Genomic DNA, 57,671 nt, shown 5'->3' with positions numbered 1-57,671 from the left:
TGGCCACCCGGGCCAGCGTCCAGCGCTGGTCCTCCGTCCAGCCGTGCGCAGCCGGACCCTTGTCGAGCTCCGCTGCCAGCCAGGCCCGCCACTCGGGCTTCATCCGTGACGGACGCCCGGACGGCCCCTTGGACCGCAGTGCCTCAATGCCGCCGTCCCGCCAGCGGGCATGCCAGGCGTAGGCGGACTTGCGTGAGACCCGTAACCGCCGTGCGACCTGCGGCGGTTTCACCCCTTGCGCGAATAACTCGGCAGCCTCGAACCGCACTTGCTCCCGCCGGGCCCGCTGCTTCGCGGTCAGGCCACCCCCATCGGGATACCGCATCCTCCACGAATACACCCATCCGCGAGATCACCGTCACCCTAGGCCGAAAACCTCAGTAGTCGTGCGGATGGCAGGCCCTTCGACCACTCGAAGGGCCTGCCATCGTCCAATAATCTGTCAATTTATCGGAATTGGGAGGTTGTAATCCTTGCATCCCTCGTCAACGTGTGAGCCACCCCAGGCAGAGGTCCATGAAGCGTGACCACGAAGCCTCCGAGTTGACGTCAGCTCTCCGGGACGCCGGTTGTGGACCATTCGTCGGCGAAGTGCTCCATCTGCTTCAGGACCAGCTCGACAGCCGCCGCGCGCCTGTCCGGCGGGTAGCCGTGGCGGGCCAGCAGGCGCTTGATGGCGCTGCGGAGACCGGCGCGGACCGGTTCACGGGCGATCCAGTCGGGCTTGAGCTTCTTCTGGACCTCCGTGACGAGATCGCGGGCGATGCCCGCCAGGACTTCATCGCCCATGAGTTCCTGAGCCGTGTCATGCTCGGCCACGGCGTCGTAGAAGGCGAGCTCGCGCCAGTTCAGTGGCGGATCGAACTTCTCGCCGCGCCGGGCGTCCTCGACCACCTCCTTGGCCATCTCGACCAGCTTGGCGATGAGTTCGGCACTCGTGTACTGCTGCCGCGTGTACCGGATCATCAGGTCCTGCAGACGGTCGGAGAAGGCCGTGCGGCGGACGATGTTGTGACGCGTGACCTCGCGCATCTTCTGCTCGATGAGCCGACGCAGCGCTTCCGCCGCGAGGTGGGGGGTGTCGCCGCCCTGGAGCTTGGCGACAAGCGCGTCATTGAGATGCGTCAGGTCGGCCATCTCCAGGCCGGCCTCGGCGAACAGGTCCGATATCCCGCCGGTCTCGACCACGGACGAGGTCAGCTGGGCGAGGTACAGCTCGACATCGCGGGCGACTGGCAGGCCGCGCGCCTCGCGCTCCGCCGCGTCGAGCTTGGCCATGTAGGCGCGGACCTCGACGAAGAACTGGATGTCCCGGCGCCAGGCCGGGTGGTCCGGGAAACGCTCGCCGATGTTCGTGGCGCTGGCGGTCAGCGCGTAGAAGCGCTCCAGGCGGTGGGAGTGCTCCCGGAAGCGCCGGCCGACGGTCTGGCGAGGATCGTCGAGCTTCTCCGGGTCGTTGCCGGGGGTGCGCGGATTCCGGAGGTACTCGGCGGCCCCGCCCGCGGCGCTGACGTACGCCTTGGCGGTCGCCTGTTCGAGGCGCGCACGCCAGTTGAAGCCGCGCAGGATGTCGCTGAGAATGTCGTACTCGTTGCGCAGCTCGTCCAGCGCGCGGTCGAGGTCCTGGCCGAGGGTACGGTCCTCCTGGTCGGCGTCCGTGTACTCGGCGATCGCTTTCTGCAGGTTCTCCGTCAGCGGCGCGTAGCCGACGAGCAGACCGTCCTCCTTGCCGCGGAAGCGGCGGTTGACCCGGGCGAGGGCCTGCATCAGGTTGGCGCCCTTGAGCGGACGGTCCAGGTACATGGTGTGGACCGGCGGGGCGTCGAAGCCGGTCAGCAGCATGTTGTTGACGATGAGCAGCTGCAGCTCGTCGTCGGGGTCCTTGGCGCGGTTGATGACCGCCTTGCGCTGGCCGTCGGGCAGCGCGTGGTCGAGCAGATGGTCCTCGTCCTTGCGGGAGTTCGAGGAGAAGACGATCTTCATCGCACCCTTGGCGGGCTCGTCGCTGTGCCAGTCCGGCCGCAGCTCGCGCAGGGCGTCGTAGACGCGGACGCAGATCTCACGGGTCGCGCAGACGACCATCGCCTTGCCGGCCGCCCCGCCCTTCTCGGAGACCCCGACGAACGGCCGCATCCGCTCGCGCCGCTCCTCCCAGTGCGCCACCAGGTCCTCGGCGAGATCCCTGACACGGGCCGGCGCGCCGTACATGGCGTTCATCGTGGCGACGGCCTGCTCGACCCGGCGGCGCTCGGTGTCGTCGAGGCCGTCGGTGATGCGGTCGGCCTCCTCGTCGATCTTCGTCGGGTCGAGGTCCTTGCCGAGGACGAGCTTGATGACGCGGCCCTCGTGGAAGACCTTGACCGTCGCGCCGTCGTCGGCGGCCCTCTTGAGGTCGTAGATGTCGATGTAACCGCCGAAGACCTGGCGGGTGTTGCGGTCGGCCTCGGAGATCGGCGTTCCGGTGAAGGCGAGGAGCGTGGCGTGCGGGAGGGCGTCGCGCAGGTGACGGGCGTAGCCGTCGAGGTTGTCGTAGTGGCTGCGGTGGGCCTCGTCGACGACGACCACGATGTTGCGCCGGTCGGAGAGCAGCGGATGGTCGGCCCCCGACTCCTTCTCCTCCTTGGTCTTACCGAACTTCTGCAGGGTGGTGAAGAGGATGCCGCCGGTCCGCTTGGCCGCGAGCTCCTCCCGCAGTTTGGCCCGGGTCGCGACCTGGAGAGGCGTACCCGGGAGGATCTCGCTCTCCAGGAAGGTGGAGTACAGCTGGTCGTCGAGATCGTTGCGGTCGGTGATGACGACGACGGTCGGGTTCAGCAGGGCCGGGTCGCCCATCACCATCGCCGTGGTGAGCACCATCTCCTCGGACTTGCCCGACCCCTGCGTGTGCCAGACGACACCAGCCTTCCCATCACCGGCTGCCGCTTCCCGCACCTTCTCCGCGGCCCGGGTCACCGCGAAGTACTGGTGCGGCTTCGCGATGCGCTTCATCCGCTTGGGCGGCACGAAGTTGATGAAGGACCGGCACAGGGAGAGGAACCGGGGCTGGGTGAACAGCCCGTGCAGCGCCAGGTTCTGGCCCGAATCGGCCACCCACTCGCCGTCCACGGCGAACGGGGTGACGCGGGCCCCGGTCTCGTCCGTGTTCCAGGGCGCGAAGTGCTCGTACGGGGTAAAGGGCGTGCCGTACTTCGCCGTGATGCCGTCGGAGAGCAGCACCACCGCGTTGTAGCGGAAGGCGGTCGGGAACTCCTTCACGTACCGGGAAACCTGGGAGTGCGCGTCCTGGAGCGTGGCGCTCTCGTCGCCGGCGCGCTTCAACTCCAGCACCGCGAGCGGGAGTCCGTTGACGTAGAGGACGATGTCGAAACGGCGCCGCTTCTCACCGTCGACGACGGTGACCTGGTTCAGCGCGCGGTACGTGTTCCCGTCCGGGTCCGCCAGGTCCACGAGGCGGACGGTCGGGTTGTGCTCGGCGCCGAAGGCGTCGGTGTAGACGACGGAGCGGATGCCGGTGGTCAGGTATCCGTGGGCGGTGCGGTTCTCCTCGTACGTGTCCTGCGACTCCGGGGTCGCCGCGACGGCGATGGCGTCGCGCACGGCGTCCGGGGGCAGCTCGGGGTTGAGCCGCTCGATCGCCTCGCGGAGGTCGGGGTAGAGGATCAGGTCGTCCCAGGACTTACGGTGCCCGGAGCCAGGGGCAAACTCGTTCCCGGAGGCGGGCAGCCAGGCCAGCTCGGCGAGCTCGTCAAGGGCGAGCAGTTCCCAGTCGGCTTCGAGGGGGCGGTGGTTGTGGCTTCTGCCGCTCGCGCTCTCGTCGTCGTGCGTCATGCGTGGTCCTCGACAATCTTCTCGGCGTCTTTGACGCGAAGGCGGCCGGACATGAGCTGGGGTAGGAGGGTGTCGCGGAGGGCGGCGAGGGTGCGGGACTCGCTCTGGAACGACTTCATGTGGGCGAAGGCAGGCGAGGCTTCCTGCCCGAAGGCTGCTAGAGCAGCGGCGTCCGGTTCGTTCACCAGGAAGTTCGCAGCGTCAGCGGCGCTCACGCGTTGGCGCCCGGATGTGCCGACCATGTTGCGAATGGCGTGCTCACGGAATCGGCCATCCCGCGCAAGGAAATAACTGAGCTCGGCGGGAATTCCAGAACGTGATCGCATGACGATGAACTCAGTCGATCCGAGGCCGATCTCACCATCACTCATGAAATCCACGTATCCGGTCTTCCCGTTCTCCAAACACGGGGTGATACGCGCCAGGAGCGTATCACCGTTCGCGAATCGGGGCCCGGATTTGGGTACTCGACGGGTCCAGGTGGGGATGCTGGCACCGTTAGTCTGGAGCGCGGCCATATCCACGTAGATAGGTTCATCGGCTGCGGGCTTGCTGAGCTTGGGATTGAAAGAAATGAGATCTGTGACGGGGATCGAGGTTGACCCATCAGGCTCGTCAGACAAGCCAAGCTCGTTGTACTTATACTGGAGCAGCTGCTCGTAGGTGGCCGCGATGCGCTCGTTGACGGCGATCTTGTCGTCAAGCGCCCCAAGTACGGCCGCAATTGCTTTCTGCTTGGTGTACCCAGGGTTAGGGATGCGCACCTTCAAGAGTTCAGGCTGACGGATACCAGAAACCGTCGTTCCGCTCGCCCGATTCTGCAAGTCGGTTTGCACTACATCAGACTGGAGCGCGTAATACAGGTACCGGCTATCGAGTACCCCCGACTTACCTCGAAGCCCGTAGAGACGTTGCGCGATTGCCAACGGCTCATTACCGGTAACAAGTGCAACCTCGCCGAGCGGCGCTTCGGACGTAAGGATAACGTCATCTCTCCTGAGTGGATCAGGCATCCACCGCTGGTAGGTTTCCCAGGAGATGTAACGGGCTTCCTTGAACGCAATTTTGCTGTTCTTGATAGCCTTGGCAGACAGAACTGGGATTCCTGAGGATACGAACGGAGGGTTCTTCCCACGGTTGTCAACCAGGAGCTCCAGGGAGTCACCCAGCACAAGCTCAGACATCGACCCTCCCCAGCTGCTCCCGTACCGTCCTCTCAAGTTCCGCCGACCTGTCAAACAGCCCGTACAACTCCTCCGTCAGCGCTGCGATCCGCTCCGCCACCGCCTCCGTGTCCTCTTCCTCCGCCTCAACGGCCCCCACGTACCGGCCCGGTGTCAGGACGTACCCGTGCTCCCGGATCGCCGCAAGGTCTGCTGAGAAGCAGAACCCGGCCTCATCCGCATACGTAAGCCCCGCTTCACGAGCCGACGCCGTACCCCGCCACGCGTGATACGCGCCAGCGATCTTCGCGAGGTCAGCCTCCGTCAGTACACGCTCCGTGCGGTCCACCATCTCGCCCATGTTCCGGGCGTCGATGAACAGGATCTCGCCGCGCCGGTCGTCCAGGCGCTTCGCGCCCTGCGGGGTCTTGTCCTTGGCCAGGAACCACAGGCATGCCGGGATCTGCGTCGTGCGGAAAAGCTGGGACGGCATCGCGACCATGCATGCCACCAGGTCGGCCTCCACGAGCGCCTGGCGGATCTCGCCCTCGCCGCTCTGCTGGGAGCTCATGGACCCGTTGGCCAGGACGATGCCGGCCGTGCCCCGTTCGCCCAGCTTGGAGATCATGTGCTGGAGCCACGCATAGTTGGCGTTGCTCTTCGGCGGCACCCCGTACCGCCACCTCGGGTCGCTCTCATCCCTCGCCCAGTCTTTGATGTTGAAGGGCGGGTTGGCCATGACGAAGTCGGCCTTGAGGTCGGGGTGCTTGTCGTCGGCGAAGGTGTCGCCCCAGCGGGGGGCGAGGTTGCCGTCGATGCCGTGGATGGCGAGGTTCATCTTGCCCAGGCGCCAGGTGCGCTCGTTGAGTTCCTGGCCGAAGACCGAGATGTCAGCCTTGTGGGCACGCCCGGCGTGGGCCTCGATGAACTTGGCCGCTTGGACGAACATGCCGCCCGAGCCGCACGCAGGGTCGTAGACCCGCCCTTCGTACGGCTCCAGGATCTCCACGATCAGCCGGACGACGGACTGCGGCGTGTAGAACTCGCCACCCCTCTTGCCCTCGGCGCGCGCGAAGTTGCCGAGGAAGTACTCGTACACCTCGCCCAGCACGTCCTGCGCGGGCTTGTCGCCGCTACCGCCGAAGCGGGCGTCGCTGATGAGGTCGACGAGTTCACCGAGACGCTTCTGATCGACGTTGTCGCGGTTGAAGATCTTCGGCAGGACGCCCGTGAGTGAGGCGTTCTCGCGCATGACCGCGTCCATCGCGTCGTCGAGGAGCTTGCCGACACCCTGGCTCTTTGCGTGGGTGGCGATCCACGTCCAACGGGCGGTCTCCGGCACCCAGAAGACGTGGGCGCCGGTGTACTCGTCCCGGTCCTCCAGGAAGTCGTCCATCCGGTCCTCGGTGATGCCGTCATCGGCGAGTTCCGCGGCGAGCTGGGAGCGACGCTCGTCGAAGGCGTCGGAGACGTACTTCAGGAAGATCAGGCCGAGGACGAACTCCTTGTACTGCGCGGCGTCGATGGAGCCGCGCAGCTTGTCAGCGGCCTTCCACAGGATCGCCTGGATCTCCTTGGCCGTGGAGGCGCTGAACAACTCCGCCTGTTCGGTGGGCTTCTTCGCAGCGGTAGCCATGGGGCAGACCGTCTCCTTTAGTCGTCGGTTCCGGGAAGGTTCTGGAGGGTGAGCGTGCCGTCGGCGATACCGGCGGCAGTGAGGCGGACCAGGTCGTCGAGGGCCGCGGACTGCTCCCGCAGGAGGTGCGCGCGGGTCTCGATCTCCGCGAGCACGGCGTCGAAGCGCTCGGCCTCGCGCCGGCTCAGGTCGGGGATGAGAAGGTCTTCGATGCCGCGCGAGGCCCGCACCGCGCCGCTGGTGCGCGCGTAGTCGGCGGCGGCCGCTCGTAGCAGTGCCGCGAGCACCCGTGGTAGCACCGGCGGGTCGGCGTCGGGGTGGACGCGGAGGATGCGGGCCGGGGCTGCCACCAGGGACAGGCCCGCTTCGTCGACGTAGGCACCGAAGCGGGGGCTCGTGGTGACGACGATGTCGCCCGGCTCTGTGAACAGGGCGTGTTCATAGCCAGTGAGGAGCACCCCGCGGTCGATGCGGCGCCCCCCCGGGCGTGCGATGCCGAGGACCTCGTCGGGGGTGAGCACTGTGTAGTGGCCGTCTGCCGTGAGGTGCTCGTCGGCGAAACGGTGCCCGGGGCGTCGGCGCAGGCGCCGGTCGTCGAGGAGCCGGCGGACGGTGGTGCGCCGCACCGGCTGGTCGTCGGGACGCAGTACGGCCTGGGTGCTCAGTGCCGTGCGCAGGTCGGCGCGCTGCCGGGCTTGCTCGTGCAGCTCCGTCAGGCGCTGCTCCAGGGCGCTGATGCGGACCGGACGCTCGATGACGCCCCTGGTGTAGCGGGCCATGGGCGGGCGGTGCTGGGTGGTGAAGGCAGCGCCCGGCCGGTCATCGAGGTCCTTCGCGGGGACGATCACCGCGTGGCGGGGTTCGTGGCGGCGGTCGCCGCGCCAGGGGGCGGCGCGCCAGATGGCGATGTCCTCGGCAAGCACGTCAAGGACCGTGTCGGTGAGCGGCTGCGCGGAGTAATCGGCGAGGAGGACCAGGCCCGTGCGGTGTTCCGCCGAGGTGCGGGCCAGCACCCAGAGGGCGGTGCGGTAGCCGGGACGGTAGGGGAACGCGCCGTCGGGCAGGCTCACCGCGGCCTTGAGTAAACCGTCCCGGAGGAAGGACCGGCGCAGACGGTCGGCCTCGCTGTGCCGGGGGAACGGGCGGACGAGCACGTCGGCGGGGCCGAGAACGACGGCTGTCGAGCCTTCGTCGAGGTAGTCGGTGAGTGCCTGCACCTGTTCCAGGACGACCTGTGGGCTGCGGTTCTCCCCCGACTCGTAGGGGAGGACGGAGACCAGCAGATGGGGATATCCCCAGTCGTCGACGGGCAGGTCCTCCCCTTCGGTGACGCCGAGGTCGAACTCGTTCACGCCTCGGACGAACATCCGGCGGCGGACCAGGCGAGCCCGCACCGGGTCGGGGGCGGCGGCGAGGTAGGTGTGGCCGGAGTCCTCGGCGGCCCGGGCGTGCAGGGCGGCGAGCAGGTCGCCGGAGCGCGCGTGCGGGGTGGCGACGACGGAGCCTTCGTCGAGGGCGTCGACGCCGGACAGGGCAGCGAGGACGCGTACCACGGCCGGGGTGGGCTCGTCGGCGGCCAGGTCGTGGGAGCCGAGGCGGCGCCGGGCCTCCAGGACCCAGTCGAAAGCCTCGGCGGGGGTGTAGGCGGCCTCGGTCAGCTCGTCGGCCAACGCGGCCAGCTCGGGACCGATGCGGTCCGGCTCCGGGACGGCCTTCAACTCGGCCGACACGTACGTGTCCTCGGGATCGAGCTCGTCGGCCTGAGTGAGGACCGCGTCCCAGCTCTGGCCCGAGAGAGGGACGTCGAGTTGCCGGCGCAGGCAGATCAGCGCGGTCAGTGCCCCCACCAAGACGGAGGCGGAAAGGACCGGCGTCCGCCAAGCGGCCAGGGTGTATAGGGCCAGTTCGGCCCGCAGGTGGCGGGCGTCCGCGTTACCGCGGCCCGTCGTCGTCAGCCAGTCGACGACCGCGCGGGCGTCGAACAGGGGCCGCCCTTCCTCGTGGGCGACGGGAGCGGGAAAGTCGGGGTGCCTACGGCTCCAGGTGGTGGGGACGGGCCGACGCACCTGGGCAAGGGTGGCGATTTCCGCATACGTGATCCGCCAGGCCGACGGCTCGGGCACGATGGGCGACACGGTCCCTTCGCGTGTGCTGGTCACTTGCCTCACCCCCTCTGTGGCCCCGATAGGACGTCCATGGCCCCGGCAGCCCTCAGTGGCGCTCGCGGCAGGCAGAACCCTACAGCGAGGGGGAAAGCAGAAGTAGGGAGAAGCTGATAACCCCGGTTATCAGCTTCTCCAAAGGTTTTTGGAGCCTGTCGATCCCACTCTGGTGCTCGTTCGACGCACCGACACCCGGTGCTCAGCGCAGTCGCGATCCGGAGGTCTCCCCATGACTGACATGTCCTCGACGCCGCCCGCCCACCAGCCGTCGGAAGGCATAGGAGGAGGCGCCGGCTGGGGAACGGTGCCTCCACAGCCGACGCCGCACACTTTCACCCAGCCGCCCGTACCGGGCCTGCCGCCCACCGGGCACACGCCGTCGCGGCGCAAGGTCTGGCTCACCCACGGCGCGACGGCGCTCGTCGCACTGATCTTCGGCGCCGCGATCGGTGGCGGTGGAGAGTCCGGCGGTACGGCGGACTCCTCGGGCGCCGCCCCGGCCGCCACGGCCACCAAGGCCGCCGCAGGCGCGCCGAAGCCGGCGGTGACCGTCACCGAGACGGTCAAGACGACGGTCACGGCCAAGCCGAAGCCGGTGAAAAAGTCCGGTCCCCCGAGCAGCTTCTCGGGCGAAGGCCAGTACCTCGTCGGCGAGGACATCCAGCCCGGGACCTATCGGACCGGTGGCCCGGAGGAGGACAGCGTCATCCCCAACTGCTACTGGGCCCGCTTGAAGAACGCATCCGGCGAGTTCGGCGCGATCATCGCCAACGACAACATTCAGGGGCAGGGCCGCGTCACGGTCAACAAGGGCGAGTACTTCAAGACCAGCGGCTGCCAGGAGTGGAAGAAGGTCGGCTGACGCCTCGGGGTTTCCTTCCCTGACTCGCCTTGACCGACGGTGTCGGTCCCAGCGCCCACCTGAACAGGCCGCCCCTCGGGTCACGCCTCACGGCCGGCCTCTCCCACACCCTCCGCCAGTCTCGCCGCGCACCTCAGTCCGTTCCGCTCTCAACCACTCCATGAGGGGAAGCACCGCGATGTCCGAGCCCGAGCAGCCCACCAACGTTTCCGCTCCGGTCCCGCTCCCGTCCACCGCCCAGGTTCCGCCCATGCCCTTGTCTGCGCCGTCAGGCGATTCGGCGGAAGTCGCGGGACCGCCGAGCGGTTCCCGCTGGGCCCGCCTGTCGCGGAGCGCGGTCCTGCTTCTTGGCATTGGCGTCGGATCCGCGGCGGTGGGCGTCTCCTGGGCTTCGCTGTCCCTGCTCGGCGGCGACGAGGCCCCGGCGAAGGCCGGCGGCAGCCGTTCGAGCTCGGCTATGTCCGGAGCGAGTCGGGCACCGGCACCGTTCGAAACGGACGGCAGGCTCACCGTCGCCGAGGTTGGCGCGGGACTCGAGACCGGGGAGCCGTGCTCGGGAACCGGCGGCTACTCCGACATCGACTTCGGCACCCAGGTCAACGTCACCGACGCGGACGGGACCTTGGTCGCCACCGGCTCTCTCGGCCTGGGCGAGAAGACCGAGGCCGGGTGCGTCTTCCCCTTCACGGTCGACGACATCGCCCCGGGCTCGAAGTTCTACACCGTCGAGGTGGCCCACCGCGGCGGCCTCACACAGACGGAGGCCGCCCTGCGGGCGGGCGGGCTCGAGTTCACGCTCGGCGACTGACATGGGTTCGGCAGGAACAGCGAGATAAGCACACGTCCAAGCGCCGCCTGTCCCGACCTCGGCACCCAGACCGTCTCCGGCCATGAAGCCGCCGCCGAAAGAGCCCGACTGCGGGCTTGAGCGCGAGCACCGCGGATTGACAACTGCACTTCGCACACCAGAAGTTGATAACCCGGGTTATCAACTTCTACACGATGCACAACACCTGGTTCTCCCTATCGTTCCCGGTGTCGGATGCGGCGCAGGAGTCACACCCTCCACGGTCGCAGCCGGTGTCCCACCCCTCCTCCGCATCAGCACCGGACCCCGGGAGACACCCCCATGACCGTGACGGAACAGCCCGAACAGAACACCCTCCCCGCCCATCCGACTCAGGTCGAGCAGCCCGTCCCCGTGGCTGAGCTGGTGCAGACCCGCCTGGCGGGGGCAGACCTCACCGAGGCCGTGAAGGTGATCCTCAAGGAGGCTCTGGGCGACGGCGAGACCCCGCAGGCCGCCCAGGCCGGCCGGATCTACCTCGAGTCTGTCGCCGTCACTCGGTTCCGCGGCATCGGCCCCCGGGCCTGGCTGAAGCTCAGCCCCCGGCCCGGCGTGAACCTCGTCGTCGGTCGTAACGGCTCCGGCAAGTCGAGCATCGCCGAGAGCATCGAGACGGCCTTCACCGGCACCAACCTGCGGTGGCACGGAAAGGACGCGACGCGCAGCCGCAACTGGCGCAACCTCCACGACACCGGCAAGCCGGAGATCGAGGTGAAGCTGGCAATCGAGGGTGACACCGGCCGCAGCACACTCACCCGGACGTGGACGGGCGAGGACTTCAACGACTCCGATGGTGAACTCAAGCGACCTGGGCACAGCCGTGTGCCCCTCGACCAGGCGGACTGGAGGCAGTCTCTGACAGACTTTCGACCCTTCTTGTCGTACGTCGACCTGGACCGCATGATCAGCGGCAAGCCCTCCGAGATGTACGACGCCATTGCCACCATCCTCGGCCTGGGGCAGCTCAGCACTGCCGACAGCCGGCTCCGCGAGGAGGCCAAGGCACTCGACGACGCGGCGAAGGCGGCGAAGGCGGAGCTGCCGGGCCTCAGGGAGGGTTTGTACGAACTCGAGGACGACGAGCGCGCGGTACAGGCACTCGTGGCAATCGACACGAAGGGAGCCCCTGACTTCGCGACCCTTGAAGCACTGGTCACTGGTCTGCCCAACGCCGACGAGGGCCTGCTCGCCGAGCTGCGCGCCGAGGCCGACGTAGAGGGACCCGATATGGCACGGGTCGGCGCGGCTGTGGACCGGCTGCGCAAGGCCCTCGCCGACGTCGAGGACCTGCGGGGTACCGGCGCCGAAGACGCTCTGCATCGTGCGGAAATCCTCGAGCGGGCAGTGGCTCACAACGACCGCCACCCCGACGAGGATTCGTGCCCCGTGTGCCGGACCGACGGGATGCTGGACGCTGCCTGGGCCACGGATGCCACGGCCCAGATCGCCGCGCTGCGACAGGAGGCGACGATCGCCGCGGACGCGCGCAGCGAACTCCGGTCGGCAGCTCGGGCTGTGCAGGACCTCGTCCACACACCCGGGCGGATCCCCGTCGCCTTGACCGATCCGTGGGGCGCCTGGACCGCCTGTCGTACGATCAGCGATCCCGCCGAACTCGCCCGGCGCGCCCACGAAACCGCCGCACCCCTGGCCGATGCCTGCGCCGCGGTCAAGGAGCGGGCTGCCAGGGAGCTGGAGAAGCGGGACGAACGCTGGCGCAGGCTCGTCACCCGCCTGACGGGCTGGGCGGAGAAGGCCCGTGTCGTAGAGGCGAACAGGTGCCGGCTGCGTGACCTCAAGAAGGCGAGCACCTGGATCAAGGCCCTGGCCGCCGAGCTGCGGGAGCAGCGCATGGAGAGCTTCGCCGACCAGTCGCAGCGGATCTGGGAGAAGCTCCGCCAGGAGAGCAACATCGACCTCAAGGCCGTGAGCCTAAAAGGCAGCGAGAAGGCCACCGTCCGCAAGCTCGTCATGGACGTCTCCGTCGACGGTCAGGAGGCCTCGGCGCTCAGCGTCATGAGCCAGGGCGAGCAGCACTCCCTCGCGTTGTCCCTGTTCCTGCCCCGGGCCGCCACCGCCGACAGCCCGTTCGGCTTCATCGTCATCGACGACCCCGTGCAGTCCATGGACCCCGCCAAGGTTCACGGACTCGCCGAGGTCCTGTCCGAACTCGGCAAGCACCGGCAGGTCGTCGTGTTCACCCACGACACCCGGCTCCAGCGGGCCTTCGCCAGCCAGGAACTGCCTGTGACCGTGTTCGAGGTCTACCGGGGTACGTCGTCGAGGGTGACGGTCAAGCCGGTGACCGATCCAGTCGCCCAGGCGCTCGCCGACGCCATGGCCATCGTCAGCACCCCGGGCCTTCCGTCGGCGGCGCGGACCCATGTGCTGCCCAGCCTGTGCCGTATCGCCCTGGAAAACGCCTTTCTCGAAGCCGCCTGGATCCGACACCACCGCTCCGGCGGTTCCGAGCACGCCCTGCAGGCCGCCGTCGGCGACGCCGACAAGTTCAGGAAGATCGCGGCGCTAGCCCTGTTCGGCGACATCGGGCGGACCGCCGAGGTCGACCAGGAACTGCGCACCCGCTACGGAGCGCAGGCGGCGTACCTCATCAAACAGTGCCAGTCGGGTGCCCATTCCGGGGGCGCACAGATCGCTGACGCGCGCCGTTTCGTGCAGGACGTCGGGGCCCTGGCGCAGAAGGTGCGCAAGCCGGAGGTGACCGCGTGATGACTGGTCCTGCCACCTCAGTCGAAGACCTCCTGCTGACGGCTGACCGGCTCCTCGCCGGCAACCTCGGCGCCACGGCCTCCGGCCGTAACCGCGGAGCGACCCTGGCTCTGCGAACCGCCCTGGAGATCGCTGTCGGCCAGGTGCTGGACGCCGCGGTGCCAGGGCTGTCCAGGACAACGGGGCGGGCCCGGATGCTCTGCCTGCGGTGCTACACCGCGGCGGAGACCGCCCGCCGGGCCAAGGCCGTCTGGTCTCACCTGTGTCTGGGGTGCCACTACCACCAGTACGAGATCGGCCCCACGCACGACCAGGTCCGCGCCTGGCGGACGGAGGTCGGTGAGCTGGTTCGAGAATTGTGCCACTGACTGGGTGTCATCAACCGATCTCTGATAGTTCTTTCGCCGGGGTACGGGCGCAGGCCCGTAGCGGCGTCCTTCGTTCAGGGCGTCGCGAGGGAGGGATGCACATGGGCACCAACACAGGTGACGAGATCATCGCCGTCGAGCAGAAGGCGGTGGACCACGCATATGACTGCTATGCCGCGCGGCTGGCTGAACTTAGCGGAGGTTCGGTCGCCTCGGCCTCCGCCAGCGGCAAGGACAGCGTCGCCAACCGGATCGAAGCCGAGGAGCGGGCGGCGTCGTACGGCGGTCTCGGCAACGAATCCCTGGTCATCAGCCGTGTCGACGTACAGGACGAACCTAACCCCTGGTACGTGGGACGACGTGGCGTCAGCGATCCCGCAACTGGTGACCGTGTGGTCCTGCTGTGGACCAGCCCGCTGGCCAAGAAGTGGTTCGAGGTCCGGCCTGACGCGCCGAACGAGGTTCTCCTGCGGCGGCAGTTGCGCTGCGTCCAGCGTGTCGTCGAGGACTACTTCGACGAGATCGCCCCTGCAGCCACTGTTCCGCAGCCCCGGCCGGCGGCGGACGACGCAGAACCGGAGGCGCTGCCTGTGAGCCCCGCCACCGACATCCAGAAGGGGGGAGTGCCACGCCCATCCGTTCCTAGCCCCGTCCTCACCCCCGCCGACATCGCCCGCATCCAGCGCCAGAAGCCACTGCAGCCCGACGAGTTCCTACTGCGTGAGCTCCAGCGCTCACGCAGCGGCAGCATGCGGGACATCGTCGAGACCATCCGCCGAGACCAGATGGATCTGGTCACCGGCTCGCCTTCCGACATCCTCGTCGTGCAGGGCGGCCCGGGCACCGGCAAGTCCGCGGTCGGCCTTCACCGCGTGACCTGGCTGGTCAACAATGAGCACTTCAAGGCCCAGGACATCCTCGTCGTCGGCCCTCACCAGCGGTTCCTCGACTACGTCGGGCAGGTCCTACCCACCCTCGGTATCCGAAACGTCAACGCCGTGCAGGTGACCCGCCTGTGGAACGGCGAGATCCTCGGTACTGACACGCCCCAGGGGCGGGTCGTCAAGTCCGACGAACGCATGGCGGCCGTCCTGCGTCGGCGCGTTGAGCACGAGTGCCGTCCTGAGGCAATCGACGAGTTCACCACCACCCCCTCATACAAGGACGCCAAACCAGAGCTCACCGTCACTGCTGGCAGCACCACCCTGCGCATCCCGCGCTCGGAGGTCCTCGCTCTCTTGGTGGAAATACGCGAAGGCGACGGCTCCTATCGTGAGCGACGCGACCGCTTCCGTAGCCTGCTCGTCGACCGCCTGCTACAGGAACTCGTTGCAGTCGCCCCACGCCGCAGCCGCGGCGACACGATCCGCCGCGACCTGGAACGGAACCGCCAAGTCGAGCGCCTGATCGAACGCGTCTGGCAGTCGCCGGGTGACAGGGAGGCTCTGCGGAGCCTCTACGACTCCCATGACCTCATGCGCACCTGCGCCGATGGCATCCTCGACGCCGAGGAGCAGGCGGCCCTGCACCGCCCCAGGGCCGACAAGGCCGACGCCGACTCCTGGACCCTTGACGACCACGTCTGCCTCGAAGAACTGCGGTACCTCATCACCGGAGAGACCCCGCAACGCTACGGGCACATCGTCGTCGACGAAGCCCAGGACCTGACACCCATGCAGGCCCGCTCCCTGCGCCGACGCTCTGCGGTGAACGGCTCCATGACCGTCCTCGGCGACCTCGCCCAGGCCACAGGCCCCCACACCTACACCGACTGGGACCGCCTCGGCACCCTCCTTTCCGATCACGGCGACTGGCGCGTCGCAGAACTGAACACCAGCTACCGCGTACCCGCAGAAATCATGGACTTCGTCGCGCCACTGGCCCGCACGGTTGCCCCCGCATTGCCCTACCCGCAGGCCGTGCGCGAATCCGGCGAGGACGCTGTCCGGACGTTGGCCACCGAGCCGTGGAAGCTACTCGACGACACTGTCGCCCAAGCCACCCGTCTCCTCGGCACCAGCGACGGGCACACGCTGCGCTCCGTCGCCGTCATCGTCCCCGACGACTCCGGCTGGCTCGACGAAATCAGCCGCCACCTGGATCAGGCCATCGGCATCGCCAACCAACGGCGTGGGGCCATATCCGTCCTGGCCGCCGCCCAGGCCAAGGGCATGGAATACGACCACGTCCTCGTCATCGAACCCACAACCATCGCCACCCGCGGCCCTGCCGGCCTGCGCCAGCTCTATGTCGCCCTCACCCGCAGCACCCAGAGCCTGACGGTCCTCCACACCTCACCGCTCCCGGAGGCTCTCACGAACACCCACGGCACCACCGAGCCAGCACCCACCGAAGTCAGACCACGCATGACAGACGGTGACGTCCCCGAAATCGGTACCACCATCCGTGTCCGAGTGCTTGGCCCGACGCCCGGCGGCCGCTACAGGGTCAAAGCCCTGTCTCCCGCGGTTGACGTTTCTTTGGTTCTGACCGTCCGCCACGGCTCCGTTCCCCCTCATCCCGGCGAGGAACTGGACTGCTGGGTGTTCGCCCACGAGAAGAGCCACTGTCTGCTCACCGCAGATCAGCGCGGGCGCCAGCCCATCTCGCCCAGAATGGCCGAACGCTACGTGGCGGCCCTTGACGTTCTCGACGAGCTGACCAAGGGTGACGGCACTGTTCCGGAGAACGCTACCGAACGTCTTTCTGAGCTCAAGGGCATGGCCAACCGCGTCCTTCGCCGCGACCAGGCGGACTGGGTGGACGTGCGGCGTGTGCTCGGATCCCCGGATAAGCACCGCCTAAGCCTCCTGCGTGACCTCGCGGCGAACACCAACCGTGCGCTCAAGGACAACAACCTGGACGTAAGCCGACTCCGGGAGGAATTGGCAAGCGCGGGCTGGACCCAGTCTCTGGCCGAAAGCCGGGAGGCGCTCCATCACCGCCTGGCTTCCTCGGTCGAACCGGAAACCGAGATTGCACCCGCCTCCATCGTCCAGCAGCCCGAGCAGAAGAAAGCCGAGCCTATGACGCCCGTCACGGACATTCCCACCACGCCGGCAACGCCCACGCAAAGTCTTCTGCACACCCTGGAGACTGCGGCGGCCGCCGACCGCACCTGCAAGAAGCACGAAGCGGTGCGCCACGCCCTGATGGCGGCCCTGCTCTGGGCGGACCTGCAACCGACCGAGTCCCCGGTCATCGATGTCAGCCGCATCGCTGAGGACGGCCACTTCCTCTACGAGGTTCTCGGAGCCGGTCGCTCCACCTACGCCGACCTCCGCTTGGGAGCCACCCGCCTCCTGGAGATCAACCACATCCTGCCCGCTCCCGCCGACCGCCTCCACCTGGTGCTGTCCGAACCGCCCGCCGAGGATTGGTCGGCCGACACCTTGCATGCCGTCTTCGGCGTCCATGTCCTCTGGCGCACCCCCGACAGTTGGGGCGGCCGCAACACGGATACCGCCCTGGGCTCGGGTCAGCCGTAGCCCCTCCCGGCAGAAGGAAGATTTCCCACCCGGAGGGGGTCTCGACTTTCGACGTTTTCGTTGATCGTCGTGGGGGTGCTCGTGTGGGTGATGGGGGCCTGACCGCGCGGAGCTGGGCAGCAGAGAAGCATCGGACGACGATTAGGAATGACACATGCGGGACGCTGTCGCAATCACCCTGGTTGCTCTAGCAGCTGCGGGTTGCACCGTGTTGGCAACACTACTGATCCTCCGTCGGCGTCGGCTCAACATCGTCACGGCAGCCGTGAACGAGAACCTGCAATCAAAGGCGCCCTCGGGCATGACCGGCATGATGTCGACGGAGTCGACACCATCGCCCGTACCCGTCGTTGACTCCCAGGTTTTGGTCGTGCCAGGAACCAGCGACGATGAGGTGTACGTGTTCGGCGCACCCGAGAATCTGGACTTGTTCGGCACAACGGTGGTCCAGACGCCAATGCAGCTCGGATCATGGGCCACTCGGATCAAGGCTGCCGTGGACGGCGTACAGACGTACCAGCAGATGGTCGGACGCCTCATGCTGGTCGACCCGGAGATGGCGGCAGCTATTCGCGCGGGCAGCGCGGCGAAGGACAAGGCGGGAGAGGTCCTCGCCCTCGTTCGAGGCAACAAGGGCAGGTTCCAGCATGTTGCGCGCCTCAAGGAGGTAGGTGGGCTCGCCGCAGCAGCGTCGATGACGAACGCTCTTTCCGCGATGGCGCTCCAGGCTCAGCTCGATCGGATCGAGAAGCAGCTCACGACCATTTCCGAACAGGTGGGAAACGTCCAGCGGAAACAGCTCCGCGAGTGGCATGCGGAAGCTCGCGCCACGCAGCTCCAACTCGCGGAGGTCTACCAAACCGCGAGGAGCGCCGGGACCCTCTCGAAGACGAACTGGGGACAGATCGAGTCGAGCGGGATTCTGCTCAAGACACACCAACTCCACGACATCGAACAACTCCGCGATGCCATCACGACGCTTGAGGACGTCGCGCGCGATCAGACTCTACGAGGTCGTGAACGGAGACTGACTAGCGCTGTTGAAGGGATCCTCGCTGCCCGCGCAGCGCTTGAGGACTCGTCGCGGTCCTGGGTCCAGTTCTCCGCCCTGCGACTGTGGCGGATGACCATTGTTGACGATCCCACGCTCGAGCCGTACCGGGAGAAGTTGGCGGCGGATGTCGCCCAGCAGGCCGCAACCCTCGACCCGCTCATCGCCCAGGCTGATGCCGCAGTCCGCCAGGTCGCAGACTTCCGATGGTGGCATCGTGTGCGAAGTCCGATCGCCGCTCGACGATTGCCCGCGAAAGTCGAGGCTGCGCTGTCCGAGGTGAGCGAAATCGACTGGACACCACTCCGTCTGGAGCAATCACGAAGGAGGCTCGACCCTCCGAGGGAGGGCCGGAACCTGTCAAAGTGATCAAGGCAGGTGATCGTGTCTGCCCACCCGCCCAGGTCAGCCCGCCGAGCAGGAAATCCGCACCGTCCAACAAGCATGGGCCGCCGCCAGCGTCAACGCCGCAGTGTGAGACCACGGACCTGTCAGAACATCGAAAGTCGAGAGGGGAAGGACGGCACCTGAATCTCGTCGAAATGACCGCGATGGAGGACGGCAGTTGCCTCGTCAGCGTGTTCGGTCTCGGTGCTCTCGGCGTCGCCTGAAAGGTTCGGCCGCCGTCGGCAGGTGCCCAGCTCGCGGCCGCGAGGACGGCATATCAACTTGCGAGCTGCTCAGGATCGACGGTCGATTCGCCGGGCGGCCGCCGCGGTGACCTCCTCGGGGGTGTACGCGCGCAACAGGACATCCAGCGAGCGGTCCAGCCCTGCCCGGCGATCGGACCAGTCCCGGGCAAGGGCCTGCGCGACGGCCGCACTCAGGAAGTCCTCCGGGGTCTTGCCGGCCACGACGGCCTGACCACAAACCCGTTCCCACACCTCGTCGGCCATGGGGATGCTCATGAGGTATTTGCCGTCGGGCCCAGGGAACATGCTGAACAGCACATCGATAGGCAGTGCGTGCTGCAGCCGCCGCCAGATCGTCTTCATGGCCCGGGGTTCGTTCTGCGCTGACACAAGCACGGCGAGACGTTTGCGGTCGCCGGAGGCCGCCAAGGGCAGACGGCCCTCCTGCCGCGCGGCCCTCAGCTCGACGGTCCCGACCGCACGGGTCAGGGTGATCTCAACGGCATACATGGTCACTTGAGCACTCTCCTACTGTGGAGAAGATCCACTCCGACACGACAACGGGTCTCATTCGAGTGAGACCTCCCCGTCGGGCAGCCAGCCCTCCCAATAGCCGTCCATGAGCAGCGGCAGCGTGTCCGGCTCCACCCGCGCTTCTGCGTCCCGTAGTTGGGCTGTGCTCCACCAGCGAGCATCCGTCCCGAAGAGGACACGCACGTCCTCCAGCCAGGCCTCGGTGACAGGTCCGGCCAGTACGACGTACTCGACGCGTTGCCGCCCGCCGACGGCCGGAAGGACCCCGACCACCGGTGCGATCCGCAGACAGGGCAGGCCGGTCTCCCACCGCAGGTAGCGCACCGCGGTTCGGCGGTAGGACTCGCCCGCACGCACGGGCACGGTTGGCACCGACCAGGCGTCCCCGCAGTGGAGTTGGACGGGTGACAGCAGGAAGCGGTGTTCCGCCCGGTCGATGACGACGGGACGGACGACTGCAGCAGAAGCAGGAACGGAACGGGGCACGTATGTCACCCTGCCTTCATGCCATTGGAATAGCACCTTGAAGTGTTCCATTCGGGTGTAGCGGGGAAGATCCGCCCTGTGCCATCCAGCGGATTAGATGCGATGTGCGTGCGGCAGCGCCTCCGCATCCAGTTCACTGGATATAGAGACCGGTCGGACCGAGCGGTGCCGGACCGGCCCATGCGCGGTGTGAACGCACAGGGCCGGCCCGGGACCGCTCGGCCCGGCCCTGTGCGGATGCCGAGGAGCGGATGGACACGCTGTGGCCCGACCGGCTGAGCCTGGGAGACCAGGTCCGGTTCGACGGGCAGGTGTGCACGGTGACCGGCGTGTGCGGTGGGCGCGTTGCGCTGCTGGACAACCTCGGCGCCACCGAGCACGTCGACGTGATCTCACTGCTGGCCTCGGGGGACTTCGCGTTCCTGGGGCAGGGCACAGGACCTCCGGAGCAGTCGGCGCCGCCCCTGCCGGAGGCGGCGCTGGAGCGGGCGAAGTGGTGGCGGCGGCACGTCACCGAGGTGCTGACCGGTGTGCCGCACGACGCCCCGCCCGGCACCGAGCCGCTCCCGGCCTACGACCCGTCACGCCACACGCTGGCCGAGCGGGAAGAAACCAAAGCAAGGGAGTTGGCCGACCTGGGGGTGGGCGGGGCTTCCTCGCGGACGGTACAGCGCAAGCGGCAGCGGTATCAGCAGCAGGGACTGGCAGGTCTCGCCGACGGCCGGGCCCGGCGGCACATGCCCGACGAAGCCCAGCTGGATCCCCGGGTACGGACGACGGTCTGGGAGGTGCTCGCCACACAACGGTCAGGAGCCCCCCCGACGGCCAGGCATCTACACAATCAGGTGCTGGCCCGGCTGGCCGGGCCCATCGCGGCGGGCGAGCTGCCCAGGCCGCCCCGGGCCGCCGTCCGGCGGCTCGCCGCCGAGATGCTTGTCAGCGAAGGGAAGACGCGGCTCCGCCGGGTGAACGATGTGGCCGTGGGCGAGCGCGTTCATCTCGACACGGTCGAGCTGCCCCTGCCATCCGGCGGGGCAGACCCAAAGGAACGCCTTCGGCTGCTGGTCGCTCTGGACGAGGCGACCAGGCTCGTACTAGCGGCCGTCGTCCACACCGGGCACCGGCCGCCGCTGCACACGACGCTGCTTGCCCGGATGTGCTCGCCCCTGGACGTGTACGCCGACTGGGGCACCGTCCTGTCCGGACGGCTCCATGGCACGGAGCGGCGACACACGTCCTCACTGATCGTCCGTCCGGCCAGCCTCGTCGCCGACGGGTCCAACGCTCCCGGCCTGCGGACACTGCGCGAAGCCTGCGTCCAACTGGGCATCCACGTGCGGTACGCGCAGCGTGTGCGGCCGACGGACCGCCAAGCTGTAGAGCGCACACTGGACCACTTCGCGTCCCTGTTCACCGACCATCTGCTGTCCACCGCCGGGCGGGCCGCGCACGAGACCGGATGGCCGCCCGAGATGGTGCAGGACCTGCTCGACGCGTGGGTGACCCGTATCTGGCCGGAGACCCCCGTGCCGACCTCACCCGCAGGCGGAACGCACACGCCCCGGGCCCGTCACGAGACGCTGACCGCTTCAGCGGGATGGACACCGACGCCGTTTCCTCCGCAGGTTTTCCCAGCACTTCTTAACGTGTCCTGGAGAGTGGTCGGGCCCCAGGGGTTGCGGCTCGGCGGGCACACTTACAACGCGACGGCCCTGGACCGCCTGCGTTCCTCGGTGTCGCCCGGCGGCGGCCGCAGGTCGTTCGAGGTGCGCTGGGACCCGTACGACCTCCGCCGTGTGTGGCTGCGGTCCGGAGACGACGAGTGGATCACGGTTCCCGCCGCATCTCCTGCTGCGCGGTCCGCCATCCAGACCGTCCTGCATCACGCGCCGCTCGAACACGCGGAGGTCTACGCCGCCATCGCCCGGCGGCAGCCGGACACGGCCTCCGGCGAAAGCGCGCCCAGTCCCGTCTCGTGGGCCGGGTCGTCCTGTCGTGACTGGGTGGTCTCCCCGTTTACGGCCCTGGCGGACGGCTCGCGCGTGGCACCGGAGGATGTCCGCGTGTCCTATCACGCCAGGCTCCCACTGCGCGTGCCGGGCGTCGTATACGCCGCTCAGCGGATCGAGGAGCTGCTGGACCTCAACCGGTACGGGGCAGGCGCCCGCCACGGAGTGCTGCTGCACGGGGTGTCTGGTACCGGCAAGACCACAGCCATGCTGGAAGCAGCCCGCCGCTACACCGCCCAACTGCCCGAGAGCTCCTCGGAGGAACCAGGCAACTCGACCATGCCGGTGATCTATGTCCGGCTGCCGCCCGCCACCTCGCCGCGGCTTCTTCTGGCCGAACTGGCGCGGAGTCTCGGCATCCCGCTGCGCGGCTCACCCACGACCGCCGACCTGGCGGTCCGGGTGAGCGAGGCAATGGCAGCCGCGCACACCGGCCTGGTCCTCGTCGACGAAGTCCAGCAACTTCGCAGTCCAGGTTGGTCGGACACGGCCGTGGCCGAGACTCTGGACTACCTGTGCGACCGCATCCCGGCGACGTTCGTCTTCGCCGGGATCGGCAGCCCCACATCTCTCGCCACAACGGTGACGCACACGCCGCACCGTCGGCTGCTGTCGGTACGCCTGGACCTCGTTCCCGACGGCGAGATCTGGCAAAACGTCATCAGCCGGGCCGAGCACGCTCTGCGCCTACACGCACACAAGCCAGGCACCCTGACCGCCCAGGCGGCCCTTCTCCACCAGCGCACCAGCGGCAACGTGGGACAACTGGCCCTCCTCCTGCGCGCCGGAGCCGTCCGTGCCATTCGCGAAGGCACCGAACAGCTGACGGTTTCGCTGCTTTCCGAGCTGTCTCTTCCCAGCCGCGGGTAAAGCCTCCTCCGAGACCCAAAACATCCATACACAAAAGCTAATGACGAACATGTAGACGATAAAGGGATGCCCTACAAGGCTTGCAGCCACCAAAAAGCCAACTGGTCCCCAAAAGGCCAGACAGCCAACTGGCTTTGCCCCTAACGTGGTCCGCATGACGTACCAGGAGACTTTCCCAAGTCCCCCGGCTGACCTCGGGGACGAAGCGGAGCAAGCGGTCCGTCAGTACGACGCCCTTATCGAGAAATCCCAAGCAGCCATCGAAACGCTGAACGCGGCACTGCGAGAGGAAACCGAGAAGTGCGAGGCGCTGATCACTCACCGCGATGAGGCACAAGGCCTGGTGGGGATGCAGTCGCGCTTGCGGGCCATGCACGAACGCGCCAGAGAGCACGGCATCTTCACCGCTCAGCCCGCCCCTCCAGTGACGCTGCGCATCGTCCCGGACCCGCAGCTCCGGGAACCATCCGTATCGGACACGAAGCCGCCCGCGCCTACCGACCCCGCACCATCGCCGGCGGATGCGGGACCGCCATCAGCCGAAATCATCATCCGCAGCAAGAAACAGCAGGAAATCCTGAACGTCATCGCCTCCCGCCTCGACATCGCCTGGGGCAGTGAGGACATCGCGAAAATCCTGGGCATCCCCAAGGAGGACCCTCGGGGGCGCAAGCGCCTGCGCAACTGCCTGCGGGCCCTGACCCTGGTCGGCGCCGTGGAGCGAATCACGCGTGAGGACGATCGGCACGTCTACTACCGCCCGCGTATGAACTGGAAGTTCGAATAGCTCAAGCCATTCCGCCCACGATAAGCCATCCACGCAGCACCACTACAAAATTGACCGCCGCCGCATAAAGCGATCCAGGTTGCCCCCTGGGTCTGCGGCGACGGTCGTGACCAGCTACGGCCGTTTCCGACACTACCCGGCTCCGCCTGGGCGTGTCCGGCATTCGGCCATATTCCTCTGCCTCTTTCCCGAGGAGCCGAATGCCCATGCGAATTCACTGCGGAGGATTGCCCGGCTCACGGCCGGGCCACAGGTCCACCTCCAGCGCCTTCTCCAGGTTCGCGATCGTCAGAAGGTCGCACCACACCGCGCCGTCGAGCACCTGCACGATTGTCATCCGGGACACCCCGGTGCGCCGGGACACCTCGGCGACGGACAAGCCGTTGGCGTCGATCACCCGGCGCAGCCGGGCCGCCACCTCCTGCGCGACCCAGGCCCCGTGGTGGTCACCGAGCACAGCGTGCGGCCAGATGCCCTCGACCACGTATGTGAGGGGCTTGAGTCGTCGCTTGTCTCCCTGGGGCACGTCGAAGAGTGTCGCCCATCCGGCCCTCCAGACATGACAGTGTCCGCCACCTCCACGTCATGCTATTGGAATAACACCCCTCCCGGGGTCTTTTCCTGGTGGAGAGTCACGATGGACGCGATCGAGCGCTACCGGCCTCAGCTTTCCGGCCCCGTCTGGGACCGCGTCGGCCCCGACTGCCGCCGCGCGGTGGCCAAGGCCAAGCCGGCCACGCCGAAGGAGGCCCGCGACTGGCTCGGTGCCCTCGCGCACGCCGCCGCGCACGCGGACGCTTCCGGGCGCCCCACGAAGGCAGAGCACCTGCTCACCGCGGAGGCGATCGAGTGGTACCTAGCCACCGGCTGCCTGCACCTGGAGGAGTCCTCCCGCTCCAACCGCCGCTGCCGCCTCAACAAACTCCGCCGCGCCCTGCTCGGCCCCGACCTGATCACCGGCAACCCGGCCGCATACTCCGGCTCGGACGCCTCCCGCCCGTACACGCAGCCGGAACAGGCCCAGTTGTACGCCTCAGCCCGCTCCCAGCCGACCGACGAGCTGCGGTACGGCCTGCTGACGCTGCTCGCCCTCGGCTTCGGCTGCGCCCTGGACTCACCCGAAATCATCCCGCTGCGGACCCACGACGTCCGCGAGGCACCCAATGGCGCTGTGGCCGTAGCGGTCCGCGGACAGCGTGCCCGTGTGGTGCTGTGCCGCAGCGCCTGGGCCCCGGTTCTCACCGAGACCACCGCCTGGGCCTCCCGTCCCGGCCAGGCCCGCTCCCTCTTCCGTCCGAGCAGCCGCGCCCGCGGCACCAACACGGTCACCAACTTCCTCGCCCGCACCAAGAAGCCGCCCGGAACGCCGCCGCTGGTCATAGGCCGGGCACGCGCCACCTGGCTCGTCGACGCGATCGAAGCCCGCATGCACCTGCCCACCCTGATGGCCGCCGCCGGCCTGACCACTCTGCGCTCGATCGACCGGGTACTGCCCCACGTCCGCAACCTCTCGCCCGACCAGGCCGCCGCCGCACTGAAGGAGCTGTAAACCGGTGAACAGCCGTCTCGCACGCCACCCCCGCATCGCCCGCCTGCGCTCCCAGCGTGCCCTCGTCCCCGACCACGAGGCCATGGAGATCCTCGACGAAGTGGCCGCCTCCGGCCTGGTCGAGGAGATCCAACCGCTCGTCGCCCGTGGAACAGGCAGCCCTTGCACCCTTCCGGTCGAGGCCCTCCTGGTCGGCATGTGCCTGACCGCCGCACGCAACGGCGGCGTCATCCTCTTCACTGCTGTCACGGACCTGCTCTACTTCGCGCTCTCCGACGAGGTTCGCCAGCAACTCGGTCTACGCCGCTACCCCGATCACGACCATGGCTTCGAAGCCGCCTACGCCGTCGTCCGCCGTCGCATCCACAGCGTCCTCGACGCGATCGACCCGTCCCCACTGCCCAAGAACCACCGGCTGGCCCGCCGCCACGCCGAGAAGCTCCTGGCCCAGACCGACCCCGCCGACCTCGCCCGCAAGCGCACGCTCATGCTCCGCGTGGCCAACATGATCGTCACCATGTCTCTGCGCGAGGCCCTGCCCCTCCTGGAAGGCCACTGGGACGGATCGGCCTGCGTCGACGCCACCGTCCTCGGCACCTACGCCAAGGGCCTCGCCCCCAACAGCCCCGTCACCTCCACCGACCCCGACGCCGCCTGGTACGTCCGCACCGCCAAGCACAAAGACCCCCTCGCCCTCGACGACCTCGCCCCCGCCCAGCAGGACAAGAACGGCGCCAAACTCCGGAAGAAAACAGACCGGATCAAGAAGCGGCTGTTCGGCTACGACGCCTCGCTCGTCATCGCCCGCGACCCCAACCACGACGGCGTCCCGCTGCCCGACGGCTCCGCGAACCCCGATGTCGTCCCCGCACTGGTCATCGCCTTCTCCGTCGACAAGCCCAGCCACCGCCCCGGCCACGTCGCCATCGAAGCCCTCCAGCAGATCGACGACAGCCTCCCGCGCGGCTACCTGGCCGGCGACCGCGCCTACAACAACCAGAAACCGGAGAACTACCAGCTCCCCATCCGCGCCATGGGCTACGAGCCCGTCTACGACTACGCGAAGGACCAACTCGGCGTCCAGGCCGGCTTCGCCGGCGCCGAACTCGTCGAGGGCAACTGGTACTGCCCCTCCATGCCCCAGACCCTCAAGGACGCCACCAAGGACCTGATCGCCGAGAAGATCGACAAGCAGACCTGGATCGACCGCATCCGAGCCCGAGCCGCCTACCTCTTCATGCCCAAGCAGCGCCCCGACGCCGAAGGCCACCGTCGCGTCATGTGCCCCGCCGAAGCCAACCGCGCCCAGTGCCCACTCAAGAAGCACACCCTCGGACGCGGCATCCACCTGCCCCTCGTAGACCCCACCCCCAGCCCCACGGGCTCACCTCTGTGCTGCAGCCAGAAGACGGTCACGGTCCCGCCGGAAGCCGGCGCCAACCTGTGGCAGCCCCTCCAGTACGGCTCCGAAACCTGGCAGCGCGTGTACTTCCGGCTCCGCAACAGCGTCGAAGGCATCAACGGCTACGCCAAGGACCCCCTCTACGAACGCCTCGAAGACGCCGGCACCCGCCGCATCCGCGGCATCGCCGCCCAGACCCTTCTGCTGGCCTTCCAACTGGCCCACGCCAACCGCCGCAAGCTCACCGCCTGGGCGGACTCCATCGCCCTCCACGGTGACCGGCCCCACCGCCGACCCACTCGCCGCCGCAAGACCAAGCCACTGGGAACCTGGACCCCCAAGGGCCACGTCACCCAGCCCTGAGAGCTTCCTCACAAGCCAGCAGTAGCCCACAGTCGAACAACCAACCCCCGGCACAGCAACCGAAGATCCACACACCCAAAAACCGGACCGCCGACGGCCCCAGCCGTCGGCGGTCCACGTGTTTCTGGCCACAGACAGCAGAACGGGCCGCATCGTGATCACGATGCGGCCCGTTCCGTCGGTGCAACTAGAGCACTTTCGTCGGTGCTCCCTGGTGCGCGAGGGGGGAGTTGAACCCCCACGCCCTTGCGGGCACTGGAACCTGAATCCAGCGCGTCTGCCTATTCCGCCACCCGCGCATTGGGTGTGTCCTCAGGTTTGTGGGCTTTTCGGCCCGCCGCCTTCCGACATGCAGAACATTAGCACGCGGTCCAGGGTGCGTTCACATCCCTATTTCGCGGGCAGGGAGCAGGTGGGGGACGGTCGGCGACCCCGTACGTCTCCGTGGTGACTGGTTCACGTATCAACCTCGTACCTATGGCGACCGTCTCCCCAGGAGCCGGACCAGGAGCACAGTCGGGTGCGGGACACTGGTCCACGGCCGCCTCTACGATCCTGGGCAGAAGCGAGAGTCCGAAGCAGGTGCGCACGAGGGAGTCGACACCCGTCGACGGGGCCGACAGGGGGAACCAGCCGATTCACCGGCGCGTGGATACGATCAGTAAGCAGTACCAGGTAAGCGGCAACGTGACCGGCAAGGCGAGCGGCACGACACAGGACGGCAGCCACTACGGAGGAGGTGCCCCATGGGAGTTCTGAAGAAGTTCGAGCAGCGTCTCGAGGGTCTGGTCAACGGCACCTTCGCCAAGGTCTTCAAGTCCGAGGTCCAGCCCGTCGAGATCGCCGGCGCGCTCCAGCGTGAGTGCGACAACAACGCGACCATCTGGAACCGCGACCGCACGGTCGTCCCCAACGACTTCATCGTGGAGTTGAGCACGCCGGACTACGAGCGGCTCAGCCCCTACTCGGGCCAGCTCGGCGACGAGCTCGCCGGCATGGTGCGCGACTACGCCAAGCAGCAGCGCTACACCTTCATGGGACCGATCAAGGTCAACCTGGAGAAGGCGGACGACCTCGACACCGGCCTGTACCGGGTGCGCAGCCGTACGCTCGCCTCCTCCAGCAGCCAGGCGCCGGAGCAGGCGCCCGCCGCGGGCGGCAGACAGCGGCCCGGCGGACCGGGCAGCGCTCCGTATCTCAGCGCCGGCGGCGGAGCCGCGGCTCCGCCCATGCCGTCCGCTCCGCCGCCCGGCGCCCCCGGCGCCCGTCCCGGCGGTTACGGCTACCCGCCCGCCGCAGGCGCGCAGCGCCCCGGCGGGGCAGGCGGGGGGCTGGCCGGGGCTCCGCAGCCCGGGTCCCGCACCCGCCACTGGATCGAGATCAACGGTGCCCGCCACCAGATCTCCCGCGCGACGCTGGTGCTGGGCCGTAGCACCGAGGCCGACGTGCGGATCGACGACCCCGGCGTGTCGCGTCGGCACTGCGAGATCCGGACCGGTTCGCCCTCGACGATCCAGGATCTCGGTTCCACCAACGGCATCGTGGTGGACGGGCAGCACACCACGCGCGCTACGCTCCGCGACGGCTCGCGGATCGTCGTGGGCAGCACCACCATCATTTACCGGCAAGCCGAAGGGTGAAGCGGGGGCAATGTCAGAGCTGACCCTCACGGTCATGCGGCTGGGTTTCCTGGCCGTACTGTGGCTGTTCGTGATCGTGGCCGTGCAGGTCATCCGCAGCGATCTGTTCGGTACGCGTGTCACCCAGCGCGGGTCGCGCCGGGAGGCGGGGCGGGCGCAGCAGCAGGCCCAGCGCCAGCAGGCGCCCCCGCAGCAGCGCCAGCAGCCGGCCGCCGCCGGCCGCACGCGCCGTAACGCACCGACGAAGCTGGTCGTGTCCGAGGGCACCCTCACCGGCACCACCGTCGCGCTCCAGGGCCAGACCATCACGCTGGGCCGGGCGCACGACAGCACGATCGTGCTGGACGACGACTACGCCTCCAGCCGCCATGCCAGGATCTACCCGGACCGCGACGGTCAGTGGATCGTCGAGGACCTGGGCTCCACCAACGGCACGTATCTCGACCGATCGCGGCTGACGACTCCCACACCGATCCCGCTGGGCGCGCCGATCCGTATCGGCAAGACCGTCATCGAGCTTCGGAAGTAGTGCTGCATCATGAGTGAGCGCGAGCGGAGCGAGCACGCGGCGGCGGCCGGCACTCAGGGCCCCGGTGTGCTCCCGAGCGGAGGGTGGGCAGTGTGGCTCGACACGACCGGCTGTACCCGGGGCCGACGGGCGAGGTGCGCATGAGTCTGTCACTGCGTTTCGCCGCCGGATCGCACAAGGGCATGATCCGGGAGGGCAACGAGGACTCCGGTTACGCCGGTCCGCGCCTGCTCGCCATCGCCGACGGCATGGGCGGCGCCGCCGCGGGTGAGGTCGCCTCCTCGGAGGCCATCTCCACGATCGTCGCCCTCGACGACGACGTCCCCGGCTCCGACGTTCTGACCTCGCTCGGTACCGCCGTCCAGCGCGCCAACGACCAGCTGCGCGCCCTGGTGGAGGAGGATCCCCAGCTCGAGGGCATGGGGACCACGCTGACCGCTCTGCTGTGGACCGGCCAGCGTCTGGGTCTGGTGCATGTCGGCGACTCGCGTGCCTACCTGTTGCGTGACGGCGTGCTGACGCAGATCACGCAGGACCACACCTGGGTGCAGCGCCTCGTCGACGAGGGCCGTATCACCGAGGAAGAGGCCACCACGCACCCGCAGCGCTCGCTGCTGATGCGCGCGCTGGGCAGCGGCGAGCATGTCGAGCCGGACCTCTCCATCCGGGAGGTCCGCGCCGGCGACCGGTATCTGATCTGTTCCGACGGGCTGTCCGGGGTGGTCTCCCACCAGACGCTCGAGGACACTCTCGCCAGCTACCAGGGCCCGCAGGAGACGGTGCAGGAGCTGATCCAGCTCGCGCTGCGCGGCGGCGGCCCCGACAACATCACCGTGATCGTGGCCGACGTCCTCGACCTGGACACCGGGGACACGCTCGCCGGGCAGCTGTCGGACACCCCGGTGGTGGTCGGCGCGGTCGCCGAGAACCAGCTGCAGCTGCACGACAACGGCATCATGCAGACGCCGGCGGGCCGGGCTTCCGGTCTCGGCCGCAGGCAGCAGGGGCACGGCGGGGGCGGCGAGTTCGGACCGCCCGGCTCCGGCGGCGACATCACCGGCTTCATCCCGACCGACGGCTTCGGTGACTACACCGACGACGACTTCGTGAAGCCGCGCAAGGGCCGTAAGTGGCTGAAGAGATCCTTCTACAGTGTGCTCGCGCTCGCCGTGATCGGCGGCGGCCTGTACGGCGGCTGGCGCTGGACGCAGACGCAGTACTACGTCGGCACCAAGGACGAGCACGTCGCCCTGTACCGGGGCATCAGTCAGGACCTGGCGTGGGTGTCGTTGTCGAAGGTCGAGAAGGACCACCCCGAGATCGAACTCAAGTACCTCCCGGAGTACCAGCAGAAGCTGGTCGAGTCGACGATCGCCGAGGGCGATCTGTCCGCCGCCCAGAAGAAGATCGACGAGCTGGCCGTCCAGGCCTCTGCCTGCAAGAAGCAGGCCGACGCCACCCCGGCGGGCAAGACCGGCTCGAAGACCGGTTCGAAGACCGGCACGGGCGAGGCCGGCGGCACCACGGGAACCACCCCCACGTCGCTCACGTCCAAGGCATCGCCGAGCCCCTCGGCAACCGCGTCCCCGTCCGTATCCGCGACCGCCACTCCCACCCCCGGCCCCAGCCTTTCGGAGGAAGAGCAGAAGGTCGTCTCGCGGTGCGGTGAGCAGTAGGCAAGCCGTGAGAGGCCCCGTCACACGATGAGCAGTACTACCAACTCGCCGACGCATCACACGTCCACGATCGGCTCGATCGGTACGCCGAGCCGGCGCAACACCGAGCTCGCGCTGCTGGTGTTCGCCGTCGTCATCCCGGTCTTCGCCTACGCCAACGTGGGCCTGGCCATCAACGAGCAGGTGCCGTCCGGCCTCCTGGCCTACGGGCTGGGCCTCGGTCTGCTGGCCGGCGTCGCCCATCTCGTCGTCCGCAAGTTCGCGCCGTACGCCGATCCGCTGCTGCTGCCGCTGGCCACGCTGCTGAACGGGCTGGGTCTGGTCGCCATCTGGCGTCTGGACCAGTCGAAGTACCTGCAGCAGGCCGAGCAGGCCGGTACGGCCGCGCCGCGGCAGCTGCTGTACACGGCGATGGGCATCGCCCTGTTCATCGTGGTGCTGATCTTCCTCAAGGACCACCGCGTTCTGCAGCGCTACACGTACATCTCGATGGTCGGCGCGATCTTCCTGCTGCTGCTGCCGCTCGTGCCGGGTCTGGGCCAGAACATCTACGGCGCCAAGATCTGGATCTCGGTGGCCGGTTTCTCCATCCAGCCCGGTGAGTTCGCCAAGATCGTGCTGGCGATCTTCTTCGCCGGCTATCTGATGGTGAAGCGGGACGCCCTGGCCCTGGCCAGCCGGCGTTTCCTCGGCCTCTATCTGCCGCGCGGCCGTGACCTGGGCCCGATCATCGTCGTGTGGCTGATCTCGATCCTGATCCTGGTCTTCGAGACGGACCTCGGCACCTCGCTGCTGTTCTTCGGCATGTTCGTGATCATGCTGTACGTGGCCACCGAGCGGACCAGCTGGATCGTGTTCGGTCTGCTGATGTCCGCGGGCGGCGCGGTCGGCGTGGCCAGCGTCGAGCCGCACGTGCAGCAGCGCGTCCAGGCCTGGCTCGACCCGATGAAGGAGTACAAGCTCTCCCAGGCGGGTGTCGGCGGCCACTCCGAGCAGGCCATGCAGGCGCTGTGGGCGTTCGGCTCCGGCGGCACGCTCGGCACCGGCTGGGGCCAGGGCCACTCGGAGCTGATCAAGTTCGCCGCCAACTCCGACTTCATCCTCGCCACCTTCGGTGAGGAGCTGGGGCTGGCCGGCATCATGGCGCTGCTGCTGCTGTACGGCCTGATCGCGGAGCGCGGCGTGCGGACCGCCCTCGCCGCCCGCGACCCGTTCGGCAAGCTGCTCGCCATCGGTCTCTCCGGCGCGTTCGCGCTGCAGGTGTTCGTCGTCGCCGGCGGTGTGATGGGGCTCATCCCACTCACCGGTATGACGATGCCGTTCCTGGCGTACGGCGGTTCGTCGGTCATCGCCAACTGGGCGCTGATCGGCATCCTGATCAGAATCAGCGACACCGCGCGCCGTCCGGCGCCCGCCCCCGCCTCCAACCCCGACGCCGAGATGACCCAGGTGGTCCGCCCGTCATGAACAAGCCCCTTCGCCGGATCGCGATCTTCTGCGGCCTTCTCGTGCTGACCCTGCTGCTGCGGGACAACTACCTGCAGTACGTCAAGGCGGACAGCCTCGCCAGCGACACCCAGAACCGTCGCGTCAACATCACGCGCTACTCCACCCCGCGCGGCGACATCATCGTCGACGGCAAGGCCATCACCGGTTCGGTGGAGACCAGCGGCGACTACAAGTACAAGCGCACCTGGACCAACGGCGCCATGTGGGCGCCGGTCACCGGCCGCTCCTCGCAGGCGTTCGGCGCCAACCAGCTGGAGAAGCTGGAGGACGGCATCCTCAGCGGCAACGACGACCGGCTCTTCTTCCGCAACACCCTGGACATGATCACGGGCAAGGAGAAGGAGGGCGGCAGCGTCGTCACCACCCTCAACGGCGCGGCGCAGAAGGCCGCGTACGACAAGCTCGCCGGGAAGAAGGGCGCGGTCGCCGCGATCGAGCCGTCCACCGGCAAGATCCTCGCGCTGGTCTCCGCGCCGTCCTACGACCCGTCGAAGTTCGCCGGGTCCTCCGACAAGGACCAGGAGGCGTGGAACGCGGTCCAGAAGAAGAACGACCCCGACGACCCGATGCTGAACCGGGCGCTGCGCGAGACCTACCCGCCGGGCTCCACGTTCAAGGTGGTCACGGCCGCGGCGGCGCTGGAGAACGGCGAGGTCGACGGCATCGACTCCAAGACCAACACCCCGGACCCGTTCCCGCTGCCGCAGTCCACGCAGAAGCTCCGCAACGAGCACGGCGACTGCGAGAACGCCACGCTGCGCTACGCGCTCATGGTGTCCTGCAACACCGTCTTCGCGAAGATGGCCGACAATGTCGGCAACGAGAAGATGATCGCGCAGGCCGAGAAGTTCGGTTTCAACGAGGGCAAGCTGGACACCCCGGTGCGCGCCGCCGAGTCCGTCTACCCCAAGGACAACCAGCCGCAGAACGCGCTGGACGGCATCGGGCAGGGCTCCAACCGCGCCACCCCGCTGCAGATGGCCATGGTCGCCGCGGCGGTCGCCAACGACGGCAAGCTGATGAAGCCGTACATGGTCGACGAGCTCAAGGCCCCCAACCTGGACACCCTGGAGACGACCGAGCCCCAGCAGCTGTCCCAGGCCGTCTCCTCCAAGACCGCGCAGGCCCTGCAGCAGATGATGGAGACGGTCGTCAACGACCCGCAGGGCACCGGCGGCAAGGCCAAGATCAACGGCGTGACCGTCGGCGGCAAGACCGGTACCGCCCAGCACGGCCTCAACAACAGCGAGAAGCCGTATGCCTGGTTCATCTCGTACGCGAAGCTGCCGGACGGCAGCGCACCGGTGGCCGTCGCGGTCGTCGTCGAGGACGGCGCCGCCAACCGCAGCGACATCACCGGCGGCGGTCTGGCCGGTCCGATCGCAAGGGACGTGATGAAGGCAGTCATCGACAGCAAGAAGTGACCCCCATCACGTCGCCTACACATCGGTGCACGTTGCGATACCGGTCCTGTATCGGGTGACGGGCTTGGCCAGGTCACACTGCTCCGTCCAGGTACGGTAAGCCCGGACGGCAGCCTCCGGCCGCACACGTGTGCCGGTCGGGACCGACGGAGAGGGCTGGTAGGTAGCTATGGAAGAGCCGCGTCGCCTCGGCGGCCGGTACGAGCTGGGCCATGTGCTCGGCCGTGGTGGCATGGCCGAGGTCTACCTCGCGCATGACACCCGCCTCGGCCGCACCGTGGCGGTGAAGACGCTGCGCGCGGACCTCGCGCGCGACCCTTCCTTCCAGGCCCGGTTCCGCCGGGAGGCCCAGTCTGCCGCCTCGCTGAACCACCCCGCGATCGTCGCGGTCTACGACACGGGCGAGGACTACATCGACGGGGTCTCGATCCCGTACATCGTCATGGAGTACGTCGACGGCTCCACGCTCCGCGAGCTGCTCCACTCCGGCCGCAAGCTGCTGCCGGAGCGGACGCTGGAGATGACCATCGGCATCCTCCAGGCGCTGGAGTACTCGCACAGAGCCGGCATCGTCCACCGCGACATCAAGCCGGCGAACGTCATGCTGACGCGCAACGGCCAGGTCAAGGTCATGGACTTCGGCATCGCCCGCGCGATGGGCGACTCCGGCATGACGATGACGCAGACGTCGGCGGTCATCGGCACCGCGCAGTACCTCTCGCCGGAGCAGGCCAAGGGCGAGCAGGTCGACGCGCGCTCCGACCTGTACTCGACGGGCTGTCTGCTCTACGAGCTGCTGACGGTACGGCCGCCGTTCGTGGGGGACTCCCCGGTCGCGGTGGCGTACCAGCACGTCCGGGAGGAACCGCAGCCGCCGAGCGTCTTCGACCCCGAGATCACCCCCGAGATGGACGCCATCGTCCTGAAGGCGCTGGTCAAGGACCCGAACTACCGCTACCAGTCGGCCGACGAGATGCGCCTGGACATCGAGGCCTGCCTCGACGGCCAGCCGGTCGCGGCGACGGCGGCGATGGGCTCGGTCGGCTACGGCGGGTACGGCGACAACCAGGCGACCACGGCCATGCGCTCCGCGGACGCCGGCGCCACGTCGATGCTGCCGCCCATGAACCCGGACGACGGCGGCTTCGGCTTCGACGACCGTCCCGACCGGCGCCGCCAGAAGAAGTCCAACGCCTCGACGATCCTGCTGGTCCTCGCCGCGGTGCTGGTGCTCGTCGGCGCGATCCTGATCGGCAAGTGGGTGTTCACCGGCGACGGCGCCTCCGACAAGCCCTTCCCGGTCCCGAACTTCGTGAACAAGACGCAGGCCGAGGCCACGACCATGGCCAAAAACGTCGAGCTCAAAGCGGTCTTCACGCAGAAGCCCTGCGAGAGCACCGCCAAGGGCAACATCTGTTCGCAGAACCCCGCGATCGGCCAGAAGGTCAACAAGGGCGACACGGTGAACCTGGTCGTGTCGACGGGTGCGCCGAAGGTGGTCGTGCCGAGTGTCCTCGGCAAGACCCAGGACGAGGCCAAGACGCTCCTGGAGGGCGACAAGTACCAGTTCGTCGTGGAGACGAAGGAAGAGGTCTCCGCGGAGCCGGCGGGCAACGTCATCAAGCAGAGCCTGGAACTCGGCGAGGAGGTGGAGAAGGGCACCACCATCACCCTCACCATCGCAAAGGCCGAGGAGAAGGCGACCGTCCCCGACGTCTCCAACAAGAGCTGTGACGACGCCAAGGCCCAGATGCAGCAGAACAACCTGCAGGGCAACTGCGTCCAGGTCGACACCCAGGACCCGAACCAGGTCGACAAGGTCATCCAGACCGTCCCGTCCATCGGCTCCCAGGCCGACAAGGGCTCCACGGTCCAGATCCAGATCGGCAAGAGCAGCCAGCCCCAGCAGACCCAGGTCCCGGGCAACCTCCAGGGCATGAGCGTGAAGGACGCCAAGAAGGCGCTGCAGGACGCGGGCCTGAACGTCGGCCAGATCACGGGCTCCTCGGACGACGACGCCCAGGTCATCGGCTCGGACCCGGCGCCCGGCAGCACCGTCAACCGGGGGCAGACGGTCAATCTGATCGCCTTCAAGAACAACAACGGCGGTAACAACGGCGGCGGCGTCTTCGGCGGCAACCAGGGCTAGCCGCGTGCGGTGAACGACGTGGGCCCCACCGGAGACCTCCGGTGGGGCCCACGTCTTTGCCCCGAGCCTCGGCCGGTTCACAGGCCGGTTCACAGGCCGGTTCACCATCGGATCAGGCCGGCTCAGGCCGGCTCAGGCCGGCTCAGGCCGGCTCAGGCCGGCTCAGGCCGGCTCAGGCCGGCTCAGGTCCGCTCAGAATCGGCTCAGCCGAGTTCCTTCGGCGGTGTGCGGTCCGCATCGACCTTCTGCACCCGCTCCAGCTCGCCCCACACCACGTACCGGTACCGGCTCGTGTACACCGGCGTGCAGGTGGTCAGGGTGATGTAGTGGCCGGCCTTCTTCTTGCCGGACTCCTTGGGGATCTGGCCGAGGACGTCGACGTTGTACTTCGAGGTCTCGGGAAGGACCGCGTACACCTTGTACACGTACCAGTTGTCCCGCGTCTCGAAGACGATCGGGTCGCCCTTCTCCAGCTTGTCGATGTTGTGGAACTTCGCGCCGTGGCCGTCGCGGTGGGCGGCGAGCGTGAAGTTGCCCTCCTTGCCGCTCGTCGGGAGGACGGCCTTGAGGGGGTCGGTGTAGTAGCCGGCGACGCCCTCGTTGAGGACCTTCGACGAGGTGCCCTGCTCGACCAGCACCTCGCCGTTCTTCATCGCGGGCACATGGAGGAAGCCGATGCCGTCCTTGGTGTCGAGCGCTCCGGGGCCGGTGTCCTCCTGCGCCCAGTTGTCGCGCACCTTGTCGCCCTGCCGGTCCGCGTGCCGGTCGGCGACGACGTTGGTCCACCACAGGGAGTAGACGACGAACAGGCCGAGCACCAGGCCGGCCGTGATGAGAAGCTCACCGAAGACGCTCACGGCCAGCGCGATCCGGCCGCCCGCGCGGCGCCGCGGCGAGGGCCCGGACGCGTCCACGCGCGCGTGTTCTTCGTGCTCGGTGTCGCCGGTGGTCGCTGCCACGTTCACTCTGCCCCTACTCGACTGCACGCCTACCCGCTTGCCCGCCTACTCGACGAGCGCATCCGGCTTGCCCTTGCTGCGCGGCCGTTCCTCGACCATCTTGCCCCAGACGATCAACCGGTACTTGCTGGTGAACTCCGGGGTGCAGGTGGTGAGCGTGATGTACCGGCCCGGCCCGGTGAACCCGGAGCTCGGCGGGACCGGGTCGAGGACGCTGGTGTTGCTGGGCGCGGTCACCGGCAGCGAGGACGTCATCTTGTAGACGAAGTACTCGTTCTGCGTCTCGACGATCATCTCGTCGCCCGCCTGCAGCCTGTTGATGTACCGGAACGGCTCGCCGTGCGTGTTGCGGTGGCCCGCGAGCCCGAAGTTGCCGGTCTTCGCGTCGGGCATCGCCGTCTTCAGCGCGCCCTCGCCGTAGTGCCCGACCATGCCCTTGTCGAGCACCTTCTTGTTGCTGACGCCCTCGGCGATGGGCACCACCACGTCCAGCTTGGGGATGTGGAGGATCGCGAAGCCCTGCCCCGGCGAGAACACCCCGGGGGCGCCCTTGCCGCTGGCCCAGTCGTCCTGGAGGCTGCTCGCCTCCTTGTCGGCCTGCGCGTGGGCCCGCACGTTCGTCCACCACAGCTGGTAGGAGACGAACAGCAGCATCAGCACACCCGTGGTGATGAACACCTCGCCGACCGCCCGGCTGGCGACCACGGCCGCGCTCGGCTTACGGGCCCGCTCCCGGCGGCGTGCCTCCACGCGCGACAGCGGCCGCTCGTCCTGCGCGGGCGCGTCGGCTCCGTCGTACGACTCGGACGCCTCGCCGGTGCCGCCATGACGCCCACGACGGCCCTTGGCGGCCTTTCTGCGGGCCGCGCGGCCACCGGCTGGTGATCCAGGGGCGGGAGAGGCTCCTGGGACGTCAGAGGCCGATATGGGCTCGCCGCCGAACGTGGACGCCGTCGACGGCGGTATCCGCAGCGCCACCGTCTCCTCGTCGATGGGCGGCAGGTACGGCTCCCGCGCATAGGACGCGGATCCTGCGCCGTACTGATCACCGCCGAAGGACTCGTACGGCGCGGTGCCGTACGAGTCCTCGCGCTCGGGGCGCAGCGCGGTCACGCCGTGGCCCTGCCCACCACCGGGGCGAGCCCCGCCGACCTCGCCACCGCGCCCTGGTCGCCGCACTCCACGAGCCAGTTGGCCAGCATCCGGTGCCCGTGCTCGGTCAGCACCGACTCGGGGTGGAACTGGACGCCTTCGACGGGCAGTTCACGGTGGCGCAGGCCCATGATGATGCCGTCGTGCGTACGCGCGGTGACCTCGAGTTCGGCCGGGACCGTCTGCGGCTCGGCGGCCAGCGAGTGGTAGCGGGTCGCGGTGAACGGCGTCGGCAGGCCGGCGAAGACGCCCTTGCGGCCGTGCTCCACCAGCGAGGTCTTGCCGTGCAGCAGCTCCGGCGCGCGGTCCACGACACCGCCGTAGGCCACCTGCATCGACTGCATGCCGAGGCAGACGCCGAAGACGGGGACGCCGGTGGCCGCGCAGTGGCGGACCATCTCGATGCAGACGCCGGCCTCCTCGGGCGTGCCCGGCCCGGGGGACAGCAGGACGCCGTCGAAGCCGTCCTGGGCGTGGGCCGTGGAGACCTCGTCGTTGCGCAGGACTTCGCACTCGGCGCCCAGCTGGTACAGGTACTGGACCAGGTTGAAGACGAAGCTGTCGTAGTTGTCGACGACGAGAATGCGCGCGCTCACTGGTTGTCCACCGTCACATCGTTGAAGGGAAGCAGCGGTTCGGCCCATGGGAAGACGTACTGGAACAGCGCGTACACCACGGCGACGACCAGCACGATCGAGAGCAGCGCCTTCACCCACGCGTTTCCCGGCAGATGCCGCCAGATCCAGCCGTACATGCCGTCCCTTCCGTCGCACCACGGCACCTGACTCACGCCGTACGCCACCAGACTAACGGCGCAGAGCCTTCGGTTCGCCTGTCTCCACAGGCTGTGTGGAGTCCAGGTGCGCCCAGACGATCAGCCGGTGACTGTGCCCCCATTCCGGATCGCACGTGGTCAACGTCAGGTACCGGCCCGGACGCGTGTACCCCGACTTACGTGGCACAGCGTCGATCACCTCGACGTCCGAGGGCACGGTTTTGTAAGGGCCTTTGTCGATCCGATACGTGAACCAGGTCGTGCCGTCCGTCAGCACCACCGCGTCGCCGCGCCTGAGCTTGGGGAAGTCCTTGAACGGGTCGCCGTAGGTACGGCGGTGACCTGCGACGGAGAAGTTCCCGGTCTGTCCGAGGCGCGCCGTCCCGGCGTAGTGTCCGAGCCCCTTCTTCAGGGTGCCGGTCGCCGTGCCTTCGAGGACGGGCTTGTTCCACGTGAAACCAAGACGCGGGATGTACATCACGGCGAAGGGCCTGCCGCTGCGGTACGGCGCCGGCTGGACGGTGGCGGTGGCGGCGGGGCCGGCGCTCGGGGCGGGGCCCGCGCTCTGCTGGGCCCACTGGTCGTGCAGGTCGTCGATCTGGTCGTCCATGACGCGGTCGGCCTGGACGCCGGTCCAGAACAGCACGTAGACGACGAAGAGGACGATGACGGCGCCTACGGTGATGCACAGCTCGCTGAACGTCCTGACGATCACCCGCAGCGACACAGGCGCCCCCCGGCGGCTACTTCACAGGCTTGGCGTAGTGCAGATCCACTGTGCCCGAGTAGCCCGGCAGAGTCACCGTTCCGTCCTCGGTGACTTTCCAGCCGAGGCCGTACACGTTCACGTAGACCATGTAGTTCTGGATCGCCGGGGAGTCCGCCAGCGCCTGCTGCAGCTTCTCCGGGTCGCCGACCGCCTGGATCTTGTACGGGGGTGAGTAGACGCGGCCCTGGAGGATCAGGGTGTTGCCGACGCAGCGGACGGCGCTGGTGGAGATCAGCCGCTGGTCCATGACCTTGATGCCCTGGGCGCCGCCCTGCCAGAGGGCGTTCACCACGGCCTGGAGGTCCTGCTGGTGGATGACCAGGTAGTCGGGCTGCGGTTCCGGGTAGCCGGGGAGCTTGGCGGTGGCGTTCGGCGGGGCGTCGTTGAGGGTGACCGTGACGGCCTTGCCCTTGAGCTTCTGGGTGCCGGCGTTCTTCTCCAGTCCCGCGAGCTTGTCGTCCTGGGCCTTGGTGCTGCCGTCGTCGGCCTCGGCCAGCGACTCCACGTCCTCGCGCAGGGTCCCGTTCGCCTCGTCGAGCTCGCCGTTCTTCTGGCTGCGTTCCTCGATGAGGTCGGACAGCCTCAGCAGGGAGGCGTCCGTGCGGATGTTGGTGCCCTTGGCGGTGTTGAAGCTGGTGAAGAAGAGAAGGCCGGCGAGGGCGAAGACACCGACGGTGAGCACCCGCACGGGCCGGAAGCCGCCCCGGCGTCCGGAATCTCCGGAATCACCGGCATCAGGGGAGGAGCCGGTGCCGGAACCCGTTGTACCTGTCCCGGGGGAGTCGGCAGAATTGCTCAACGTACCCTTATCTCCTTCGGCGCCGTAGAAGCACTACGCTAACGGACGCCCGGGGGAGCCCCTCAGTCCCCTAGTACGCAGCCCCCGAGCCCGACCCAGCACCTGCGCGGCCACGCAGCGCATCGACAGGAGAGACCCTCGTGCCGAAGTCACGTATCCGCAAGAAGGCCGACTACACGCCGCCCCCGGCGAAGCAGGCGACCGCCATCAAGCTGAACAGCCGTGCCTGGGTCGCGCCCGTGATGCTGGCCATGTTCCTCATCGGGCTCGCCTGGATCGTGCTCTTCTACGTCACCGACGGCTCGATGCCGATCGACCAGCTCGACAACTGGAACATCGTGGTGGGCTTCGGGTTCATCGCGGCCGGGTTCGGCGTCTCCACCCAGTGGAAATAGGGCTGGTCCCGTAGCTCTGCCCAGGGCTATCCACTGAGTTATCCACAGCGGTTTTCCACATGGGGAAAAGAAAGACGATCTGTGGATAACTCATCGGAGGTTGACGCCGGTGTGACGTAACTACCGGCTGTCACCTTCACTCGAAAAACTGTTCGCCCCCTGCCTGACCTGCACAAACGCGGGTCGATGGCAGGGGGCGCAGCTGTTCCCGCACGTTGTGCACAAGATTCGACACAGACTGTGGACAACAGCGCGCTCAGGTGAGCTGAGCGGTCCTCAGGAGCGTCACGACCACGACGGCGACCAGCATCACCGCGCAGGTCCCGTACTGCACGAGGGCCCGGCGCTCGCGCGGGGCGTGGACCATGGCGATGCCGATGACGACGCCGGCGACCAGGCCGCCGATGTGGGCCTGCCAGGCGATACCGCTCCACCCGAACGTGATGACCAGGTTGATCACCAGCAGGGCGATGACCGGCCGCATGTCGAGGCGCTGGCGCCGCACCAGCACGGCGAGCGCGCCGAAGAGCCCGAAGATGGCCCCGGAAGCACCGAGCGAGGCCTGGTTGGGCTCGGCGAGCAGGTACGTCAGCGCGCCGCCGGCGAGACCGGAGACCAGATACAGCGCCAGGAACCGGGCCCGGCCGAGGGCCGCTTCGAGCGGACCGCCGATCCACCACAGGCTCAGCATGTTGGACAGGATGTGGATGATGCTGCCGTGCAGGAACATCGAGGTCAGCAGCCGATACCACTGCCCTTCGGCGACGCCCTGGAGCTCGCCGTACCCGAGGGCCGGCATGATCGCGCGGCCGATCATGTCGAACCGGTCGGTGAAACTGTCGCCGACGGCCTGCTGAAGGACGAACATCACCGCGTTGAGACCGATGAGGATCTTGGTGAGCAGGTGCGGGTCGGCGGCGATCGTGCCCCCCGCGAGCGTGCGGGGCTGCGAGGCGCTGGGCGGGTGCCCGGTGCCGGACCCCTCGCGGACGCAAGACGGGCACTGGAATCCGACGGAGGCGCTGACCATGCACTCGGGGCAGATCGGGCGCTCGCAGCGGGTGCAGCGAATGCCGGTCTCCCGGTCGGGGTGCCGGTAGCAAACGGGCAGGCCGCTGTGCGCGTCGTCCTGCCGGCTGCCAGGCGCCTGGTCCATGGGCTCCCCTAAACAAGTGGAAGAGGTCGTGGTCGTGATCGGAGTCGTGGTCGGAGTCGTGACGGGGTCGTGGTCGGAAAGGAACCGCCCTGCACATCCTGACGGACGAGCAGGGCGTTGGGTTCCCCATGGTTCGCCTGGGGCGTTTTCGCCGCGAACCCGGCGGGCTCGGACCCGCCCGGCTTCAGACCTGGCGGGTCTCGACGACGACCGACTCGATGACGACGTCCTTCAGCGGACGTTCGGTGCGCGGGTTGGTCTGGACGGCCGCGATGGCGTCCACGACCTTCTGGCTCGCCGCGTCGGTGACCTCGCCGAAGATGGTGTGCTTGCGGGTCAGCCAGGCCGTCGGGGAGACGGTGATGAAGAACTGCGAGCCGTTGGTGCCCGGCCCGGCGTTGGCCATGGCCAGCAGGTAGGGCCTGTCGAACCGCAGGTCGGGGTGGAACTCGTCCGCGAACTGGTATCCGGGGTCCCCGGTGCCGTCGCCCAGCGGGTCACCGCCCTGGATCATGAAACCGCTGATCACCCGGTGGAAGACCGTGCCGTCGTACAGCCTGTCCGAGGACCGCACGCCCGTCGCCGGGTTGACCCACTCACGCCCGCCCGTGGCGAGGTCGACGAAGTTCCTGACCGTCTTCGGGGCGTGGTCCGGAAAGAGCCGGACCTCGATGTCGCCGTGGTTGGTCTTCAGGGTGGCGTACAGCTGCTCGGCCACGATCTGCCTTCCGTTGTCTTTCTGTGACCCCCCGATCCTCGCACGCCCGGCGCGGTACGCCGCCGTACGGCCCGTTCCTGCACCGGAACCGTCGGTTCGGGTACGGAAATGCACGCGACTCGCTCCGGACGGGAGCGGGCGGGGCCGATCCGTGGCATCGTCGGTTTTGTCGGCCTGTCGACGATATGCCCGTCCACCGTATGCCCGCCCGCACATGCTGTGACGACGCACGACAGGCATGATCCGTAAAAGGGTGGAAAGTCGAAATACCGTACGCCACCGAGGAGGAGGATCCCGTGACCCGCATCGACAGCGTGCGCGCCGCGACCGGCTCGGCGAAGGACAGCGTGCTGCACGCCGCGGAAGTGGTGGCGCCCTACGCCGACACGGCCAAGGAGCGGGCCGCGCTTTACGCGCATGAGGCCCGCGTACGGCTCGCGCCCAAGGTGTCGCAGGCCGCCGAACAGGCCCGCGTCCAGTACGACGCCCATGTCGCCCCGCATCTGGAACACGCGATGGAACAGGCGAAGACACATGTCCCGCCGAAGGTAGACCTGGCCGCACAGGAAGCGGCCGCCCGTACCCGCCTGGCGGCGCGGCAGGCCGCCGACTACTCGCGGCCGAAGATCGAGCAGGCCGTGGCCGCGGCCGGGCCCGTCAAGGACGAGGCCACCGCCCGTGGCGTCGCTGCGCTGGCCGCCCTGCGCGGTCAGGTGACGCCGAAGGAGATCGAGAGGCTGACGCGCAAGCACCGGCGGCGAGCCAAGGCCGGCCGGCTCGCCAAGGCACTGGCCGTGCTCGCAGCCGTCACCGGCGGCGCTTACGCGGCCTGGAAATGGTGGGACAAGCAGGCGAACCCGGACTGGCTCGTCGAGCCGCCGGCCGCCACCGAGGTACCCGCCGCGGGCGGCCTGACATCGGTGGACGGCAGCGCCGACCCGTCGGTCCTCGACCCCGAGGTACAGGCCAAGGAGGCCGAGAAGGACGCCGAGAACGAGGCGGCGAACCGCGAGGACCGTAGCTGAGCAGTACCGCCCGCACATCGAAAAAGACCCCTCCCGTCTGCGTTTCCGCAGGTGGGAGGGGTCTTGTGCGTGGAGCCTAGGGGAGTCGAACCCCTGACATCTGCCATGCAAAGACAGCGCTCTACCAACTGAGCTAAGGCCCCGGAAGGGGACGTCCGGCCGGAACAACCTCGCACCGGCGGGCGCCGCAGACCAGAGTACCGGGTCACCCGGGGTATCTCGCAAAAAGATTGGGGTCCCCGCGGATGACCACTCTCCGTAAGATGCTCGGACGTGGTTCGCTACAGCGAACCGCGGTTTCTGGGGAAGCGATGGGGAGACGCAATGGACGCCGCACAGCAGGAAGCGACCGCGAGAGCGCGGGAACTGCAGCGGAACTGGTACGGGGAGCCGCTGGGGGCGCTCTTCCGTAAGCTCATCGACGATCTTGGCCTCAACCAGGCTCGTCTCGCGGGGGTACTGGGACTGTCGGCGCCGATGCTGTCGCAGCTGATGAGCGGTCAGCGGGCGAAGATCGGCAACCCGGCGGTGGTGCAGCGGGTGCAGCTGCTCCAGGAGTTGGCGGCGCAGGTCGCGGACGGCAGCGTCAGCGCCGCCGAGGCGACCGAGCGCATGGACGAGATCAAGCAGTCGCAGGGGGGCTCGGTGCTCAGCAACACCACGCAGACGACAAGCAGTTCGGGGGCTCCCACGGTCAAGCGGGTCGTCCGCGAGATCCAGTCCCTGCTGCGCTCGGTGGCCGCCGCCGGCGACATCATCGACGCCGCCGACACCCTCGCCCCGACCCACCCGGAACTGGCAGAGTTCCTCCGGGTGTACGGTGCCGGCCGGACCTCCGACGCGGTCACGCACTACCAGTCCCACCAGAGCTGAGCCGGCGGCCCGGTCGCCGAAGGGGGTTCGGCAACCGGGCGGTCGGCAGCTCGGCGGGTTGGCAGTTCGGGGGGGCACAACGCAGCGAGGACACGGGGGTCGTATCGCTCGTCACGGGGGTAGCAAGGGGGGAACCGAGGGGACCCGGGGACCAGGGGGAGGAGCGAGGCACTGCCATGGGTGAGGTCTTCGCCGGACGGTACGAACTGGCCGACCCGATCGGACGCGGAGGGGTCGGCGCGGTCTGGCGCGCCTGGGACCATCGCCGCCGCCGCTACGTGGCCGCCAAGGTGCTCCAGCAGAGCGACGCACACGCGCTGCTGCGCTTCGTGCGCGAGCAGGCGCTGCGGATCGACCACCCCCATGTGCTCGCGCCCGCCAGCTGGGCCGCCGACGACGACAAGGTCCTGTTCACCATGGACCTCGTCGGCGGCGGTTCACTGGTCCACCTCGTCGGCGACTACGGCCCCCTCCCCCCGGGCTTCGTGTGCACCCTGCTCGACCAGCTGCTCTCCGGGCTCACCGCGGTCCACGCGGAAGGCGTCGTGCACCGCGACATCAAACCCGCCAACATCCTGCTGGAAGCCACCGGAACCGCCCGGCCCCGGCTGCGGCTGTCCGACTTCGGCATCGCGATGCGGCTGGGCGAACCCCGCCTGACCGAGACCAACCTCGTGGTGGGGACGCCCGGTTACCTCGCGCCCGAGCAGATGATGGGCGCCGACCCGGACTTCCCGGCCGACCTCTTCGCCGTCGGCCTGGTCGCCCTGTATCTGCTGGAAGGCGCGAAGCCGGACGCCAAGGCACTCATCCAGTACTTCGCGGAACACGGCACGCCGGGCGCTCCGAAGAGCGTGCCGGAGCCGCTGTGGCAGGTCGTCGCCACCCTGCTCCAGCCGGACCCGCAGGCACGCTTCCGTACGGCGACGGGGGCGCGCAAGGCGCTCGCGGCCGCCGTCGAACTCCTGCCCGAGCCCGGCCCGGACGACGAGATGATCGAGATCTTCGACCAACTCGGCCCGCTGCCCAAGGGGTTCGGTGCCGACGGCCCGTCCGTACCGAGGCCGCGAGCCGGAGGCGGAGCCGGTACCGGCTCCGGAATCGGAACCGGCTCCGTGCCCACCCGCCCGAACACCCCTCCCGCCCCCACCCATCCGGGCACCGGCTCGCTGCCCTCCCGTCCGCACCCGGCTCCCGATCCGGCCCCTGCGGGCAGCGGATCGTTTCCCTCGGGGTCGTATCCCTCCGGCCCGACAAGAGCGGCCGATCCGGCCCACCCGGGCAGCGGCGGCCTGCCCTCCCGGACGGACGGGACTTCCACGCCCTCGGTCGCCGCGTCGCACTCCGTATCCGGCTCAGGCTCCGTACCCCTGCCGCCCGCGCCACTGCACGCCCCGGACTCCGCGCCGACTCCCACCCCCGCGCCGGCACCAGCGCCCGCGCCCGCTCACGTCCCCTCGATGTCGGACACCGGAAGCTTCCACCTGCCGCCGCCGCAGTCCCCCACTCCGTACCCGCAGGCCTCTTCCGCGCCTGCGTACGAGTCCCCGTACGAGTCCCCCGAGCCATACCCACCGCACGAGTCCACGTTCGTGTTGCCCTCCCGTGGGCCGCGCGCCGAGGTGTCCACAGCCTCGTACACCGCCCAGGACCCGCAGGTTCCGCTCCCCGTCGCGCAGGCGGTCGCGCCGCGGGGCGGTCGACGCGGTCATCGCGCCGCCCGCCGGGGGCGTCCCGGGCCGCCCGCGAAGGTCGCGGTGCCGCTGCTGCTCCTCGCGCTGGTCTGCTACGCCGTGGGATTCTGGGCGCTGGCCCGCGTCTGAGCGGCGGCCCTGCGCCGGGCGGTCAGCGTCCACACCCCCAGCACCGTCAGCAGCGCGCTCCCGGTGCCGAGGCCGCCCACGGCGACCGCCCGCATCACGGGGTCACCGCCCGACGCACCACCCCTCGACGCGCCGCCGCCCGCCAAGGGTTCCTGGTCCGGCGCGCCGACGTCGAAGAACCCGCGCGGCACCGACTGCGCCGAGTACCCCGGACCGGCCTGCGTGCTGCCGCCCACCCGGACGCGCAGGGTGAGCCCGTAGGGCCCCTCGCCGAAACGTTGCGCCACCTGCGAGGCCAGATGCACCACGAGGTAGTACGAGCCGGCGAACCGCAGCGAGTTCGTCGGATCGGTGGGCGCGTACCGGTTCACGTACCGGACCGGCGGCACAGGCGGCAGCGAAGCCGACTTCTGGGTGCCGCCGAAGCCGACGCTCGCGTCCTTCACCTCGGCTCGCACCGGGTTGTAGAGGGTCAGGTCCAGGGCGTCGACCACATACCCCGAGTCCGTGTCCGCACTGCCCAGGTCGACGGCCGCGGACACCTGCCGGCCCCAGTCGACGGGCACCTTGTAGAAGAGGGTCTGCCCGGGGACGATCTCGTCGCTCCACACGCCCGGCTCCACAGCGGTCGCCCTGGCGAAACCGGCCCCGCCCCGCACCGCCACCGGCTCGGCGACGGGCGGCGTGGGCGTCGCGGAGTCCCACTGCTCGGGCACGCTCGTCGAGACCGCCTTGCGCACGGGTGCCTCGGAGAAGGCCGCGAGCTCCAGCTCCCAGGGGTCCTCGACACCGGTGCCGGTACTGGTGCCGGTGCGCTCGACGACGACGTAGTACGTACCGGGCTTCTGGCACACCCCTCTGCCGGGCACGAGTTCGCGCGCGCCCCACGCCGTGATCGGCTGCGGGCTCTTGGACGCGCCCACGCCGGCCGAGTCGTTGGAACATCGGAGGCCGTCGGCGTCCTGCACGGAGACGCTGATCCCGTCGCCGACGGACAGGACGGCTCCCGCGCGCGGGATCGCCGTCACGGAGACGTACACGTTCGACGCACCGTCGAGTTCGAGCCGGTAGTAGGCCTTCACCCGCTTCTCCCGGTCCTGGCTCTGGTTCGGGCCCTGGCCCTGGCTCTGGCCCTTGAGGGAGCTTCGGTACGTCGCACCGGGGTCCAGGCGTACGGCGTCGCTGGTGCCCGTCGCCGCGGGGGCGCTGCGGACGTCGTCCGCGAAGGCATACGACGGAACGCCCGGCGCGGCGACGGCGACCCCGGGCAGCGCCACCGACGACGCGCAGAGCACCGCTCCCACGGCAGTGATCCGCGCGACGGACCACCGCACAGCCGCCCCACGCCTCGCAAGCCCCGCACGCCGGGCCATCGATCCCGCCCCCTCGCCTTAGACCGAACGTGGCCCATCCTGCCCCGACCGCGCGCGCGTCACCCGCGCATCCGGCACGAGCGTCCGAAAAGCCCGCTTCTAACCGCGGTCCCGGGAACGCGCAACACAAAACCCCGACCGCGAGCGGCGGCCGGGGTTTGCTCAGTCTTCGGTATCGATACTCACGAACCCGTGGGCACGGAGTCAGTCGCCTCCGTCCACAGATCCTGCTCGGCGCGATCCGCCTGGATCTGGCGGTACACGAGGAGCCCGCCGATGGCGGCCAGTGCGACCAGGAGAAGCTTCTTCACCGCGCGACCTCGTCTTTCCTTGACGTAGGGGACCTCTGGCGCCCGACTATACACACCGGCCGATACCGATCGGTGACCTACGCCCGCCGCTCAACTCCCGCCCTCGGCAGCGCAGTAGAAGCGGATCGCATCACTCCGATCGGAGGGTGATCACACCTCCACAGAAGGTGAGATTCGCCCCCACTCACACCGCTTACTCACCTTTCTTCGCCTCTCCTCCCGCTTTATGGCCTCTTGCGTCCATACGAGTGGTGTTCATCGGAACAACGCCACGCCGCGAGCGTCGGTCCACCACTTCGCGGCCTCCATACACATCATGAGGAAAGTACGCAAATCGCCCAACCCGAAAGTGAGGGGCCATGACCGAGAACCGGGTCATGAAGCTGTGGACCACGATCGTCACCGCCTTCCTCGCGCTGTGCACGGCGCTCGGACTCATCACGACGACCGCCGCGACGGCGTCGGCCCGGACCGAGCCGACGCGCAGCAGCGAGAGCGACGCCACCGCGCGCACCACGGCCTGGCCGACGATCTCGACCCCCCGGGTCTGGCCCCAAGCCCGCTCCCTGCCCCCCACGATGAAACAGCGCATCCGCGCCGAGGCGCACGGCAAGTCCCCCAGCTGCCGCCACCGCGGCCTCCCGGACACGGACCCGGCCGAGCACACCACAACCACCTGCGCCCCCGCGGACCCGGCCGAACCAGCAGAACCGGCCATCCCCCTCCAGCGCTGAGCACCCCCCACCCCCGACGTAACGGCGAACTTGCGTACAGCCCGCACGGACCAGGCCCGGCAGCTCCCCCAGGAGCCACCGGGCCTTCGCCGTGCGTCGTCGTCGGCCTCAGTGGCGGGTGAGCAACCGCAGGTCTTCGGTCAGGGCGCCCCGCCTCGCGTCCCCCGGACACGCCGAAGGCCCCCGGCCATGGCCGGTCGGGGGCCTTCGCGGGGTTCTCACTGACGCCTTTGGCCAAGGACACAGAACTCGTTGCCCTCGGGGTCTGCCATGACGACCCATGACTGCTCACCCTGGCCGATGTCGACACGCTTCGCGCCATGAGCCTCCAGGCGGGCCACCTCGGCGGCCTGGTCATCGGGCCTGAAGTCGAGATGCAGCCGGCTCTTCGCCGTCCGGCCCTCGTCGACCCGCACGAACTCCAACCCTGGCAGACGATCGGGCTCCGCGCGGATCTCGAACTCGTCATCGGAGGTGTGGACCACCACCCAACCAAGAGCCGTGGCCCACCACTGCCCCAGGGCCGCCGGATCCACCGAGTGAACGATTACCTGTTCCCATTCCAAGGTCATCCGGGGAGTCTAGGCACGCCCGCCATGCGCGGGGAGCGCAGCTTTGGCAAACCGCAGCCGTGGCAAACCGCAGCCACAGACGCCAAAACCCCCGGACCAAAGGTCCGGGGGTCTTCTGGCTGGTGGGGCTAACAGGATTTGAACCTGTGGCCTCATCCTTATCAGGGATGCGCTCTAACCAACTGAGCTATAGCCCCGCCGCGCTCTGCGGTGTGTGTCCCGCGCGCTGACTCCTGAAGATTAGCGCACGACGTGGGCAGTCCCAAAATCGATAGTCGCGGGGCCCTCGGGGGAGGTTTGAAACCGCTGCGACGACAAAGCTCACTCGTCTTCGGCGAGCGTCAGCTCGACGCCGCCGACGAAGCCGGCGGAGAGGTTGTAGATGAACGCGCCGAGCGTCGCGAGGGCCGTCGCGAGGACGACGTCGATGACCGCGATGATCGACGTGAACATCAGGACGTGGGGGAGCGACAGGAACGCCTGGAGGTCGAAGCCGTTCGACTCGTTCGAGCCGGTCGCCTCCGCGATCGTGCCGCCGACCGACGAGAACACGCCCATCGCGTCCATGACCATCCACAGCACGGCGGCCGCGACGATCGTGCAGATGCCGAGCGCGATGGAGAGCAGGAAGCTGACCTTCATCACCGACCACGGGTCGGCCTTCGACACCCGCAGCCGCGCCTTGCGCACGCGGGGCGTGGTGCGGACGCCGGTCCGCGGGCGCCGTACGGCGCCGGCCGGCGCCGGGGGCGCCTGCGTCGGGTAGGCCTGCGGCGGGTGGTAGGGCCCGGCGGGCTGCTGCGGCTGCCGTTCCCCGGGCAGCGGCGAGCCTTCGGCAGGCTGTTTGGCCTGCGCGCCTCGGGTGTCCGTCACGGTTCCCCCCTGGGATCCCTTTGATCCTTGCGTGTCGGGCGAGGACGACGGCGAGGGCGAGTCAGCCACGGGCGCCTTGATGGCCTTCAGCTGGGTCGTGTGGGTGTCCGCCGGACGCCCGTCACCGCCCCCGGCGCCCCGCGCGTCGGTCGTACGCGCCTCCCCCGCCGGCGCGGCGGAGCCACGGCCGCCGCCGTTCTTGTCCGTACCGGCAGACGTACCGGCGCCCGTGGCTCCGCTCACGATGACTCACTCCTCGTACCTACTCGGCCGAGGGCGACTCACCCTCGTCCGTGCCGGTGGTCGTGGCTGCCTCGGCGGACTCGTCCACGGCGTCCTCGCCGTCGACCTCTTCCGCCTCGCGCCCCGCCTCGGCGTTACGTGCGATGCCGACGACGGCATCGCGCTTGCCCAGGTTGATCAGTTGGACGCCCATGGTGTCACGGCCCGTCTCCCTGACCTCGTTGACTCGCGTACGAATCACACCGCCGGACAGCGTGATGGCGAGGATCTCGTCGGTCTCCTCGACCACCAGCGCGCCGACGAGAGAACCACGGTCCTCGACGATCTTGGCGGCCTTGATACCGAGGCCGCCGCGACCCTGGACGCGGTACTCGTCGACAGCGGTCCGCTTCGCGTACCCGCCGTCTGTGGCAGTGAACACGAACGTACCGGGTCGAACAACATTCATCGAGAGCAGCTGGTCGCCCTCACGGAAGCTCATGCCCTTGACGCCCGAGGTGGCACGGCCCATGGGGCGCAGCGCCTCGTCCGTGGCGGTGAACCTGATCGACTGCGCCTTCTTGCTGATCAGAAGCAGATCATCCTCGGCCGAGACGAGTTCGGCTCCGATCAGTTCGTCGTCCGAACCGTCCTCCGTCTCACGGAGGTTGATCGCGATGACACCACCGGCACGCGGCGAATCGTAATCCTTCAGAGGCGTCTTCTTCACCAGACCGCCCTTGGTGGCCAGGACCAGGTACGGCGCCGCCTCGTAGTCGCGGATCGCGAGGATCTCGGCGATCGCCTCGTCCGGCTGGAAGGCCAGCAGGTTGGCGACGTGCTGTCCACGCGCGTCACGCCCGGCGTCGGGCAGCTCGTACGCCTTCGCCCGGTAGACGCGGCCCTTGTTGGTGAAGAACAGCAGCCAGTGGTGCGTGGTGGAGACGAAGAAGTGGTCGACGATGTCGTCTTCCTTCAGCTTCGCGCCCCGTACGCCCTTGCCGCCGCGCTTCTGGGAGCGGTAGTCGTCCGTCTTCGTGCGCTTGACGTAGCCCCCGCGCGAGATGGTGACGACGATGTCCTCCTCGGCGATCAGGTCCTCGATGGACATGTCACCGTCGTAGGGCACCAGCATCGTCTTGCGGTCGTCGCCGTACTTCTCGACGATCGCGGCGAGTTCCTCGCTCACGATGCCGCGCTGGCGGACCGGGGAGGCGAGGATCGCGTTGTACTCGGTGATCTTCGCCTGGAGTTCGTCGTGCTCCTGGACGATCTTCTGGCGCTCCAGGGCGGCGAGGCGGCGCAGCTGCATCTCGAGGATGGCGTTGGCCTGGATCTCGTCGATCTCCAGGAGGCTCATCAAGCCCCCGCGCGCGATGTCGACGGTGTCGCTGCGCCGGATCAGCGCGATGACCTCGTCGATGGCGTCCAGGGCCTTCAGCAGGCCGCGCAGGATGTGCGCCCGCTCCTCGGCCTTGCGCAGCCTGAAGCGCGTACGGCGGACGACGACCTCGATCTGGTGCGTCACCCAGTGGCGGATGAACGCGTCGAGCGAGAGCGTGCGCGGGACGCCGTCGACCAGCGCCAGCATGTTGGCGCCGAAGTTCGTCTGCAGGTCCGTGTGCTTGTACAGGTTGTTCAGGACGACCTTGGCGACCGCGTCCCGCTTCAGGACGATCACCAGCCGCTGGCCGGTGCGCGAGGACGTCTCGTCGCGGACGTCCGCGATGCCGCCGATCTTGCCGTCCTTGACCAGGTCGGCGATCTTCTGCGCGAGGTTGTCGGGGTTGACCTGGTAGGGCAGCTCCGTGACCACCAGGCACTGGCGGTTCTGGATCTCCTCGACCTCGACGACTGCCCGCATGGTGATCGAGCCGCGGCCCGTTCGGTACGCCTCCTCGATGCCCTTACGGCCCACCACCAGGGCGCCGGTCGGGAAGTCGGGGCCCTTGATGCGCTCGATCAGCGCGTCCAGGAGCTCCTCGTGCGAGGCCTCCGGGTTCTCCAGGTACCACTGGGCGCCCGAGGCGACCTCGCGCAGGTTGTGCGAGGGGATGTTGGTCGCCATGCCGACCGCGATACCGGCCGAGCCGTTGATCAGCAGGTTGGGGAAGCGGGCCGGCAGGACGGTCGGCTCCTGGGAGCGGCCGTCGTAGTTGTCCGTGAAGTCGACGGTCTCCTCGTCGATGTCACGGACCATCTCCATCGACAGCGGCGCCATCTTGCACTCGGTGTAGCGCATGGCGGCCGCCGGGTCGTTGCCCGGAGAGCCGAAGTTGCCGTTGGAGTCCACCAGCGGCATCCGCATCGACCACGGCTGCGCGAGGCGGACCAGCGCGTCGTAAATCGAGGAGTCGCCGTGCGGGTGGTAGTTGCCCATGACGTCGCCGACGACGCGGGCGCACTTGTAGAAGCCGCGCTCGGGGCGGTAGCCGCCGTCGTACATCGCGTACAGGACGCGGCGGTGGACGGGCTTGAGGCCGTCGCGGACGTCGGGCAGCGCGCGGGAGACGATGACGGACATCGCGTAGTCGAGGTACGAGCGCTGCATCTCCGTCTCGAGCCCGACGGGCTCGATGCGCATGGCGATGTCGCCGCCCTCTTCAGGGGTGACGGGAGTGTTCTCGTCGGTCATTGCTGGTGGGGATCCTTCCTGGTGCGGTCAGCTGAGACCGACTCAGATGTCGAGGAAGCGGACGTCCTTGGCGTTGCGCTGGATGAAGGCACGGCGCGCCTCGACGTCCTCGCCCATGAGGACCGAGAACAGGTCGTCGGCCTGGGCGGCGTCGTCGAGGGTGACCTGGCCGAGGACGCGGTGCTCCTGGTCCATCGTGGTGATGCGCAGCTCCTCGGCGTTCATCTCGCCGAGGCCCTTGAAGCGCTGGATGGAGTCCTCGCGCACCCGCTTGCCGCGCTGGCGGCCCATCTCGATCAGCGCGTCGCGCTCACGGTCGGAGTACGCGTACTCGATGTCGTCCCGGCCCCACTTGATCTTGTAGAGCGGGGGACGGGAGAGGTACACGTGCCCGGCCTCGACCAGCGGCCGCATGAAGCGGAACAGGAAGGTCAGCAGCAGGGTGCTGATGTGCTGGCCGTCGACGTCGGCGTCCGCCATCAGGATGATCTTGTGATAGCGGAGCTTCTCGATGTCGAAGTCCTCGTGGACCCCGGTGCCGAACGCGGAGATCAGCGCCTGGATCTCCTGGTTCTGCAGGATCTTGTCGATCCGCGCCTTCTCGACGTTGAGGATCTTGCCGCGGATCGGGAGGATCGCCTGGTACTGCGGGTTGCGGCCGGACTTGGCCGAGCCGCCGGCGGAGTCACCCTCGACGATGAAGATCTCGCACTTGGTGGGGTCGTTGGACTGGCAGTCGGAGAGCTTGCCCGGCAGGGACGCGGACTCCAGCAGACCCTTGCGGCGGGTCAGGTCGCGGGCCTTGCGGGCCGCCACGCGCGCGGTGGCCGCCTGGATGCCCTTGCGGACGATGTCCGCCGCCTCGACCGGGTTGCGGTCCAGCCAGTCGTTGAGGTGCTCGTAGACCGCCTTCTGGACGAAGGTCTTCGCCTCCGTGTTGCCCAGCTTGGTCTTGGTCTGGCCCTCGAACTGCGGCTCGCTCAGCTTCACCGAGATGATCGCCGTCAGACCCTCGCGGATGTCGTCGCCCGTGAGGTTGTCGTCCTTCTCGCGCAGCAGCTTCTTGTCGCGCGCGTACTTGTTGACGAGGTTCGTCAGCGCCGCGCGGAAGCCCTCCTCGTGCGTACCGCCCTCATGCGTGTGGATGATGTTGGCGAAGGAGTAGACGCCCTCGCTGTAACCGCTGTTCCACTGCATGGCGACCTCGAGGGACAGGCTCTTGTCCTTGTCCTCCGCCTCCAGGTCGATGACGGTGGGGTGCACCGCGTCTCCCTTGCGGGAGTTGAGGTACTTCACGAAGTCGACGATGCCGCCCTCGTAGTGGTACGTGACGGTCTTGACCTCGTCCTTCTCGTCCGCACCCGCCTCGTCCGCGCCGGCGGTGGCCTTCGCCGACTCGCGCTCGTCAGTGAGTTTGATCGTCAAACCCTTGTTGAGGAACGCCATTTCCTGGAAGCGCCGCGAGAGCGTCTCGAAGGAGTACTCGGTGGTCTCGAAGATGTCCGCGTCGGCCCAGAAGGTGACCGAGGTGCCGGTCTGCTCGATGGCCTCGTGCTTGGCGAGCGGCGCCGTGGGGACGCCCATCTTGTAGTCCTGCGTCCAGCGGTGGCCGTCCGTCTTCACCTCGACGGAGACCTTGCTCGACAGCGCGTTCACCACCGAGACGCCGACGCCGTGCAGACCGCCGGAGACCGCGTAGCCGCCGCCGCCGAACTTGCCGCCCGCGTGCAGCACGGTCAGCACGACCTCGAGGGCCGGCTTGCCCTCGGAGGCGACGATGCCCACCGGGATGCCTCGGCCGTTGTCGGTGACCCGCACGCCGCCGTCGGCCAGGATCGTCACGTCGATGGTGTCCGCGTGGCCGGCCAGCGCCTCGTCGACCGAGTTGTCGACGACCTCGTACACGAGGTGGTGCAGACCGCGCTCACCGGTGGAGCCGATGTACATACCGGGTCGCTTGCGGACCGCGTCCAGACCCTCGAGGACGGTAATGGCGCTGGCGTCGTAGGAGGCGGTGACCTCGTGGCTCGAGGTGCTTGCCTCGCTGTTCGCGCCGGCGTCGGTGGACGGGATGTTCTCGTTGGGGTTGCCGGAATCGGCCACGAAGCGCCCTTTCTGGCACAGCACCAGCCAGGCTCGTCGGCAGGTTGCCGGAGCGGCTGCGGCATGTTGCGTTGGTCAGCCTTGATCAGCGTTGCTCAGCTTTTCCCGGGCGGTCCCCACGTTCGGGGCGGGATTGGCTTCAGTCTACCGGTAGCACCGACAGTGATGGGGGTTTGCCGGTACCTGAGTCCGCATGTGCCGCCCTCAACCGGTCTCTTCCGGGTCCCGATATGTGGATGGGGGCTCCAAGAGGCTCACGGAGGCACTCAGCGCTTCCGGGTGTCAACCCTTGGCTACTTGGGAGTCAGGTCCGAACGAGCCACCGCGGGCGGGCACTCACGACGAAGGCCGGGCGGTCGTCGCGGGACCGTCCCGGCCTTCGAACACGTGATGCACGTCACCCGTAGGTGTCGCCGGGGCCGGTGCTTCCAGGGGCCCTGAGGGGGCCGTAGCGGCGCGGGGGGCCACCGGGACCGAGCACCTTGATCAGCCGCACCGCGCCATGGCCCAGATCCTCGTTGAGGCGCGCGACCAGTGTCGGCGCGAGCAGCCTGAGGTTCGTCGCCCAGGCCGTGGAGTCGCAGCGCACGATCAGCACCCGCTCGTCCTCGTCGTAGCGCTCCGGCACGCAGTGCTTGGCCACGTCCTCGCCGACGATCTGCGGCCACCGGCCCATCACACCGCCCACCGCGGCCGGCGTCTCCCAGCCGCGCTCGGTGAGCAGCCGGTTGATCGCGGCGCCCAACGCCATCGGGTCACGGCCGTCGGCGCGCGCGCCGGAGCGCAGACCGCCCCCGCGCCGGGCCTGTTTCTTCTGCTGTGCCGCGTCCCCACGCGCGCGTGCCTGCTCGCGGGCCGCCCTGAGCGCCACGCGCGCGAGGTCGACGCCGGACGGCTCGGTCGCCTTCTTCGGGGCCGGCTCGTCGGCGGTCATACGCGCTCCACCGTCCCCTCGGACACCGTGTACCGCGCCCCGGCCAGCACATGCGGTACGTCGTCGTCGACGGCGGCCGTCACCAGCACCTGCTCGCCGGGCGCGACCAGTTCGGCCAGCCGCTCCCGCCGCCGGGCGTCCAGTTCGGCGAAGACGTCGTCCAGGACCAGCACCGGCTCGTTGCCCTCGGCCCGCAACAGGTCGTAGGAGGCCAGCCGCAGGGCGAGCGCGTAGGACCAGGACTCGCCGTGGGAGGCGTATCCCTTGGCGGGCATGGAGCCGAGTTTGAGAATCACATCGTCCCGATGAGGCCCCACGAGGGTGACGCCCCGCTCGATCTCCTGCTTGCGGACCTCCGCGAGCGCGGCCATCAGCTGCCCGTAGAGGTCCTCACGCGTGTGCGCCTCTCCCGGCGCCGACGGCTTGTACTCCAGGGCCACCGGACCGCCGCCCGGGGCCAGTTGCTCATACGCCTTGTCCGCCAGCGGCTGGAGCGCGGCCACCAGGTCGAGCCGCTGGGCGAACAACTCGGCGCCCACGCGCGCGAGGTGCTGATCCCACACGTCCAGGGTCGACAGGTCCATGGAGCGACCGCCGTGCCGCCGGGCGAGCGCGGCCGACTTCAGGAGCGTGTTGCGCTGCTTGAGCACCCGCTCGTAGTCGGAGCGCACGCCCGCCATGCGCGGGGAGCGCGCGGTGATCAGCTCGTCCAGGAAGCGGCGCCGCTCACCGGGATCGCCCTTGATCAGCGCGAGATCCTCGGGCGCGAACAGCACGGTCCGTACGATGCCCAGCACGTCACGGGGCCTGACCTGCGAGGACCTGTTGATGCGGGCGCGGTTGGCCTTGCCCGGGTTCAGCTCCAGCTCGACCAGCTGCTGCCGCTCGCCCTGCTTGACCTGCGCCCGGATGATCGCGCGGTCGGCGCCCATGCGGACCAGGGGCGCGTCCGAGGCGACCCGGTGGCTGCCCAGAGTGGCGAGATAGCCGACGGCCTCGACGAGGTTGGTCTTGCCCTGCCCGTTGGGGCCCACGAAGGCGGTGACGCCCGGGTCGAGCGGAACTTCGACCCGGGCGTACGAGCGGAAGTCGGCCAGCGACAGATGCGTGACGTGCATGGTCGTTCGCCGACCTCCCCCAGGGTTGTGGATCGCGGGGCGACCCTGTGGATTACTTCTTCTCGACGGCGTGGCCGCCGAACTGGTTGCGCAGCGCCGCGATCATCTTCATCTGCGGCGAGTCCTCCTGCCGGGACGCGAACCGCGCGAACAGCGAGGCCGTGATCGCCGGCAGCGGCACGGCGTGGTCGATCGCGGCCTCCACGGTCCAGCGGCCCTCGCCGGAGTCCTGTGCGAAGCCGCGCAGCCTGTCGAGGTGCTCGTCCTCGTCGAGGGCGTTGACGGCCAGGTCGAGCAGCCAGGAACGGATGACCGTGCCCTCCTGCCAGGACCGGAAGACCTCGCGCACATCCGTGACGGAGTCGACCTTCTCCAGCAGCTCCCAGCCCTCGGCGTAGGCCTGCATCATGGCGTACTCGATGCCGTTGTGGACCATCTTCGCGAAGTGGCCGGCGCCGACCTTGCCGGCGTGCACCGCGCCGAAGTCGCCCTCGGGCTTGAGCGCGTCGAAGACCGGCTGCACCTTGGCGACGTGCTCCTTGTCGCCGCCGTACATCAGCGCGTAGCCGTTCTCCAGGCCCCAGACGCCGCCGGAGACGCCGCAGTCGACGAAGCCTATGCCCTTGGCCGCCAGCTCCTCGGCGTGCTTCTCGTCGTC

46 protein-coding genes and 3 tRNA genes (2 of these 49 running past the window's edge) are annotated in these 57,671 nt (G+C 68.6%); 21 read left to right on the top strand and 28 right to left on the bottom strand.

Annotated elements, in window-relative coordinates; genetic code table 11:
- The 5 genes from ACZ5SK_RS09835 to ACZ5SK_RS09815 all read right to left on the bottom strand — a co-directional run.
- Nucleotides 1-325, bottom strand: a protein-coding gene (locus ACZ5SK_RS09835; protein WP_468575712.1) for an IS630 family transposase (it extends 745 nt beyond the left edge of the window). Within the gene, nucleotides 1-325 belong to an annotated coding region that runs on past the window's edge; the region does not span the whole gene.
- 224 nt (nucleotides 326-549) lie between these two features.
- Nucleotides 550-3,828 (bottom strand): type I restriction endonuclease subunit R, encoded by a 3,279-nt coding sequence (locus tag ACZ5SK_RS09830; RefSeq protein WP_468575710.1) that lies wholly within the window; start codon nucleotides 3,826-3,828, stop codon nucleotides 550-552.
- Complete coding sequence (locus tag ACZ5SK_RS09825) at nucleotides 3,825-5,012, bottom strand: restriction endonuclease subunit S (RefSeq protein WP_468575709.1); 1,188 nt, start codon at nucleotides 5,010-5,012, stop codon at nucleotides 3,825-3,827. The genes ACZ5SK_RS09830 and ACZ5SK_RS09825 overlap by 4 nt, the downstream gene beginning before the upstream one ends.
- A complete protein-coding gene (locus tag ACZ5SK_RS09820) occupies nucleotides 5,005-6,627 on the bottom strand; it encodes a class I SAM-dependent DNA methyltransferase (protein WP_468575707.1) in 1,623 nt (540 codons plus the stop codon). Before ACZ5SK_RS09820 ends, ACZ5SK_RS09825 begins: the two co-directional genes overlap by 8 nt.
- A 17-nt stretch (nucleotides 6,628-6,644) precedes the next feature.
- Nucleotides 6,645-8,786 (bottom strand): hypothetical protein, encoded by a 2,142-nt coding sequence (locus ACZ5SK_RS09815; RefSeq protein ID WP_468575706.1) that lies wholly within the window; start codon nucleotides 8,784-8,786, stop codon nucleotides 6,645-6,647.
- A 232-nt stretch (nucleotides 8,787-9,018) separates the two neighbouring features.
- On the opposite strand from ACZ5SK_RS09815, the gene ACZ5SK_RS09810 reads away from it, so the two are divergent.
- The 6 genes from ACZ5SK_RS09810 (at nucleotide 9,019) to ACZ5SK_RS09785 (ending at nucleotide 18,504) form a co-directional block, all read left to right on the top strand.
- Nucleotides 9,019-9,651, top strand: a complete 633-nt coding sequence (locus ACZ5SK_RS09810; RefSeq protein ID WP_468575704.1) for a hypothetical protein — start codon at nucleotides 9,019-9,021, stop codon at nucleotides 9,649-9,651.
- A 373-nt stretch (nucleotides 9,652-10,024) separates the two neighbouring features.
- Entirely contained in the window at nucleotides 10,025-10,459 is a 435-nt protein-coding gene (locus tag ACZ5SK_RS09805) for a hypothetical protein (RefSeq protein WP_468575702.1), read from the top strand.
- Between the two features lie 321 nt (nucleotides 10,460-10,780).
- Nucleotides 10,781-13,228 carry an AAA family ATPase gene (locus ACZ5SK_RS09800; RefSeq protein WP_468575700.1) on the top strand — a complete coding sequence of 816 codons (2,448 nt, stop codon included), beginning with the start codon at nucleotides 10,781-10,783 and terminating at the stop codon, nucleotides 13,226-13,228.
- The gene (locus ACZ5SK_RS09795) at nucleotides 13,228-13,596 is read left to right on the top strand and encodes a hypothetical protein (RefSeq protein WP_468575699.1); all 369 of its coding nucleotides are present in this window, start codon (nucleotides 13,228-13,230) and stop codon (nucleotides 13,594-13,596) included. Before ACZ5SK_RS09800 ends, ACZ5SK_RS09795 begins: the two co-directional genes overlap by 1 nt.
- 101 nt (nucleotides 13,597-13,697) lie before the next feature.
- Entirely contained in the window at nucleotides 13,698-17,084 is a 3,387-nt protein-coding gene (locus ACZ5SK_RS09790; protein WP_468575796.1) for a HelD family protein, read from the top strand.
- A gap of 154 nt (nucleotides 17,085-17,238) precedes the next feature.
- A complete protein-coding gene (locus ACZ5SK_RS09785; protein WP_468575697.1) occupies nucleotides 17,239-18,504 on the top strand; it encodes a hypothetical protein in 1,266 nt (421 codons plus the stop codon).
- Between the two features lie 311 nt (nucleotides 18,505-18,815).
- Here the strand turns inward: ACZ5SK_RS09785 and ACZ5SK_RS09780 are convergent, their stop codons facing one another.
- Both ACZ5SK_RS09780 and ACZ5SK_RS09775 read right to left on the bottom strand, forming a co-directional pair.
- Nucleotides 18,816-19,277, bottom strand: a complete 462-nt coding sequence (locus ACZ5SK_RS09780; protein ID WP_468575794.1) for a hypothetical protein — start codon at nucleotides 19,275-19,277, stop codon at nucleotides 18,816-18,818.
- 57 nt (nucleotides 19,278-19,334) lie between these two features.
- Complete coding sequence (locus ACZ5SK_RS09775; protein ID WP_468575696.1) at nucleotides 19,335-19,787, bottom strand: NUDIX hydrolase; 453 nt, start codon at nucleotides 19,785-19,787, stop codon at nucleotides 19,335-19,337.
- Between the two features lie 251 nt (nucleotides 19,788-20,038).
- On the opposite strand from ACZ5SK_RS09775, the gene ACZ5SK_RS09770 reads away from it, so the two are divergent.
- The gene (locus tag ACZ5SK_RS09770; protein ID WP_468575694.1) at nucleotides 20,039-22,666 is read left to right on the top strand and encodes an AAA family ATPase; all 2,628 of its coding nucleotides are present in this window, start codon (nucleotides 20,039-20,041) and stop codon (nucleotides 22,664-22,666) included.
- A gap of 154 nt (nucleotides 22,667-22,820) precedes the next feature.
- On the top strand, nucleotides 22,821-23,453 hold the full coding sequence (locus tag ACZ5SK_RS09765; protein ID WP_468575692.1) for a hypothetical protein: 633 nt from the start codon (nucleotides 22,821-22,823) through the stop codon (nucleotides 23,451-23,453).
- Between the two features lie 214 nt (nucleotides 23,454-23,667).
- On the opposite strand, the gene ACZ5SK_RS09760 is transcribed toward ACZ5SK_RS09765, so the two are convergent.
- A complete protein-coding gene (locus ACZ5SK_RS09760; RefSeq protein WP_468575690.1) occupies nucleotides 23,668-23,979 on the bottom strand; it encodes a helix-turn-helix domain-containing protein in 312 nt (103 codons plus the stop codon).
- A gap of 111 nt (nucleotides 23,980-24,090) precedes the next feature.
- Here ACZ5SK_RS09760 and ACZ5SK_RS09755 point away from each other — a divergent pair, with 111 nt between their 5' ends.
- Both ACZ5SK_RS09755 and ACZ5SK_RS09750 read left to right on the top strand, forming a co-directional pair.
- Entirely contained in the window at nucleotides 24,091-25,002 is a 912-nt protein-coding gene (locus ACZ5SK_RS09755; RefSeq protein WP_468575688.1) for a hypothetical protein, read from the top strand.
- Nucleotides 25,003-25,006: 4 nt separating this feature from the next.
- Nucleotides 25,007-26,767, top strand: a complete 1,761-nt coding sequence (locus ACZ5SK_RS09750; protein ID WP_468575687.1) for a hypothetical protein — start codon at nucleotides 25,007-25,009, stop codon at nucleotides 26,765-26,767.
- 212 nt (nucleotides 26,768-26,979) lie between these two features.
- On the opposite strand, the gene ACZ5SK_RS09745 is transcribed toward ACZ5SK_RS09750, so the two are convergent.
- Nucleotides 26,980-27,066, bottom strand: a tRNA-Leu gene (locus ACZ5SK_RS09745).
- Nucleotides 27,067-27,513: 447 nt separating this feature from the next.
- Between ACZ5SK_RS09745 and ACZ5SK_RS09740 the strand changes: the two genes are divergently transcribed.
- The 6 genes from ACZ5SK_RS09740 to pknB all read left to right on the top strand — a co-directional run bounded on the left by ACZ5SK_RS09740 (nucleotide 27,514) and on the right by pknB (nucleotide 35,694).
- Nucleotides 27,514-28,407: a DUF3662 and FHA domain-containing protein gene (locus ACZ5SK_RS09740; protein ID WP_334578697.1), complete on the top strand. Its 894-nt coding sequence runs from the start codon at nucleotides 27,514-27,516 to the stop codon at nucleotides 28,405-28,407.
- Nucleotides 28,408-28,417: 10 nt separating this feature from the next.
- The gene (locus tag ACZ5SK_RS09735; protein ID WP_069769333.1) at nucleotides 28,418-28,936 is read left to right on the top strand and encodes an FHA domain-containing protein FhaB/FipA; all 519 of its coding nucleotides are present in this window, start codon (nucleotides 28,418-28,420) and stop codon (nucleotides 28,934-28,936) included.
- Between the two features lie 140 nt (nucleotides 28,937-29,076).
- Nucleotides 29,077-30,612, top strand: a complete 1,536-nt coding sequence (locus ACZ5SK_RS09730) for a Stp1/IreP family PP2C-type Ser/Thr phosphatase (protein WP_334578696.1) — start codon at nucleotides 29,077-29,079, stop codon at nucleotides 30,610-30,612.
- Nucleotides 30,613-30,639: 27 nt separating this feature from the next.
- Entirely contained in the window at nucleotides 30,640-32,079 is a 1,440-nt protein-coding gene (locus ACZ5SK_RS09725; protein WP_334578695.1) for an FtsW/RodA/SpoVE family cell cycle protein, read from the top strand.
- Nucleotides 32,076-33,545 (top strand): penicillin-binding transpeptidase domain-containing protein, encoded by a 1,470-nt coding sequence (locus ACZ5SK_RS09720; protein ID WP_361706291.1) that lies wholly within the window; start codon nucleotides 32,076-32,078, stop codon nucleotides 33,543-33,545. The genes ACZ5SK_RS09725 and ACZ5SK_RS09720 overlap by 4 nt, the downstream gene beginning before the upstream one ends.
- Before the next feature lie 169 nt (nucleotides 33,546-33,714).
- On the top strand, nucleotides 33,715-35,694 hold the full coding sequence (gene pknB / locus ACZ5SK_RS09715) for a Stk1 family PASTA domain-containing Ser/Thr kinase (protein WP_334578693.1): 1,980 nt from the start codon (nucleotides 33,715-33,717) through the stop codon (nucleotides 35,692-35,694).
- A 203-nt stretch (nucleotides 35,695-35,897) separates the two neighbouring features.
- Here pknB and ACZ5SK_RS09710 read toward each other — a convergent pair whose 3' ends face one another.
- From ACZ5SK_RS09710 to ACZ5SK_RS09685, 6 genes are read right to left on the bottom strand one after another with little or no spacing between them, the layout of a single operon-like run.
- Nucleotides 35,898-36,653 (bottom strand): class E sortase, encoded by a 756-nt coding sequence (locus tag ACZ5SK_RS09710; RefSeq protein ID WP_334578692.1) that lies wholly within the window; start codon nucleotides 36,651-36,653, stop codon nucleotides 35,898-35,900.
- 45 nt (nucleotides 36,654-36,698) lie between these two features.
- Nucleotides 36,699-37,766, bottom strand: coding sequence for a class E sortase (locus tag ACZ5SK_RS09705; RefSeq protein WP_468417781.1), 1,068 nt, complete (start codon nucleotides 37,764-37,766; stop codon nucleotides 36,699-36,701).
- Nucleotides 37,763-38,401: an aminodeoxychorismate/anthranilate synthase component II gene (locus tag ACZ5SK_RS09700; RefSeq protein ID WP_468157996.1), complete on the bottom strand. Its 639-nt coding sequence runs from the start codon at nucleotides 38,399-38,401 to the stop codon at nucleotides 37,763-37,765. Before ACZ5SK_RS09700 ends, ACZ5SK_RS09705 begins: the two co-directional genes overlap by 4 nt.
- Nucleotides 38,398-38,595, bottom strand: coding sequence for a hypothetical protein (locus tag ACZ5SK_RS09695; RefSeq protein WP_319676302.1), 198 nt, complete (start codon nucleotides 38,593-38,595; stop codon nucleotides 38,398-38,400). Before ACZ5SK_RS09695 ends, ACZ5SK_RS09700 begins: the two co-directional genes overlap by 4 nt.
- Before the next feature lie 16 nt (nucleotides 38,596-38,611).
- Nucleotides 38,612-39,301 carry a class E sortase gene (locus ACZ5SK_RS09690; RefSeq protein ID WP_334581265.1) on the bottom strand — a complete coding sequence of 230 codons (690 nt, stop codon included), beginning with the start codon at nucleotides 39,299-39,301 and terminating at the stop codon, nucleotides 38,612-38,614.
- A 22-nt stretch (nucleotides 39,302-39,323) separates the two neighbouring features.
- A complete protein-coding gene (locus ACZ5SK_RS09685) occupies nucleotides 39,324-40,148 on the bottom strand; it encodes a DUF881 domain-containing protein (protein ID WP_079661148.1) in 825 nt (274 codons plus the stop codon).
- A gap of 140 nt (nucleotides 40,149-40,288) precedes the next feature.
- Between ACZ5SK_RS09685 and crgA the strand changes: the two genes are divergently transcribed.
- A complete protein-coding gene (crgA, locus tag ACZ5SK_RS09680; protein ID WP_334578689.1) occupies nucleotides 40,289-40,543 on the top strand; it encodes a cell division protein CrgA in 255 nt (84 codons plus the stop codon).
- A 256-nt stretch (nucleotides 40,544-40,799) separates the two neighbouring features.
- Here crgA and ACZ5SK_RS09675 read toward each other — a convergent pair whose 3' ends face one another.
- Entirely contained in the window at nucleotides 40,800-41,699 is a 900-nt protein-coding gene (locus ACZ5SK_RS09675) for a rhomboid family intramembrane serine protease (RefSeq protein ID WP_334578688.1), read from the bottom strand.
- Nucleotides 41,700-41,883: 184 nt separating this feature from the next.
- Nucleotides 41,884-42,417 (bottom strand): peptidylprolyl isomerase, encoded by a 534-nt coding sequence (locus ACZ5SK_RS09670; RefSeq protein ID WP_334578687.1) that lies wholly within the window; start codon nucleotides 42,415-42,417, stop codon nucleotides 41,884-41,886.
- Between the two features lie 296 nt (nucleotides 42,418-42,713).
- On the opposite strand from ACZ5SK_RS09670, the gene ACZ5SK_RS09665 reads away from it, so the two are divergent.
- Nucleotides 42,714-43,442, top strand: a complete 729-nt coding sequence (locus ACZ5SK_RS09665) for a DUF5324 family protein (RefSeq protein ID WP_334578686.1) — start codon at nucleotides 42,714-42,716, stop codon at nucleotides 43,440-43,442.
- Between the two features lie 70 nt (nucleotides 43,443-43,512).
- Here ACZ5SK_RS09665 and ACZ5SK_RS09660 read toward each other — a convergent pair.
- Nucleotides 43,513-43,585, bottom strand: a tRNA-Ala gene (locus ACZ5SK_RS09660).
- Between the two features lie 181 nt (nucleotides 43,586-43,766).
- Here ACZ5SK_RS09660 and ACZ5SK_RS09655 point away from each other — a divergent pair.
- The gene (locus ACZ5SK_RS09655) at nucleotides 43,767-44,315 is read left to right on the top strand and encodes a helix-turn-helix domain-containing protein (RefSeq protein ID WP_457494618.1); all 549 of its coding nucleotides are present in this window, start codon (nucleotides 43,767-43,769) and stop codon (nucleotides 44,313-44,315) included.
- Between the two features lie 176 nt (nucleotides 44,316-44,491).
- Nucleotides 44,492-46,138 carry a serine/threonine-protein kinase gene (locus tag ACZ5SK_RS09650; protein WP_334578684.1) on the top strand — a complete coding sequence of 549 codons (1,647 nt, stop codon included), beginning with the start codon at nucleotides 44,492-44,494 and terminating at the stop codon, nucleotides 46,136-46,138.
- Here ACZ5SK_RS09650 and ACZ5SK_RS09645 read toward each other — a convergent pair.
- Nucleotides 46,102-47,442, bottom strand: coding sequence for a hypothetical protein (locus ACZ5SK_RS09645; protein ID WP_334578683.1), 1,341 nt, complete (start codon nucleotides 47,440-47,442; stop codon nucleotides 46,102-46,104). The two genes, ACZ5SK_RS09650 and ACZ5SK_RS09645, sit on opposite strands and share 37 nt — an antisense overlap.
- Nucleotides 47,443-47,693: 251 nt before the next feature.
- A complete protein-coding gene (locus ACZ5SK_RS09640; RefSeq protein ID WP_003999697.1) occupies nucleotides 47,694-47,822 on the bottom strand; it encodes a DLW-39 family protein in 129 nt (42 codons plus the stop codon).
- A 359-nt stretch (nucleotides 47,823-48,181) separates the two neighbouring features.
- On the opposite strand from ACZ5SK_RS09640, the gene ACZ5SK_RS09635 reads away from it, so the two are divergent.
- On the top strand, nucleotides 48,182-48,556 hold the full coding sequence (locus ACZ5SK_RS09635; protein WP_334578682.1) for a DUF6344 domain-containing protein: 375 nt from the start codon (nucleotides 48,182-48,184) through the stop codon (nucleotides 48,554-48,556).
- 218 nt (nucleotides 48,557-48,774) lie between these two features.
- Here ACZ5SK_RS09635 and ACZ5SK_RS09630 read toward each other — a convergent pair whose 3' ends face one another.
- The 8 genes from ACZ5SK_RS09630 to gnd form a co-directional block, all read right to left on the bottom strand.
- Complete coding sequence (locus ACZ5SK_RS09630) at nucleotides 48,775-49,128, bottom strand: VOC family protein (RefSeq protein ID WP_079661157.1); 354 nt, start codon at nucleotides 49,126-49,128, stop codon at nucleotides 48,775-48,777.
- A gap of 120 nt (nucleotides 49,129-49,248) precedes the next feature.
- Nucleotides 49,249-49,325 (bottom strand) — tRNA-Ile (locus ACZ5SK_RS09625).
- 124 nt (nucleotides 49,326-49,449) lie between these two features.
- The gene (locus tag ACZ5SK_RS09620) at nucleotides 49,450-50,244 is read right to left on the bottom strand and encodes a DUF3566 domain-containing protein (RefSeq protein ID WP_334578681.1); all 795 of its coding nucleotides are present in this window, start codon (nucleotides 50,242-50,244) and stop codon (nucleotides 49,450-49,452) included.
- 19 nt (nucleotides 50,245-50,263) lie between these two features.
- Entirely contained in the window at nucleotides 50,264-52,858 is a 2,595-nt protein-coding gene (gene gyrA, locus ACZ5SK_RS09615) for a DNA gyrase subunit A (RefSeq protein WP_468575680.1), read from the bottom strand.
- 42 nt (nucleotides 52,859-52,900) lie between these two features.
- Nucleotides 52,901-54,961, bottom strand: coding sequence for a DNA topoisomerase (ATP-hydrolyzing) subunit B (gene gyrB / locus ACZ5SK_RS09610; RefSeq protein ID WP_334578679.1), 2,061 nt, complete (start codon nucleotides 54,959-54,961; stop codon nucleotides 52,901-52,903).
- 397 nt (nucleotides 54,962-55,358) lie between these two features.
- On the bottom strand, nucleotides 55,359-55,895 hold the full coding sequence (locus tag ACZ5SK_RS09605; protein WP_334578678.1) for a DciA family protein: 537 nt from the start codon (nucleotides 55,893-55,895) through the stop codon (nucleotides 55,359-55,361).
- The gene (recF, locus tag ACZ5SK_RS09600; RefSeq protein WP_334578677.1) at nucleotides 55,892-57,013 is read right to left on the bottom strand and encodes a DNA replication/repair protein RecF; all 1,122 of its coding nucleotides are present in this window, start codon (nucleotides 57,011-57,013) and stop codon (nucleotides 55,892-55,894) included. Before recF ends, ACZ5SK_RS09605 begins: the two co-directional genes overlap by 4 nt.
- Before the next feature lie 52 nt (nucleotides 57,014-57,065).
- On the bottom strand, nucleotides 57,066-57,671 hold the 3' portion of the coding sequence (gnd, locus tag ACZ5SK_RS09595) for a phosphogluconate dehydrogenase (NAD(+)-dependent, decarboxylating) (protein WP_334578676.1). 270 nt of this gene lie beyond the right edge of the window; 606 of the gene's 876 nt are visible here — the last part of the coding sequence; the start codon falls outside the window, past its right edge; its stop codon occupies nucleotides 57,066-57,068.

It is taken from the genome of Streptomyces sp. NPDC031474 (assembly GCF_055581185.1).
Note: the sequence above shows the minus strand (reverse complement) of the source record. Positions and strands in the feature narration are given on the sequence as shown.

Coding starts and splice junctions, on each gene's coding strand:
- ACZ5SK_RS09650 (WP_334578684.1), top strand. CDS start 44,492: ATGGGTGAGGTCTTCGCCGGACGGTACGAACTGGCCGACCCGATCGGA.
- ACZ5SK_RS09785 (WP_468575697.1), top strand. CDS start 17,239: ATGCGGGACGCTGTCGCAATCACCCTGGTTGCTCTAGCAGCTGCGGGT.
- recF (WP_334578677.1), bottom strand. CDS start 57,013: ATGCACGTCACGCATCTGTCGCTGGCCGACTTCCGCTCGTACGCCCGG.
- ACZ5SK_RS09675 (WP_334578688.1), bottom strand. CDS start 41,699: ATGGACCAGGCGCCTGGCAGCCGGCAGGACGACGCGCACAGCGGCCTG.
- ACZ5SK_RS09630 (WP_079661157.1), bottom strand. CDS start 49,128: ATGACCTTGGAATGGGAACAGGTAATCGTTCACTCGGTGGATCCGGCG.
- ACZ5SK_RS09825 (WP_468575709.1), bottom strand. CDS start 5,012: ATGTCTGAGCTTGTGCTGGGTGACTCCCTGGAGCTCCTGGTTGACAAC.
- ACZ5SK_RS09740 (WP_334578697.1), top strand. CDS start 27,514: ATGGGAGTTCTGAAGAAGTTCGAGCAGCGTCTCGAGGGTCTGGTCAAC.
- ACZ5SK_RS09605 (WP_334578678.1), bottom strand. CDS start 55,895: ATGACCGCCGACGAGCCGGCCCCGAAGAAGGCGACCGAGCCGTCCGGC.
- ACZ5SK_RS09655 (WP_457494618.1), top strand. CDS start 43,767: ATGGACGCCGCACAGCAGGAAGCGACCGCGAGAGCGCGGGAACTGCAG.
- gyrA (WP_468575680.1), bottom strand. CDS start 52,858: ATGACCGACGAGAACACTCCCGTCACCCCTGAAGAGGGCGGCGACATC.
- ACZ5SK_RS09800 (WP_468575700.1), top strand. CDS start 10,781: ATGACCGTGACGGAACAGCCCGAACAGAACACCCTCCCCGCCCATCCG.
- ACZ5SK_RS09810 (WP_468575704.1), top strand. CDS start 9,019: ATGACTGACATGTCCTCGACGCCGCCCGCCCACCAGCCGTCGGAAGGC.
- ACZ5SK_RS09635 (WP_334578682.1), top strand. CDS start 48,182: ATGACCGAGAACCGGGTCATGAAGCTGTGGACCACGATCGTCACCGCC.
- ACZ5SK_RS09725 (WP_334578695.1), top strand. CDS start 30,640: ATGAGCAGTACTACCAACTCGCCGACGCATCACACGTCCACGATCGGC.
- ACZ5SK_RS09720 (WP_361706291.1), top strand. CDS start 32,076: ATGAACAAGCCCCTTCGCCGGATCGCGATCTTCTGCGGCCTTCTCGTG.
- ACZ5SK_RS09730 (WP_334578696.1), top strand. CDS start 29,077: ATGAGTCTGTCACTGCGTTTCGCCGCCGGATCGCACAAGGGCATGATC.
- pknB (WP_334578693.1), top strand. CDS start 33,715: ATGGAAGAGCCGCGTCGCCTCGGCGGCCGGTACGAGCTGGGCCATGTG.
- ACZ5SK_RS09765 (WP_468575692.1), top strand. CDS start 22,821: ATGACGTACCAGGAGACTTTCCCAAGTCCCCCGGCTGACCTCGGGGAC.
- ACZ5SK_RS09790 (WP_468575796.1), top strand. CDS start 13,698: ATGGGCACCAACACAGGTGACGAGATCATCGCCGTCGAGCAGAAGGCG.
- ACZ5SK_RS09830 (WP_468575710.1), bottom strand. CDS start 3,828: ATGACGCACGACGACGAGAGCGCGAGCGGCAGAAGCCACAACCACCGC.
- ACZ5SK_RS09795 (WP_468575699.1), top strand. CDS start 13,228: ATGACTGGTCCTGCCACCTCAGTCGAAGACCTCCTGCTGACGGCTGAC.
- ACZ5SK_RS09770 (WP_468575694.1), top strand. CDS start 20,039: ATGGACACGCTGTGGCCCGACCGGCTGAGCCTGGGAGACCAGGTCCGG.
- ACZ5SK_RS09780 (WP_468575794.1), bottom strand. CDS start 19,277: ATGTATGCCGTTGAGATCACCCTGACCCGTGCGGTCGGGACCGTCGAG.
- ACZ5SK_RS09755 (WP_468575688.1), top strand. CDS start 24,091: ATGGACGCGATCGAGCGCTACCGGCCTCAGCTTTCCGGCCCCGTCTGG.
- ACZ5SK_RS09735 (WP_069769333.1), top strand. CDS start 28,418: ATGTCAGAGCTGACCCTCACGGTCATGCGGCTGGGTTTCCTGGCCGTA.
- ACZ5SK_RS09820 (WP_468575707.1), bottom strand. CDS start 6,627: ATGGCTACCGCTGCGAAGAAGCCCACCGAACAGGCGGAGTTGTTCAGC.